The sequence below is a fragment of the Desulfopila sp. IMCC35006 genome (assembly GCF_005116645.1).
In the GTDB taxonomy this organism is placed as follows: Bacteria; Desulfobacterota; Desulfobulbia; order Desulfobulbales; family Desulfocapsaceae; genus Desulforhopalus_A.
On the sequence record NZ_SWCM01000001.1, the window covers coordinates 519045 to 576715 of the forward strand.

The following is a 57671-nucleotide window of genomic DNA, read 5'->3' on the forward strand; positions in this document are numbered from 1 at the left end:
AATTCATTGAGCGCCAGATCTCGCTCTTCCACGTTCCGCAGACCGAAAGATATGGTCAACGCATCCACCGAATCACTCTTTATGGGCAGTTGCCGGCCGTCGCCCGCGGTCAGAGTAACCTTGTCGGCCGCACCTCGAGCGGCAATTTTCTTTCTGCCCACCTCAAGCATGCCGGGGGAAAAATCCACGCCGACCACTCTGGCGAGTGGATAGCGTTCGCTGATGGCAAGGGCCACCTCCGCGGTACCGACGGCAACATCGAGGACCAGCGCCCCTGTATCGAGCATCAGACTGTCCGCCAGAACCTGCCGCCAGTAAATATCCCGGCGCAGGGATAAAAAACTGTTCTGGAAGTCGTAGCTCGGGGCGATAGTTTCAAACATTGCCTTTACGGCCGTATCTTTCATTGTCTCTTCTCCATATTTTTTGCCACCCAGTCGATCTCTTCGATAAGACAATCAGTGACTGTCCCGTTTTTCAGCTCGGCTGGAAGAATTGTCCAGGTATACGTTTCCACTTCCAGCGGTAGACCCGCCGGCAACAGCGGCAGAAGCTCTTCGAGAAAAAAACGGGTACTGTCGCACTCCCCGGTCTTTTCCATAAAAACGGGGACATGAAAATGGACCCGCCACTCTTCGACATCCTCCGGAGCAGCAATAATGGCCTGATCCAGATCATCATAACGCAGCAGCCCGCCATCAGCCTTTCGACCAACAGTCTGATGCAGATAACAGGCTTCCTGGAATCGTTTGAGAAGGGAAATATTCGAATCCAGCAGACGCAAGGCCGAGGAGACCTGCACATGACCAATCCTGATCTCGTTATCGGCCAGCTTTTGCAGGGATGCAGCCGGGTTTTCAAACTGCAGAGCCTGATGACAGCAGTCATAACAGACCGCCAGCCATTGTCGCTGGCGGTGAGAAATCGGCAGACTGGAGAAAAAATCAACAACATCTTCCGTTGTCTCCAGAAAGCAGCCGGGCTCAGGCTCCATGGCAAGGACGATCTCCTTTCCGGTCTTCTGGGCCAGATGATCCATAAAATCGAGAGCGGCCCGGAGATTTTTCAAAACCGTCACCATATCCCCTTTTTCGATACACGCACGAAAACCGACCGGTACCGTCGACACAGAGCCCCGCATGGTGTCCGGCAGCCAGAGAGCCAGCAGCTCGGCAATCTTTCTGGTGTACTGGAGACGTTCACTGAAGCGCCAGTCGGGAAGGTAGACCGACTCTTTCACCGGCGCATGATGAAAGGTGCCGTAGGGAAAACCATTAACGGTTGCGACGTAGAAACCTTCCTCCCGGCACCAGCCATGAAAATCGGCAGCCAGCGCCAGATCCATCTCCTGACTCGCCCGGCCGGAAAGCCTCAGGCCAAGGGGGAAAGGGGCATCGGGGGAGAAACGCTTCTTCACCACCGGAGCGTGCTGGCGGATTGCGGAAAAAATTTCCTGCCAGCTCTCCCCCGGGTGAATATTGGTACAATAACTTACCTGCTGCACCGGAGGGTCGGGCAGCACATGCAAAGCATTTCTGGCACACATAGCACTCAAAATATCTGTCCATGCACAGGATGCGGGGCCGTCTGGTCGTCACGCATGCCCTTGCTGCTGTCCTGTGCCATCAATTCGTCAATACAGCGTCCCATCAGGACCGCATCAATCCGGTCAACCTCTTTTTTGCTGCCGATACCGGTCAACAGGGTGATCGCCATCTTTCCACCCAAATGTTCCCGGAAGCTGTCCAGGGCACCCTCGACGTCCAACTCGGCCAGCGCCGGATGATACAACGGCAGACCCAGATCAACGATCAGGGTAAATATCCGCCGAAGCTCGTCCTCTTCAATCATGCCGCTATAACAGGAATAGAGGCTGTCTAAAGCCAGACCGATGGCGACCGCTTCCCCGTGATGGACCAGACCGGAGGTCATTTCCTCCAGGGTGTGAGCCGACCAGTGGCCAAAATCAAGGGGCCGCGCCGAACCGAGCTCAAAAGGATCTCCGCCGGTACCGATATGTTGCATATGCAGGGCGGCACACCGATAGATCATCTCCTCCATGGGGCCACGGGCAAAAGAGGCAAGATCGAACCTCTGCTCAAAGAGCGAGCTGAAAAAGGCACGGTCCTTGATCAGAGCGACTTTCACCGCCTCGGCCATTCCCGCTCTCAGTTCCCTGGGGGAAAGAGAATCCAGAAAGCCAAAATCATTGATTACCGCAAAGGGAGGGGCAAAGGTCCCGATAAAATTCTTTCGGCCGAGCCCGTTGACGCCGTTTTTCACCCCGACGCCGGCGTCGTTCTGGCCAAGCACCGTCGTCGGCATGCGCAGCAGGCGCAAACCCCGATGGGCGATGGCCGCACCATACCCGACTGCATCGAGAACTGCACCGCCGCCGATGGCGAGAATAAAAGAATGTCGGCACATATGATATTTCTGGACACAGCGCATGATCTTGTCGATTACCGCCGGCTCGTTTTTGCAGCTTTCGCCGCCCTGTATGGTCTCAACCGGGCCGCAGAGCTGCATCAGCGCGGAATGCGCCTCGGCATAATGGCCGATTTGCTGCGGGAGCGAAGGATGTGCCCGCAAAACGCCCGAATCGATGAAGCAGAGCACCCTGTGGCATTTTTGCCCTCCGCGTAATAGTACCGAAGCAAATTGCTGGTTCTCCGGTTGAAAGATATCCCGATCGAAAATAACGGGAAAGGAAAAATGAATGCTGAATTGCTGTTCAAGCGTCTGCATGGAAAGCTCCAAGTCGTATATAAAATTGCGATCTTTTCAGGATCGGCAAAATTTCCAAGGGTCAGTCTTTGTCTCCGACTATAAACCATGAACAATTATCATGCCACCATCCTGTGCATACCGTCAGGATGCTTCTTAATTTTTTTTTTGCCTCGCTCAAAAAAGGCCAATATCTATTCTTTTTCGATATTTGCAGTACATAGCAATAAAAAGACGGCGAATCGATCAAATGGGTTACGGGCAATGACAATCATAACATGACACATTGCCGTTGAACCCGTTTTTCTCCCTCAAAATTTCTTGGTGCGCAAGATGGTGATCACCAGCCATAAGCCCAGGACTACGGACATTAAATAGCCAATGACTCCCAGGGCCGGCAGGCCGAAGATAAAGGGGCCAATCCCGGTAGTGATGATCATCGACGAACCCATGATGATTGCCCCGGTGATAACACCGACGGTCAGGCGATTCGAGGCATTCTCCAGGGTATTGACCAGCTGCTCGAGTTTGTCCAGATGGAAAATAAAATTAAGTTCCCCGCGATCTATTTTTTCCAGTATCTGCAGCAACTGGCGGGGCAATGCCCGCTGCAGGGTCAAAAAGCTGGATAGCGAGTTTTTCAAGCCCCGCCAGAGTACTTCAGGCTTATATCGCTCCCTGGCCAGTCGGTGCACGCGATCTCTCAATTCTTCGACAACATTCAACAGAGGAAAAACCAGACGGGCGGAACCTTCGGCGGTGACCAGGGCTTTGATCATAATGACCATATCCGTCGGTAACTTCAGATTATGCACACGCAAGGTCGCCATAACATCACTGAGCAAGCCGCCGATGTCTAAATCTTTTATCGGCAGCGCATAGTAGCTGTCGAGAATTTCGAGCAAGCCCCGCTCCAGCGCTTTCCGTTCGACGGCCTTGCCCCGCACTGTACATATCTGCAGGAAACTGTTGACAAGGGCTTCGCTGTCCCTGTCAACAATGGCCGTCAGAATTTCAATGAGAGCAAAACGATCCTGGTCGGTAAAACGGCCCACTGTTCCCCAGTCAATGATGCACAGCTGCATGTCACTGCTCACCAGAAGATTACCGGGATGCGGATCTGCGTGAAAAAAGCCATCTTCCAGAATTTGCTGGACAACCGTCTGCAAGCCAAGTCTGGCTATCTGTTCCCTGTCCCACTGACGCGCCGGCTCCAGGTTTTTAAAGGAGACGCCGTCAAAGAAATCCATGATCAGCAGCTTCTTCGAACTGTATTTTTCATAGGCCGCGGGGATATACACCTCGGTCCGCGCGGCATAGGAACGGGCGATGTTGATATTTTTTAATTCCCGGCTGAAATCAAGCTCCAGCAGCAGATTCCGTCGTACCGTCCTGGCAAGTTCCGGCAGATCGTAGCACTGCAAATCTTTAAATTGTTGATGCAGAAACCAGCAGATAGTGTCGAGAATATCCAGATCCGAGGTAATATCGCGGACAATGCGCGGTCGCTGCACCTTGACTGCCACTTTCCGGCCATTTTCTTTCAATCTCCAGCAATAGACCTGAGAGAGCGACGCAGCGGCGACCGGTTCGTCTGAGAATTCGGAAAAGACCTCGCTGATGGGGCAGCCCAGTCTTTTTTCAATCTCCGGGAGAATCTCCGCTGCGGGAACAGCCGGAACGCTATCCTGCAGTTTTTCCAGCTCGGTCACCAGCTCCTCCGGTAAGAGATCCGGCCGGAGGCTCATTATCTGGCCAAACTTGATAAAGGTCGGTCCCAATTCTTCAAAGATGATGCGAATGCGTTGAAAGAGATTGAGGCCCCGATCTACCGGTACGATTCCGTGCAGAAAATCCGCGCCCGGGACATCCAGCCGATCGACGACTTCATCAAAACCGTACTTCGCCAGCGTTCCAACAATATCCTTGAAACGTTTCAGTTTTTTTACATCATTTAAGTGCATGGAACGGTCTCTTTATCAGTTTATATTCACTTTGGCTGCCTTGATGGCACCTGCAATCAGCAGACGCCATTCTGCTGTCTCGTTTGAGAAAGGGGTTTGTGCAACCGCCTGGCCTGCTTTAAATCCGCGCCCATTTGCCTTGAAAATTGTTGCCGTGGCGCATGATTTTCTCCTTCTCATAGCATGAAATGGTACTTTGTTTGTTCCTGACGTCGCCGACGCTGAAGCATATTGTATTAAGACATAATCGTAAATATATGCACGGTAGACAGAATATCGATCAATTCATCATTGGTAAGCGTTTACCAGCACCGAATCTGTTTTGGCACCGGTTTGCAAACCTACCAATAATACAGTTTACTGACCTCTTTCGCGCATCTCCAGCACTGGTAAACGCTTACAGCTCGGAGGTTGTACGAGATTTTCAGGGTTTCCGGTGAACGGTTTCCATTACTGTACTCGAAAAGGAAGAAAAAATTATCCTGAAAACGTTGCAGTATCAGCCAGGCCAATGCTCCGTCTGCCGCTTTCATTGCAAAGCGCCTTGCAAGAAATGACATAATAATTACGTTTTTCCTGACACACTGCCGTTGAGGAAAAAGATAAGACAATATACCACAATCTTTTCAAGGGGAAACCTCATGGATACATTCGATGTCATCGTTCTCGGCACTGGCACGGCAGGACAGAATGCGGCTCTCGATCTCGCCGTTGAAGGCTTTCGGGTCGCGATTATCGAAAACAGTGCCACACCGGGTGGAACATGCGCCCTGCGCGGCTGTCAGGCGAAAAAATGGTTCTACGAGGTTGCCGAGCTTGCCGCCCGTTGCCAGCACCTGCAGAATATTGGTATAACGACCCCGCCGCAGGTTGACTGGCAACAGATACTCACCGAGAAAAACAACTTTACCGCAAAGGTGCCTGACCAGACACGTAACAATCTCAAGGGGAACGGCGTTACCTATATACGTGGCAAGGCCGTATTTGTAGACAAGACCACAATCGCGGTCGATAATCAGCACCTGACCGCTGATTATTTCATCATCGCCACCGGCGCGAAAACGATGGCGCTGCCCTTCGACGGAAATCAATATATGCTTACCAGCGACGATTTTCTCGAATTAGAGGCTTTACCAAAACGTATCGCTTTTGTCGGAGGAGGCTTTATATCCTTTGAATTCGCCCATTTTGCCGCACGCCTGGGCAGCAGCAGAGGAAACATCCATATTCTTGAAGCCCAGAAGAGCGTGCTGAATCCTTTCGATGGTGATATGGTTGATCAGCTCGTTGCCGCGTCCGAAGCGGACGGTATCCGTATCCACACCGCAGTCTCAATCGAATCCATAGAAAAAAAAGATACGGAGTATACAATTGTCTTCAAATCCCGGGAAAACCTGGTCGTCGACAAGGTTGTCAATGGTGCCGGGCGCGTGCCGAATATCGACGACCTCAACCTTGATGCCGCGGGAATCAACTATTCCAGACGCGGTATCACTGTCGATGAATACATGCAGACCTCAAACAAGCAAGTCTATGCTGCCGGCGACTGTGTGGACAGCGTCCAGCTTGCCCGGGTGGCGGATATGGAGGCCCATGTGGCGGCGCAGGCCATTGTGGTCGCACAACATGGCGGAACAAAAGCGGCAATAGATTACCGCGCCGTCCCGGCAGTCCTTTTTACTTACCCGCAATTAGGCATGCTGGGCAAAACAGAAGAGCAGCTCAAGGAAGAAAAAACACCCTACTGGAAAAGTTACGATACCCGCTTAACCTGGCCGACATACCAGAGGGTCGGCCTCAAATACGCAGCGTACAAAATTCTTGTCGATGAACAGAACCATATCCTGGGCGCCCATTTCGTATCGGACAATACCACCGGCCTGCTCAATACTTTTAAACAGGCAATGATCGACAGGACGCCTGTTACCGAACTCCATAAAAACAGCATCATGTCGCCCTATCCTTCACGGGAAAGTGACATCGTCTATATGCTCAGCCCGCTTGTGGATTAACCCCGGCAGACAGGAAAAAATGCAAATATTTGAAATAACATCGATAGTCATGGTACTTACGGCTATTTTCAGTTATCTCAATTATCGGTTTCTGCATATGCCGACGACCATCGGTGTGATGTTCATCTCGCTGGCTCTGTCACTCTGCTTCGTCGTCGCCAGCTGGTTTGGCATGAATGTTGGCCAGAAAGAGGTGGCCAGGATACTGCAGGCGATTGACTTTAACGAGACCTTGCTCCACGGGATGCTTGCATTTCTGCTGTTTGCCGGAGCGATGCAGATAAAACTCGACGACCTCAAGGCACAGAAAGGAGCCATCGTCATTTTGTCTACCGTTGGAGTTATTCTCTCGACTTTTATCGTCGGCAGCCTGACCTGGATGGTCCTCCAATTGCTCGACATACCGACTTCCTATATATATTGCCTTCTCTTCGGCTCGCTGATTTCCCCGACCGACCCGGTGGCGGTGCTCGGAATCCTCAAGACAACAGGAATTGCCAAAAGTCTTGAAACAAAGATTGCCGGAGAATCACTGTTCAACGACGGCATCGGAGTCGTTATTTTCCTGATCATCCTGCAACTGGCCCAGGGCGACCACAAGGTTTCCGTCGGCGAAGTGGCACATCTTTTCGGCCGGGAAGCAGGAGGCGGAGCCGTGCTTGGCTTCATTGTTGGTTTTTTTGCCTACCGGATGCTCAAACAGATCGATAACTACCAGGTGGAAGCGCTTATAACGCTGGCTTTGGTTATGGGTGGCTATGCCCTGGCGGATCGGCTCCATATATCCGGTCCGATAGCCATGGTTGTCGCGGGTTTGTTGATCGGCAACCACGGCCGCAGCTTCGCCATGTCCGATCGCACCCGCGAACGTCTCGACGATTTCTGGGAACTTATCGACGAAATTCTCAATGCGCTGCTGTTTATGCTGATCGGCCTGGAGGTTCTGATCATCCCCTTTACCGGCGATCTCCTGATTGCCGGAGGGTTGACCATACTTGTTACTCTTTTTGCCCGCTGGATCAGTGTTGGCGGGGTGGTGTTTTGTATGCAGCCGTTCCGGCCGTTCAGCCGGGGAGCGGTGCCAATAATGACCTGGGGTGGCCTGCGCGGTGGCATCTCAGTGGCCCTGGCGCTGGCTATTCCGGCTGTCCCTGAACGAATCACCATTATCACGATTACCTACCTGATCGTGATCTTTTCCATTGCCGTTCAGGGCATGACCCTCGGCAAACTGGCCAGGCGTTACACTTCATCGTAAGCTGTGCTGAAAATCAGTCGGACATCACTCCCTGTGCTCGGAATCTGAACCTTTCAATCACTTGCTGTTGAGCCAATTGATGATAATCTCCATTGCCTTTATGACGTTGAAGCACCACAGACTGGTGAAATCCTCCGGCAACGGCTGATCCAGGGGTATTGTCTCACTGGCCGAGAGTGCCTTGGCGCCGTCGAAATCGACATAGGCCAGACGGGCTGTGAGCTCAGAGGGGGGTCGGCCGAAGACTTCGCCGGGAAGCATGGCAACCCCTGTTTCAACCAGCAGCCTTTCGCAAAGTTCCTTGCCGGTGGTAATCCCCCGACCATGCAGAACTTCAGCCAGAGGCGCAAAGCTTGGAAAAATGTAAAAAGCTCCTTCTACCGGATGTACCAGAATCCCGGCTTCTTTGAGCATAGCCACGCACCTGGTTCCCAGGGCCGCCAGGATGCGTCGCGCATGCCAGAGGTATCGTTCGATGCGGATGTCACCACGAAAAGCCGTTACCGCCGCATACTGGATAGGCGAACTGACCGAAGTGAAGGTTTCACTGGCCACCGCGGCCATCGATTCGAGAAGCCAGTCCAGGGCCGGAGAAAAAGAGAAGGTTCCCAATCGCCATCCGCCCGCCCCGCACCATTTGGAGAGTCCTGAACTGATGATGGTGCCTTCGGGGTAGTAACGCGCCACGGATATATGTTGTCCGCTATGATGCAGCTGACCATAAATCTCATCCGACAGCAGCAGCACCTGATATTTCCTGGCCACTCCAGCAATTTCTTCCAGTTCTTTTGCCGTATAGCTGCATCCTTCCGGATTACCCGGGTAGTTGAGGATGAGCAGGCGTGGCCGAAAATCATCTCTCTCGCTTGCACAGTGTCGTTCGAGCAACTCCGCGGTCATTCGCCATCTATCCTCGATTCGCGTATGGATCAGGCTGACCTTACGACCCAGAATATCTGCCTGGGGAATGTAGGAAACCCAGCACGGAGTCGGGACGATCAGCTCGCCGTAATAGACCAGTTGCAGCATGAACATGAGCTCTTTCGAACCCGGCCCGATAAGGACATTCTGTGGTCCTACCTCAACACCATCTTTTTTGCGGTGAAACTCAGCCACTGCTTCCCGTAATGCCGGGAGACCGGTAGCAGGCAGGTAGTCTTTCTCATTTGCATGCAGCCTGAGAGCTTCAACAACCGGCACGGGTACCGGGAAAGGCGATTGCCCAAGCCCCAGCCGATAAACAGTCCGGCCCTGCTGCTGCAGCATCTTGCTGCGGTCGTTGATGGCTATGGTTGCCGATTGAGCAAGACCACGGATATTCAGATTCAGACTGACTTTTTGATTAAGACTCACCCTACCCTCCTTTAGTATGGTTGACATCGAGGTGTTACCGGCCCCGACAAAGGATACGCTCGTACTCAGGAAATACTCCCCTGCCAAGAGAACCGGGTGAATACTATTTTACCAACCCAGGGATACTGTGGCAACCCAAAGCAGTCTTTTTGGCGGGCCATTGCCGCTAATATTATCGCGACTCCAACCACCACACATGGCGGAGACAGACACTCCTGCGCTCAAGATGCTCAGTAACAACTGCTGCAGATTAATACCTTCAGCAAGAGCAGCCGGTGCAGTAGAACGCATCGGAGCTCACACCGCCTGCGAAAAGGCTTTCCGGCTCAACACACCTGATAATAGCAAGAATTGACACAATATGTTTTAATAGATCCATGCTGCAGTTTCCTGAATCTTTTTTTCGCCTGCCTGCTCCGCAGCGGCCGCCGAAGAAATGAGCACCGCATTGACTACTGCGTCCCTGGCATAATGAAGCAGGGACCAATATTTCAATGGTGAACGTCATGAATAAACACAGCAAAGTGAATAGACTCAGGCAGATTATTGCCATAGACAAAGACCTGGAAACCATCCTTAATCTGCCAAAGTCCCTGGAAGAAAAACGTTTCCTGCTGCGGCGACATCTCTCTGAGCTGCTTATTACCGTCTTTGATGAATCGCAGCGGTTGCCCCCCCTTGAATGGATTGTCTGCCGGGATGCCATTTGGGTTCTGCGAAATATCCTTGCCCCCCGCAGCGAGGAATTGTCCGGTTTTTCCCTGCTCAGCTATGTCGATACCTTGCTGAACTCAACCACTTCCGCCGGGCTTCAGCCAGTATCGTCCGCTTTCCTGGCCGAGCTGGAGCATCTGCTCAAAGGATGTACCGGTAACTCGGGAATATACAAGGAAAAACCACCGGCATTCCTCAGCCATTCCGGACGGAGAGCTGCGAAAATGCGCTCCACCGACCTCTCCCGCATGGCGAGAAATTCAGCTCATGCCATGAGCCGCTATTGTTCGGGATTGGATAATGATCTGCAAAGGCAGCAAAGTCTGAACAAACAGGCAATTCAAAATCATTTCGGGATTACCGACCTTGAGTGGAACGATTGGCGGTGGCATACCAGAAACATTATTCGTCATCCGGAAACCATGGGCCAACTGGTCAACCTTTCCCCCGGGGAAGCCGGAGCCATCGCCAAAGCCAAAAAAAATCATATTCCCTTCGGCATAACGCCTTATTACCTGTCCCTCATGGACCCGGAGAACAATAAAACCTGGGACAGGGCACTGAGGGCTCAGGTTATTCCTCCTGCCGACTATGTCGACCAGATGATCGAATACCGGCAAAATGACGAATGTTCGATGGATTTTATGTTCGAAAACGACACCTCCCCTATTGATGGCATTACCAGACGATATCCCAACATCGTCATACTCAAACCACTGCTCACTTGCCCGCAGATCTGCGTTTATTGCCAGAGAAACTGGCAGATAGAAGACGTCTATTCGGAGGGTGCCGCACTGGGTAAAAAAAAGCTCGACCGGGCTCTGCGCTGGATCGAGGAGAGACCGGAGATAAACGAAGTACTTATAACCGGCGGCGACCCCCTGTTGCTTGCCGACGAACAGCTTGAATCGATTCTCACCCGCCTTGCCCGGATGAACCATATCCTCCGCATCCGCATCGGCACACGTACTCTGGTAACCCTCCCCCAGCGTATAACAGAGACTTTAGTACAGATCATCGCCCGCATTCAGGAACCCGGCCGTCGGGAAATCGTCGTGGTCACCCATTTCGAACATCCCACAGAAATCACCCCGGAGGCGATGCGTGCGGTGCAGAAGTTCCGCCTCTCCGGCATAGGGGTCTATAACCAGCTGGTCTTTACCTACTACAACTCCCGTCGTTTTGAGGCTGCAGCCCTGCGACAGAAACTGCGTCTCATCGGGGTTACCCCTTACTATACTTTTAACACTAAAGGCAAAAAGGAAACTGACAGTTATCGTGTGCCTATTGCTCGCCTCTTGCAGGAACAGCAGGAAGAGGCGCGGCTTCTGCCGGGTACGGTGCGTACCGACGAAATTGTCTTCAATGTTCCACGACTGGGAAAAAACTACCTGCGGGCCGCCCAGAACAGGGATATCATTGCCATCCTCCCCGATGGACGGCGTGTTTATGAATTTCACCCCTGGGAAAAAAAGCTGGCCCTGGTCGATACCTATATCTATACGGATGTGTCGATCTACGATTATCTGCAACGATTGAAAGCGGATGGCGAAAAGATCAAAGATTACGAAACGATCTGGTACTATTATTAATGTGATTACCACTAAAGTTCAGCTTGGAAGGTCCAGAGGGAATATGAGGTGCCCTTTGCACGGAACGCCAGAAACCCATCCCTGGGGGCTTGACCGCAGCCATCCAGGCTGCGGAACACCCGTGCAAAGGGCACCTCATATTCCCATATAGCTGAGGTTTAGTGGTAATCACAATTATTAATGATTCCCTTAATGCGATGATGGCGGGCCGATACCTTTTGGCCGGGACACCGGAGATCAACCTTTGTGCTCAGGAATGAAAATAAAATGAAAATTACCGCAAAACAGTGGTGGCTGATCTTCAAAGACACCGGGGGGAAATTCCTCCAGGATAAACCCTTTGTGTACAGTTCCTCCATTGCCTATTTTGCTATTTTTTCCTTGCCCGCCATTGCGCTTATCACGGTGATGATAGCCGGATCATTTTATGAAAATGCGACCGTCAAAAACAGCATGCTCACCCAGATCTCCCGGATGGCAGGGACAAACAGTGCTCAGGAAGTTGAACGACTCATGAACAAAATTACCAGGAATACCGAAAACATTCAGACGAAGGTCATCAGCATAGCGACCCTTATCTTCAGTGCGACTTCGGTTTTCGTTATCCTGCAGGAGAGTATTAATAGCATCTGGGGCATTAAACCAAAAACCGAAGGAGGTCTTGTTAGATTTCTTGTCAACAGGCTGCTCTCTCTGGCCATGATTGCGTCGATGGGTTTTTTGGTCCTCGTGTCGCTGGTAACGGATACACTCATTGCCATGCTCAAGGTCTTTATAAATCAATATTTCACCGGCCTGGCCTATTATTTTCTCTGGCTTGCCAACACCCTCATCTCCGGCGCTCTGATCGCCACAGTTTTCGCCCTGATTTACATGGTACTGCCCGATGCCAAAATTAAATGGAGCCATGCCTGGATTGGCGCATTTATTACCACCATTCTTTTTATCTTCGGCAAATATCTTATCGGTTTTTATCTCAAAACCAGTAATTTCACCGAATCATATGGTGCTGCCGGCTCATTGGTGGCTCTTTTAGCCTGGGTATATTACTCGGTACTGATTTTACTTTTCGGCGCCGAGTTCACCTACTCGTATACCAGGCATGTCGACGGCATAATCCAGCCGCCGGGGCAGGCTGTGGCTGTCAAGGTAGAGGAAATTGAGCAGGAAGAGACTTCTGCAAACTGATGTTTTTACTGCACAGAGGCTTGAGAGAAGCCGGAGTGCCGCTTTCGCTGCTGCAGACCGAGAGGATCCTCTGCCCCCGATCTGCACCAACCAACCTCTATGGCTTCCACAATCCGAGCATATTACGGCATTCACGGGCGGTGACGTACTGCGCCCGGCCCAAAAGACGGAAATCCTCCCTCACCGACAAACGTCCGATCGGCCAACAAGGACGGCAGGCCCCTGACCCCGGCTTACTCTTCCGATTATCGGATTAAAACTGTTTTCCTTCGATATTCTTCCTGAGCTGGGCTATCTCCAGGCCAAGCGACACGCATTGATGTCCATCCATACAATCGTCGGCCTGCGGGATGTCGAGAAAATGTTTGAGTTCGTGCGAGTCTTTTATCAGATCGACTACCCAGGCATTTTTTTCCGCATCGAATGTAACATCTATATCTATGCCGCATTGCCCTATTTCAGGGTAAATTTCGGTGATTTTCGCACATAATTCTTCTCTTTGATACATAATTGCCTCCTGTTAACTGCGATATTGCAACATGGCCATGATTGTCCCATGACAATACAATGCATGGAACAGATCAGGGCAGATCATAATTATTCACTATGATCTCTATATTTAATAATCACTCTTACAAATATCGCGAAGTTTTCGTAGGCAGTTCTCGTTTCTTCGTTGTTTCTTGTGCATAAATGCAACCCCCCTGCCCGGAAGCGCGATCGTCAGGTTAAAAGATTCTCCGCTGTGCCTCACTGGCAACCAGCAGCTCTTTGCTAAAGGAGCAAGGAGTGCATAAGGTTTACCCAAAGATTACCACCACGCCCGCGAAGAACATGGAAAAGCGGGAATGGGTTCCATGCCTTCACGGCACATCCAGATTCTGAGCCTTAAAAGTCTTCGGCATTTTCCCCATGGCAACTCTTGTCCATATTTCGGATCTCCACTTTGGCCGGACCTCTCCGCAATTGATTGACGGACTTCGGCGAAGCCTTGCCGATATCGAGCCAAACCTTGTAATTATTAGCGGGGACCTCACACAGCGTGCCAGATCGCGGGAATTTCAGGCGGCAGGAACTTTTCTTGACAGTCTGCAATGGCCTTGCCTTGTCATCCCCGGCAACCATGATATCCCGGCATATAATCTCGCCGAACGCATCATCAGTCCATGGCGAAAATGGCATCAATATCTCCGTTATCCCCTTGAACCTATCATGGATAATGGCAGTTATATTGCCCTTGGCATCAACTCCACCAGGCGATTCAGCTCCTTTACCGACTGGTCGCGCGGGCGAATAAGTGAGGCGCAGAGCAATACCGCCGCTGAAATATTCATCAGGCAACCGGCCGACAAGCTGCGGGTGCTGGTAATACACCATCCTTTCTGGTTGCCCCGGCAATATCTCCACCGTCACGTCATCGGCGGCCGGGACGAGGCAATTCGTGCAATGAAGAAGGCTGGAGTTGATATTATCCTCAGCGGCCATGTGCACTTTGCATATAACCATATTCTCGAAGGTCTGATTATCTCGCACAGCGGAACAACTTTCTCGGACCGTCTGATGAAAAAAAGTCCGAACAGCTTTAACATTGTGCAGGGCGATCGCAAAAGCTTGACCATTGAGACCAGAGAATGGCAGGGGACCGCCTTCGCGCCCGTCGGACGCCAGCTGTTCGTTCGCGATCAGGATGACTGGGCGGAAAAATCTTAAACCTGTTTACCTTTTATATCAGTGGAAGAATATGCACAATGACTCGTCCCCCGTACCTCTTTATTACAACCCGAATGCAGGCAGCTGGGAAAAAATGTGCGAATCGCTAAGGAACGATTCACGTATCAGCCTGCAGCCGGTTTCGCCGGAGGAAATGGTACAAGAAATTACCAGCGCAGTGACACAGGGAGTAAAGCGAATAGTGGTCAGTGGCGGAGATGGAACCATTGCCCTCGCAGCGACCCAGCTCGCCGGCAAATCGACGGAGCTCGCGGTCATACCCGGGGGCACGCTGAATCACTTTGCCCGGCGTACCGGTATTCCCATCCAGGCAGAGGAAGCTTTGCAAATCGCGCTGAACGGTACAGCCCGGCCGGTTGATGTCGGCTACGTCAACGATTCGCTGTTTATCAATACAAGCTCTGTCGGCGCTTACCCGACCTTTGTCCGGAGCCGGGAATACCTGGAAAATCGTATGCATTATTTTCCGGCGTCGATCATCGCCGGTTTGCGCCGTTTAGTCAGATTCAGGTCGATCCGGATCAGACTGGCGGGAAAACAGCTGCGTACTCCACTGGTGTTTGTCGGTGTAGGCGAACGCGAACTGCGCCTGCCTGCCCTGGGTCAGGTTAAAAAAGATGGGCAACACGGTCTGCATCTGCTGGCGGTGGATTGCGACAGCAGACTCAAGATTTTCAAGCTGGTCATGCAGGCATTTTTTTGGGGAATCGATCCAATGGAAACCGTAACTGCTCTCCAGAACCAGCTGGTCGACGAAATTGAGATGAATTTTCACCATCGCCGTACGAGAGTTCATGTCGCACTCGACGGCGAACTGCACTGGCTGGATGCGCCGTTGAAGTACCGCTTGGCACCAGGGGAAATCCTGGTTGTTATGCCTGAAAAAGATGCAGAGACATCGTAAATGTCAGCCGGCATCTCGTGCCTGAACGGGTTTCAAGAGCGAGCTCGCGATATAGACCAGAAACCAGAAAATCGAGACGGGTAAGACTATCACCTGAATCAGAAATATTGCGACATAGAGGAAGGTAAGTTTGAGCAGATTTTCGATGATTTCCGTTGCATTGGTGACAAAAGTCTCCAGTGATTTTTTTAAATCGGCCGATATTTTTTTGATGACCGCCGTGCTGTTGCCGATGGTGGCCCAGAAACCCTGGGTGTCAGGCGTTGCAATATCGCTGAATTGCCCCGATGCCTCCGAGCGAAGATCAAGCTGTTGACTCGCTCTTGCGATCTCTTCCGCGAAATAACCAGTATACAGCGAGTGATTGACAATTGAAGACAACGGCAGACAGAGACGGAGAACCGCCAGGAGGATCATGAGACGAACCGTAATATGCTGCAGCCCGGACAAGCGGTCATTGTCAAACCACACCAGGAGGGACAGGACAAGGAGCAGGCCGGCCAGCACCCGCGGCGCCAGGGAAACGCCGATCTCGTATGACAGCTTCTGTACGCCCAGCGAGGTGATCGCCGTGACGAGGACAGTAGACAAACGTTCGGTCATATCATCTATTGGATCCAGTACCTGGCCGACCGCAAGAGACACCCCGATTCCAGCCGGCTCCAACTGGAGCTGAGAGTCCTTGATAATCGAAACCGATGCATTGATCGCCCTGCAGGTGGCATATGCGATCCCTGCCCTGGTTATTGCCTCTGTGAAATACGTATCTGTTTTTGCATCCAGAAGGGGGATCCTGACCGCCGGGAAAAGCAGGAGAAGAAAAGCGATAAAAATCCCGAGTGATGACCTCAATGCCTTTTGTTTCAAAATTGTTTTGCGCATGAACGGACCCCCTGTTCGCGGTTTATCTCGTCTTAACCTGGCTGGCCTGCGTAGCGGCCAGTAAATAGAAAACATACTCCAGCTCGGCAAGTAAGTGAAGAGAGACAAAAAAAATCACCTTATCCCACCCGGCTGCCGGCCTGACAAATTGCCGGATGCGGCCGATAATGATCGGGGAGGCCTTGCCAAAGCGTAACCAGGTAGTAACGTTATAGGAAAATAATCAGCAGTAGACCATAACGGTATCGACAGTGTCGAAGAGAATATATCCGGGGAACTCAAGTGAGGGAGCACATATGAAAATCTTCATTACCGGCAGTCTTGGGTTTGTTGGCCGCCACCTGTCAAGCACCCTGCTCGAAGCTGGTCATCAGATCACGGGGGTCGGTCGCAGCCCCAGGCCTCGTGCGGGAATAGACCATCCATCGTTTCATTACCTGGCGGCGGATACTACAAAACCGGGTGACTGGCAGGCAAAGGTCGCGGAACACGACATTGTCATCAATCTGGCCGGCAAATCGATTTTTACCTACTGGACCGAAAAGGTCAAAAAAGAGGTGTACGACAGCCGTATTCTCACCACCCGTCATATCGCGGAAAGCCTGGCAGGAGCAAAAGATATTATTTTCTTCAGCACCTCGGCCGTCGGGTATTACGGGGAACGGGGCGACGACCTGCTCACTGAAGACGAACCGCCGGGAGATGATTTTCTGGCCAGAGTCAGTATCGACTGGGAACGCGAAGCCCTGAAGGCGCAGACCGGGAGTATCCGCGTGGTGCTGACCCGGTTTGGCATAGTACTGGACCGCAGGGGGGGAGCCATGGGATCAATGCTTCCGGCCTTTAAACTCTTTCTGGGGGGACGGCTGGGCAGTGGACGCCAATGGTTTCCCTGGATACATCTGCACGACCTGATCGCCGCCTACCTGTTCGTCATCGACCATCCCGACATTGCCGGACCGGTCAATTATTGCGCACCTGAGCCGGTGCGCAATATGGATATGACCCGAATCCTGGCCGAAAAACTCAACCGACCGGTCATGCTGCCCACCCCCGAATTTATTGTAAAAACAATGCTGGGAGAATTTGGCGAGGCCCTGATCTGCAGCCAGCGGGCACAGCCCGCTGTGCTGAAAAATGCGGGTTTTTCCTTCACCTACGACACCATCGACAGTGCCCTGGAGGAAATTGTTCAATAGCTCCTGAACCACGGGAAAAGAACGTCCCGTGATGATTTCAACAGTGGATGAATTTCACGACGAAAGCACAGAAAGGAGAAAAGGATGGAAAGTTCGGAAAAACGAGTCGCGCTGGTGACCGGCGCCAATCGGGGTATAGGCCTGGAGATCGCCAGGCAGCTGGCGGAGAAGGGGCTTACGGTCATCATGGGCAGCCGGGACCGGCAGAAGGGCTTGGCCGCACAGAAACTGCTGGTCGACAGGGGACTTGACGCTCACTTCTCCCGTCTTGATGTCACCAATGCGACCTCTATCACAGCTGCGGTCGGCAGGATCGCCGATACCTTTGGCCGCCTGGATGTCCTGGTCAATAATGCAGGTATCATGATCGACACCGAGACGAACATCCTGGAATTATCGCTCGGCATCCTGCACAACACCTTGCAAACCAACGCTTTCGGCCCACTCCTGTTAAGTCAGAGTTGCGCGCAGCTGATGAGCAGGCATCGATATGGGCGTATTGTCAATATCTCCAGCACCCTGGGGGCTCTCACCGACATCGTCAATCCGGAATCGGTATTTGCCGGGATGCAGACACCGGCCTATCGTCTGTCGAAAACTCTGCTTAATGGAATAACTGCGCTCTTTGCCCGAGAACTGCATAATCAGAATATTCTCGTCAATGCCGCCTGCCCTGGCTGGGTACGTACCGACCTGGGTGGCCCGCGGGCGCCAATCTCCCCAGAACAGGCGGCCGAAACGCCGGTATGGCTGGCAACCCTGCCGGACAATGGCCCGACCGGTGGTTTTTTTCGAGAACATCAGCCACTTACCTGGTGATTCGAAGAGGAGGCTTCAGCACAGTTTGTATACCGTTCCAGTACCCAGTCCTGCCTGCACACCAAAACCATAACAACACATCAGCCTTGAACATGCAGATGTGACATTCTCCATCAACAGGAGGAAATCATGGAGCTAAAGAACATATATATCCAAAAAGTTGAAGAACAGTTAACAGAATGGACAATGGAGATCGAAAATCTCGAGGAAAGAGCCGGCCAAGCAGTCGCTCAGGCACGAATCACTTATCTGAAAAAAGTGGACGACCTGAAGGCAAAACAGAATGCAGCACAGGTTACGCTAAAAAGCCTCAAAGAAGCCAGTGAAGAGAGTTGGGAGGATCTCAAGATAGGCTACGAAAAGCTTCAGCAGGATATAAGGAAATCCATTGAGAACGCGCATACTTCTATTAAGTAATCCGGACGGCATCTGTCGAAACGTCATGCAACACCGTATGGCAGAGAACAGCCAGACGCTTTGACAACATCTCAAACATTTTGAAAGGAGCAGGACAATGAAAAAAATCTTAGCTTTGTTATGTGTTGTTGCTTGCATTCTTTGCGTGTCCGCAATTACTTTCGCCGCCGGGGTGAAAGATTATTCAGCAACTATCAAAATATTTCGAGACTCGCCCGTGGTAAACAAGTTTTTTAATAATTCCTACGGCTATGCCGTCTTTCCCATCATTGGCAAAGCGGGCTTTGTCGTTGGTGGATCCTATGGAGAGGGGCAGGTCTACCGGGCCGGAAGAGTTACCGGAAAATCGACGGTAATTGAGGGATCGATAGGATTTCAGGCGGGTGCCGAGGCTTTCAGTGAAATTATTTTCTTCCAGGACAAGCGGGCCTATTATGAATTTACAAGCGGTAATTTTGAATTTGGCGCGACCGCCCAGGCAGTCGCTATAACGGCCGGCGCAGAAGCGGAAGCCGGCACCTCCGGCATCAATGCCGGAGCAACTGCTGGCCCCAGGACCGGGACACAGATGAAAACCGGCTATTTCAAAGGCATGGCCTCCTTCGTGCACGCTCAGGGCGGTTTGATGTACGAACTCTCCATCGGCGGCCAGAAATTCACCTTTCAACCTCTGTAAGAAATCGGTATTTTTTTGTATTTCTCAATTCTACCGAAAAACATCACCGACAGCCGGTCGAGCTGCTCGATTGGCCGATAAGCACTGTGCAACAGATCAAGGAGATCACATCATGAAAAAAAATTATATGACCACGCTGCTGTTTGTAACCGCTCTTGCTTTGGCGCTGCTTACCTTCGGTTGCGACTCCCAGGGACCGGCAGAAAAAGCAGGAGAAAAAGTAGACAAGACGGTGGAAGCCACCAAAGATGCGGTAAATGAGGCAGCCGATAAAATTACCGGCAAAGGGCCAGCCGAAAAAGTCGGCGAATCGATAGACGAGACTGCGGAAAAGGTGAAAGATGCGGTGAAGTCTAAAGATTAAATCCCATCTCACCCACTGCAGGCACATTTTTGCGAGTGCCTGCAGTAATCGGTTGGGTAAATCAGCCCGAGCATGCCCCGCATGACCTCCTCGAAGTCGCGCAACGGCATGGAACTTTTGATTTTTCTCTAAATGCCAAATTCTTCATTGAGGATTTTCACGTAGCTGTTATCTTATACTCCAATGTGATTACCACTAAAGTTCAGCTTAGAAGGTCCAGAGGGCTATGAGGTGCCCTTTGCACGGGACGCCATAAACCCATCCCTGGGGGCTTGACCGCAGCCATCCAGGCTGCGGAACACCCGTACAAAGGGCACCTCATAGCCCCATGTAGCTGAAGTTTAGTGGGAATCACATACTCCAATATACACTGGCTAACATGTAACCGTACAACAACCTGAACGAATAACGACTATGAAAATCCGAAAAAACCTATTATTGCTTGTTATGGGAGGCGGTATTGTTTCTCTTCCTGGTGCCGTTCTGGCAACGGAAGTGGGAATGGGCTACGGCAGAGATATACGCAACAGTCTCGATCTGGAACAGTATGAGATGTTTGCTCGGCAACCACTGCCGTATACCACCGACCTGGGCAATATCGGCACCCTGTCTTCGGCCGTAGAAATCGGCGCTGCATTGATCCACTATTACGGAGACGACGATGCGGTGACCGGAAGATTTTCGGCCATGCCCATGGCCATTTTATCCCCCCACGAAAACATCAATATTCTCGCAGGAATTGGCGCCGGTTTCATGGTAGGACAAACCCGGTTCGGTGAGCACTACCTGGACGGACCGATACTGTTTAATGCAAAAATAGGTGTGCAGATAGTGCTCAGTGAAAGCTGGGGCATAGAATATACGTTTTATCATCAATCCAACGGTAGTATATATGAGCATAATAACAGCCTCAACATGAACCAGCTGGCAGTGACTTTTCGTTTCTAGCGTCCCGTCCCATTATGACGACCGCTCACAGATTGGCCGACCGGCTATGCCTATAAAATTGTTAACGGGCCTGCGGGAACACAGCGCACAAAGCCTGGCAAGAGCTGCACATATCGACGACAGCTCTTGCCATCGTGTCGGACAGCAGCAAAAAGAGAGCAAGCGATGCTCATCCTGCTGATTGCCCTGGAGTGCGCCGGTCTCGCTCTCATTCCACATGTGCTTCTGTCCGGCAAAAGATCGGTGTCAAAGCTGACATGGATCAGTTTTATCCTCTTCTTACCGGTTTTGGGCAGTATCGGGTATCTTCTGATCGGCAATGACCGGGTGCGTCGGCGTCGCTTCAAACGTCGGGCCAGTCGACGCCAGCACACCGGCCAAGACCCGCAGTCCTCCAGCCACTTCACCGGGCAAAACCAGGAGGAGCGGGACGTATTGTCCACCCTCTCCCAACTCTGCAGTCAGCCTGTTACCACAATCACCAAAGTCGATGCTTATTACAACGGCAGGGAATATTACCCGGCACTCATTCAGGCAATACAGGAGGCTACCCGGTACATCCACATTGAAGTGTACCTGTGGCACAACGACGAAACGGGCCGGAAGATCCTGACGGAGCTGACCAACGCCGCCAAGCGGGGCATAGAAGTACTGGTGCTGGTGGATGAGATAGGCACCATAGAAGTGAGTGAACGGTTCTTCTCGCCTCTTCTTGCGGCCGGCGGAAAATTTTCCTGGTTTTACACGTTTCACCCCCGGCGCAACCGCTATTTTTTTAATCTTAGAAACCATCGAAAACTTCAGGTGATCGATGGACGTCTGGCTTTTATCGGCGGCATGAATATCGGTCTGGAATACGAGGGACTGAATCCTGCCATCGGCGAATGGAAGGACCTGCAGATCAGGATCGGAGGCGATGTGGTGAACCACCTCGACGACGTGTTTCGTCATGACTGGTATTTTGCCACCGATATGGAGGTATCCAGCCAACACCAACCTGACGTCCTGCAGAAACAGGATACCGGCTGTCCAGCGGTGATAATTGAAAGCGGCCCGGATTCCAACTATGGCATCGCGCTCACCAGTCTGCTGGCAATTATCAACTCATCGAGCAGACAGCTGGATCTCTTCACACCGTACTTCGTACCTGAACCCTCGCTGATCAGTGCCCTGCAGATAGCCGTTGCCAGGGGGGTCGTCGTTCGGCTGATGATCGCCAAAAAAAATGATTTCCAGTTCCTGATCGACATCGGCCGCTCCTTCTACGATGAACTTCTCGCGGCGGGCGTGCACATTTATGAGTATGACCTTTGCATGCATCACGCCAAAATGGTCATGGTCGATGGGACATGGATCAAGGTAGGCTCAGCTAATCTGGATGCCCGGTCGATGTATTTAAATTTCGAGCTGGGGGTTTTTTTTAAATCCCCGGAGCTGTGCCGGATCATAGCCCTTTATACGGACAAGCTGTTCATCGACTCAGTCAGGGTCGACCGGGAAAAGTTTGCCCAGCGCTCGCTGTACCAGCGTTTAAAACAGGGATTTCTCGGCTTGTGGGCTCCGATCCTTTAGGCGAAAAGGAGCGGCCACTTTTACTCTATACGTTCTTTCGCCGTTTGCAGCGCAAGCTCTTTATTCCTGGTAAACAGCTTCCATTTTATTGGCGAGGTATGAATACCGGCCTTTTTATCGTGACCTCGTGCCAGATACCAGTGGCCAAAACGTTCGACTGTGGCAAAGGGATGCTCTTCCGTACAGAAAAGACCACATGGATTGTTTTCTTTAAAAAAGATCGTTTCATCCGGATCTTCATCATAGGACATATTTTTAGGCAAATCGATCTGCGATACATCGACCTTCTCCGCCTCTTTCTGATCCAGCCACTCTGAAATATTCATTTACACCTCTCAAAGATTCATGAAACTATTCTTGCAGCAGGCTCTCCCCCTGCTCTGGAGTTCGCGACATGCGGGCCTGATCGCGCAGCTGCAGTGCTTCGCTCTCCAGGCTGCCTTCCGCTTCGGTGGTTATCTGTTCCTTACCGGCTTTGGACCGAGATAGTTCTTTTGCAGGGTCCTTCACCGGCCCGGCGGTTGTCGAGGATGTCTCCATATGCACCGGAACACCGTCCGGGAAGATTATTTCTCTGGCCTCATCCGGCATCGATATATGCTCTTTTTCAAAGGACTGTTTCACCAGCCGGATCAGCGAGGACTTTACCTTCATGCCATTGTAAGAGGAGCCGTCATACCAGAAATAGATAACCAGATTCACTGTCGCCGAGCCGAGCCGGTCAACCAGAACCAGCGACTCCGGCTCACGCAGAACTGCCGGGTGATCGTTCAGCACCTGCAAAGCGACCTCCTGCGCATGTGAGGCATTGTTCTCGAAGCCGATGCCGACCTCGAACATTTCCCGCCGGTTGGGATTGGCCGTATAATTGCGGATAATACTTTTATACACGATGGCATTAGGTATCTGCACGTGATTGCCGTCCGGATTCATCAAGACAGTACCGCGGGTGGTCACCAGTTCGACAACACCTAAATTTTCGCTGATCTCGACCAGGTCACCGATCCGAAATGGATTCCGCATACTGATCAGGATACTGGCCAGATAGTTTTCCAGGAGATCGCGAAAGGCAATACCTGCCACCAGACCGGCAATACCGGTACCACCGAGAACCGTGCTGGAAAGCCCGGAGAGCCCGGCCACCTGCAACGCCAGGTAAAAGCCCAACAGGAAGGCCAGAATGCTGACAACCCTGGCCGTCACATCCGCCAGCAGCAGGTTCAACCTTGCCTCTAACACTTTTCGCAACCCATGGGCGGTAAGTTTTGCAAAGAGTACGGCAATCATCAGGACGATCAGCCCCAACCCGAATCGGGGCAAGCCCTGGAGAACTGATTCCCATAAAAGGCTGACCTCTTTGATTGCCGGATACATGTTCCACGGTGAAGGCTGGGCAACTTCTATACGGTTCACCACGGCCACGACATCCATAACTTTCCCGGCGAGTGCTCCAGCCCACAGGCGATTGTCTGTCGAGTCGGTTCGCCCATCAAGAAACACCACCCCTTCTTCAACCTTTACCACGATATCAGAAAACCATCCGGTTGCCTTAAGAATGGAGGTCAAACGCTGGTTTATGGCCTGGTCGTCGGCGAGAGGTTGGACCTTAATCTGTTCACTAGCCGGCAGGTTCTGATCACCAGAGAAAGCCGCATCTCCGCTGACTGTTTTTTCCGTCTGGGCCGAGACAGCAGGACAAAGTGTTATGCCGACAATACAGCTGCACACAAAAAGCGTCAGGGTGCAAGACACAATTCTAAAAGCCATGAGGCATCGCATACGGACCTTCCCGGTCGTCAAATTGATTCAGCACCGCCAGCAAGACCTGGTGCCGCTGCAAGACATCCTCTTTATCGTTTCGTTCCGGCAGTGCCTCCCGGCTGGTACGTAAAATCATGTTTGCCTGACGATGGATGGCTTTTCGCTGCTCGGGAACAGTTGTCTGGCCGGAGATCATTGTCAACATTTCGAGCAGGCGTATGGTCACGGCAACGCTCGTGCGGCCGTACTGACGAATTTGATCAAAGGCAGCATTCAACATTCCCGCGTAGTCAAATGTCTTGATGACCAGGCGAAGCCTGCCCTGGTCATCAAAGCAGTTTTCTCCGGCCGACTCTCTTTTGGCAAGAAAACTCAGCGCGGAACCGAGTTGATCAATACAGTTTATTGCCGTGTAGGGGTCGTTGATGCCGGGAGAGAGCGCACGGATGGCAATCTCGACCAGCTGATGAATTGAATATTCCGCATCCTGCTTTGGCGTTCGCTGTTCACCGATTATAAATAGTTTGCTGAGCACTCTGGTAAGATCATCATCTCTTTCCTTTTCACTGCTGACATTCGCCAGGGGACTGCCGGTGACGACAAATTGCCCCGCTTTCATGAGGACACGGATGAGAAAGTCATTTTCTGTCGCCATCTGCAGAAGCCTGTCATATTCAATTGCCTGGATATAACCATTCTCAAGAGCGGGAATAGAGTACGTATGCAAATGCGCGACATTGTCTTTTTGCAGGTTGACGATCGGACCGGTGATATCCCCGGACTCTTGTATCAATTCGTCGGCAAATATGCGTCGGATGCTTCGCTGGAGTTCTCTGCTGACCCCCGCAATTACCTCGTCAGCCTGAATCGAGGTGGCAATATGATGAATGAAATAAATCAACACCCCGACATTGAGAAAAGCCAGGACAACAGCAAAGGTGACGGAAAAACTTGGCACAAAAGAATCTTTTCCAACGGTATCCACCGAACGGAGCACGAGCAGGCAGTAAATAAAACTGGAGACGAAGGTGCCAAGCACAAATTGCGTGCCCCTGTCCTGCATGAAGTTGCGCAGCAGGCGGGGGCCGAACTGCGAGGAGGCCAGATTGAGAACAACAATGGTAATGGAAAAGGTAACGCCGGCAACGGTCATCATCGACCCGGCAATGGTTGATAGAACCGAGCGTGCCCCTTCCGGACTGACCGCGTACATAAATCCGTAGAAGCGCAGAGAATCAAGATTCAATTGGCGATCAAGAGTCACCATGGCAAACGAGAAGACCATTGCCGCGCATACCATCAACACCGGGATAAACCAGAAACTGCTTTTGAGCGACTCCAGGAAAATGCTGATTCTCGTTTTCATATCCAGGCCATAGCGCGAGGTAAGACGTTTGCCAAAGCAGCCGGTTAAGGCTGTTTGAGCAAACGGAGTTGGGTTTTGTCCCGAGAGACGTTACCTGATGGTTTTTGGTCCGAAAAGAAACCAGGCAATGAGACCGATTACCGGAAGCAACAGGACGATAACCGTCCATAATACTTTCGTGCCGGTGGCCGCGCCACTTTGTAGAATATTCACAATTGCCCAGATATCGGCAATGAGAATGATGAGGCCGAAGATTCCGTTGACTTGGAAATTCATGATTCTCTCCAATTGCTTGCGCTTTTCCTGCTACGAAGACTGACGGGCCAGGGCGGCTGCCCTTGCCAGGGCTGTCGCCATATCCGGCAGGTGGCTGATATCGGGGACTACCTGGATGTATTGAACGATTCCTTTCTTATCGACAAGGATAACAGACCTTGCGAGCAGACGGGAACCCTCGACAAGCAGGCCGATCGAACGGCCAAAAGCCCCTTCCTTATAGTCTGAGAGATACTGGATGTCCTCCAGTTTTGCTTCTTTGGCAAATCGCTTTTGCGCAAACGGCGTGTCTCGACTCACCGTAATCCGTTTCACTGTCGGGGGCAGTTTATCCCCCTGTTCACCAAGATAATGGGTTTGTGCTTCACACACTTTCGTGTCAATCGACGGCACGATACTGAGAAATAAAACGCTGCCGCGGTAATCATTGAGGTTGAGTGGTTTCATGGTTGCGGCATCTACCAGCGCTGTATCCGGCAGTTTCTGGCCGACGGCGATACCGGTGCCAGTTAAAGCCAATATCTCACCCTGCCTGGAGACCTGCGTTCCAGGAACAGCACTCATTGTATCTATGGGGAGTGGGGGCTGCTTTGCCGTACAGGCACCAAGTAACAACAGAAGCGTAAACGCCACTGGAAAAAAGAGAATCCGATTTATCATAGTTTTCCTCGTATAGAGCTGTTTGAATGTTCTTTGATAGCCGACACCGATGCAGCCTGCCCCTGTTTATGGAACAATAAGGACCGGACAGTAGATGGTGTTGAGCACTTTATGGGTGACGCTGCCGAGAAACAGACCGGCAATATCCGAATGGCCATGGGAGCCCATGACTATCAGATCGTATTCCTTGGATTGAGCGAACTTGGCCAGTACATAACCTGCTGCCCCTGACAGAGTCTCAACTGTATATTCAACTCCTTGACCTTCGAAAATCCCCTCAGCTCTTTTCAGAACGCCAAGAGCCTCCTCCCTGAGTCTGGCCTGCAGATCCTTGACCAGCAGTTCCGGTACTTCCGGCATATTGCCATGCCATTCATAGCAATTAATGATAGCAACGTGAGAACCAAACATTTTCGCCAGATCGAGTGTATATTTGGCAGCATTTACGGAATGACTGGAACCATCAAAAGGAAGAAGAATTTTGTTAATTTTCATGCTGGGCCTCCCGTGCAAAGAATGGAATGTATAAGAATATTCTCTAGCCAGCCGACAGGAACACTATAATACCTGGAATGGCTTAATCAAACGGATGGGGAAAAATATGTGAGGAATCTATCTTTCCAGATGAAGAGCATGATAGAGGGGGATATGGAGCCAGATTTTCATTGCACGATTAATATTTAAAACTATACTCATGACATCATGAAGTCCTGATAAACGGGAGAAGCCCGGGATTCGGTCACGAGTCTTTCTGAGAAAGCAGAGCAAACTCCGTTACGGGCAATACAATACTCATCTCTGGTTTATATCATGTATCAAGAGGTCCTGAAATTCTGGTTTGAAGAGATCAATCCAGCGCAATGGTGGACGAAAGTAGACGAATTCGATCACCTGATCGCCGAGAGATTTTCCGCCATCCACGCCAGGGCAGTCCGGTGCGAACTTTATACCTGGCGGGAAAGCGCCCGGGGAAGACTGGCGGAGATTATTGTACTGGACCAGTTTTCCAGAAATATGTTCAGAGGCTCCCCCCTGGCCTTTGCCAATGACCCGATGACCCTGGTACTCGCCCAGGAGGCTGTTGCCCTGGGTATAGACATGATCCTCACGCCTGTCGAAAGAGGTTTTATCTACCTGCCGTACATGCATAGCGAATCGAAGAAAATCCATGCGGTAGCGGAAAAATTATACCGCCAGAACGGCAGTTCGTCCGGGTTGGCATGGGAAATGAAGCATAAGGCGATAATCGACAGATTTGGCCGCTACCCGCATAGAAATAGTGTTCTGGGGAGAAAATCAACTGACGAAGAACTCATTTTCCTGCAACAACCAAACTCCGGCTTCTAGGTCCGGTTACGGCGGTACGCTTCACGGGGGAGCACTGCAGACATTGGCGTACTCTGCGCAACAATGCGCTGAAAATATTTTTCATGTCTACGCAATAAGACATTCTGTCAAACACTCAAAAAGGAGAAATCAATGGACAAGTGGGTATGTACAATTTGTGGCTACGTTTACGATCCGGAAAAAGGCGATCCCGACAACGGAGTAAATCCCGGCACCGCATGGGAGGACGTTCCAGGTGACTGGTTATGCCCTATATGCGGTGCGTCCAAGGACGATTTTGAGAAAGAAGCATAACCGCGGCGTGGCCGGGACGCCCCGGTAACTGAAAAATACTTTTCAAGCCGCCAGCAGTGGGTTATCGAACTTGAAATGATATTCCATGCTCGGTAACCCCATTATTGCCATAGCCGTGGGTATTCCACGTGGCCTGCATTGGCTGTTCTTTCCCGTTGGTATCTGTGGCACGGGACAAAACCGTATACGAACCGGGCTGCGAAACGCTAAACACATACTGCCATTGCCGCCACGCAAAGGGTTCATCCGGCCCGAGGAAGGTCGCTGTCTGCCATGTCGCACCGTTATCCGTTGAAATATCGACCTTCGCAACAGTCGATTCCCCTGCATAGGCGGCTCCCAGGATGGTGATATCGCCGACCGGAAACACCGCATCTCCTTCCGGCTGGGTAATGATTGATTTCAAACTGATTTCAGTGACCGGCACACCGGTTTTTGGATCCTGGCCCTTAGCAAATATCCGGTACACATTGTCCATGAAAAACCCCTGATACGGTTCGCGCATAAGGGTTATCGTACTCAGCCATTTAACGCAGTTGGCCCCGGTCCACCCCAGCGCCAGCGCCCGCAGGGGAAAACCGTGTCTGAGCGGCAGAGGTTCACCATTCATCTCGTAGGCAAGCAAAGTCGTGGACAATGCCTTTGCCATCGGTATACTGCGGACGAACTTGATCTGCGCCTTGCCTAATGGTTTATCAAATCCTTCAAAGGCGACATGATGGGTATCTGCCTTAATTTCTGTTTTTTCGAGCAGGTCCTTCAACCATACCCCACCCCAGACCGCGTTGCCCACCCCGCCTACTGTCCAGGGGTTACCCGAGGCTTTCTGTGCAAGCAGGGAGCGGCTGTTGCCTGAACATTCGAGGGTATTGGCGACAATCGCCTTTGGCATACGCAGCAAAGTTTCATAATCGTAGATCAGCGGGGTCTGCACATTGCCCCCAATGGAAAGTCGCCATTCAGACAGGTCAATTTCCTTATCCGGTATCTCCCCCTGGTTTCGGTCAAAAAAAACTTTATTGGCAGTTATCCACGAAGTTAAATAGCGTTTGGGGGTCTCGGCATTAAGGGGTTTTTCGCTCATAACACGTTTGGATTCACTCATCTGTATCCCTCCATTAATAAGCCAGATATGCGGCGAGAAACTGATCGAAATTGACTGTATCGCCCGCTTCAAGCAGCTGTTGTTTTCGAACTGACTCTTCGGCTGCCCCGACCAGGTCCTGCAATACGGCAGCATCCGCAGTCAAACCCTGAAAGAATTCTTTGTGTGCCCGGCTTTGTTGTAAAATCCACTCGGTATATCCTAGGCCGGTTTTCTGCAAGGCCGACAGCACCCGGGCAGATGGCGTCAAATCCGGGACTTCCAGTTTACGCATTTGCTCATCTATCGCCATGGTGTAATCCTTTGTCCGATGCACCCGATCAAGCAGCTCTCCGGTCATTTTTATCTTCTCGATCAATGCCCTGCCAATCCCTGCAAGGGTGTCCTCCCCCCGGGGAGTGACCAGCTGCAATCCTGGTTCGCGTCCCCTGGTCAGTACTTTTTGCATGTTGTCGGTCACCATCCGGCATTCAGCCGGACAGAGAACTGCATCGCTCATGAACAGGCAGCTGATGAGAAAAGCGTCGAGAAACAGAGTCTGCCGGCGGTCAATACCCACCGGCAGGAAAGGATTAATGTCCAGGAGCCGGACTTCTATATACTCGACACCCTTTGCCCGCAGGGCAGCAAGAGGTTTTTCTCCTGACCGGGTGCCCCTTTTCGGCCGGATGTCACTGTAGTATTCATTCTCAATCTGCAGGATATTGCTGTTCAGCTGCCGATAGTGCCCGTCGACTTTGACACCTATTTTCTCGTAGGGCGGATAGGGGGTATGAAGCGCTTTATCAATTGAGGCGATAAACGTATCCAGGTGATTAAAACAGATATTCAGCGAGGACTGCGCTTTGGTTGAATAACCAAGATCGCTCATCCGCAGCGAGGTCGCAAATGGCAGATACAATGTCCTGTCACCCATGGAATGCAGGGTATGGGATTTCCCATGCAAAAAGGAAGCATCCACCGCCGGAGAAGCGCCGAAGAGATAGAGGAGCAGCCATGAGTTGCGGCGAAAGTTGCGAATCATTTTGAAATAACTGGACGACCGAAAAGATTGCAGCGAATCGCTCTTGCCCTGTTGCTCTTGAAACGAGAGCCAGAAGTCATCGGGCAGCGAAAAATTATAATGAATACCGGCGATGGTCTGCATCATTTTGCCGTACCGGTGCTCAAGGCCGACCCGGTAGAGATGTTTCAGCCGGCCGACATTCGACGAGCCGTATCGGGCGACGGGGATTGCCGCGGCATCCGGTATATGACAGGGCATGCTTCCCGCCCAGATGAGTTCTTCATCCAGTTGGCCATAGCTGAAATGATGCAGGTTTTCCAGAAACTGTACTGCGGCCGCGCCGTTAACAAAAGCCGGGGTCACAAATTCGAGAAGGGCTTCAGAAAAATCGGTCGTAACAGTTGTATTGGTCAGGGCCGAACCAAGTCCCGCAGGATGTTCTTTTTGCGACAAATGCCCCGAATAGTCGACTCGCAGGCCCTCTTTTTCAATACCTCGCAAGGCACCTTCTAAAAGCGGGCTGGTGCCTGTTTCCACCAGTCGCTCCAGTTGTTGTTCCAGGTTGGATTCCAATGTTTCGCTCGTATTATTTATAATCAGATGACAGCCGGTCCAACGGGAACGCAATTCCCGCTTACCGGATTTAACCGTAAGGGATATATCGCCGGGGGGGCTGCGTCAAGCACAGAGATGCCATCCCCTGCAACAATCATTTTTAAAGCTTTACCAAAGATAAGTCGTTTGACAGGATAAACACGACGTTTTATCAGTATTTTTTGTAAACGTCCGACTGCCCAGAATCAATATGCACACCGCACATATCCGGTAATAGCGAATGCCAGCAGTTCGGCCGCTTGAGAAAACCTCGCTTTAAAACAGTCCCACTCTATATTTTACAGGAGATACTTCATGAAGCTTTATTACGCTACAGGTGCCTGCTCTCTGGCGCCGCATATCATTCTCCGGGAAACCGGACTGCCTTTCCAGCTGGAACGCGTCGATTTAGGCAAACATCAACTGGCCAATGGCCAGGATTATTACCAAATCAGCAAGCGGGGCCAGGTGCCGCTGCTGGAGCTTGACGATGGCCGGAAGATTACCGAAGGACCGGTGATCAGCCAGTATATTGCCGAGCAGGCCGGGCGCAAAGACCTGCTGCCGCCAAGCGGTGAGCTGGAACGATACCGCGTGCTCGAATGGCTGAACTATATTTCATCGGAGCTGCACAAGTCGTATTCGGTGTTGTTCAACAAAGAGCAGCCGGATGAGGCCAAAGCAATTACCCTCCGGGCTCTACGTAAAAAATACGAGTGGGTGGCGCAACAGTTGCGCGGGAAAGACTATGTAATGGGCGACACTTTCACAGTAGCGGATGCATATCTTTTCGCGGTGACCAATTGGGCCAAAAATTTTGCCCTCGATCTCTCCGACCTCGAACCAGTCCTGGCATTCCAGCAGAGGGTCAAAACCAGGCCCGCCGTGCTCGAAGCGCTCAAAGCCGAGGGCCTTGACGCCTGACCCCGGTACACGGGAAAATGTTCTGCAAGCTCCACAAAGGACATTTTCCCGGGTTTTACGATATCTGCGGCTATCGCCGAGAAGCAACCAGGCGGAGCTGCAGACTGATCACATCAAAGACCTTGTGCATACCTAAATGCTCAAAAAACCGGGAAGAGCCATAAATCACCTGCCATTTCGTCCGGTCAATATCAAAATGGGCCTCCAGGACCAGCGAATCATCGTCAAGGCGAACAACGGTGGCGTCAAACGCAAGGTCAGCTGCAACCCCTCGTAATTGCAGTTCGCCACTGACATGGTAATTGATGGCAGTCAACCAGCCGGGTTCGATGCGCCGGGCTTTTTTGATGGTAAGAACCGCTTTGGGGAACAGTTGGGTAAAGAAAAAATCGTCAGACCGAAGATGGCTTTCCAACACTGGCTGCAAGGCATCCCCCTGCAGATTTTTGTTATGGATGGTAGTCATGTCAATTTCAATCACTCCGGAGAGTAGACTCTCTTTGACGAAAAGCTCGCCGGCGGCTATATCCACGGTACCGAAATGACGGGAATTGGGATTGCGTCCCACCCACTCCACCCCGCTTGCCGCAGGGTCCAGCCGGTATTGCCCGTCAGATAATACCACCGTCGTCTGGAGGTCCTCCTGCCGATCGGTTGCCTCACCTGCCAGTTCATAACCGGCCTCGCACCATGCTTCCAGTCCTCCATCGAGATACGACACGTTTTGATAATCGGCCCGATCCAGCTTTTCAAGGGCAACAACGGCATCCCGGCTGCGCCTGCTCGAGCCATAAACAACTATCGGCCGTTTTTTGTCTGCCACGAAACCGGCAAGATCATCGAGGAAGGAGACCTGAAACACGCAACTATTCTCGGCGCCAGGGATGTGACGGCCGGCAAAATGTTCGGGCGACAACAGATCTATGACAACCGTGTCTGGTTTCTCGGTTAAAAGGGTTTGCAAAGCATCGACGCTCACTCGATTCTGGTCAAATTTTGAAGTCATGGCTTTTCTCAGTTAAATGAATTTGATATGTTTTCCTGTCATCCGCCCGGATTGCTCTTGCGGCACTGCATAAAAGGGATGTTTTCCATGCAAATCGCTTCATCAATAGCGAACTGTAACCACAGGACATTGATCAGGCCAGGGGCCATTATTATTTACGCCAACGACCAGCAGACGAGTCAGCAAATTTTGTACTTCTCCCGGAGCATCCGGGACAGGTGACTGACCATCGAAAAGGCGTTTTCTACTGTTTTCCCCTTGTCTGGATTGACCAGGCAGCATGTCGCCGGCGACAGCAAACTCTGAGCGATTATCTGTTCCATATCCACACCTTTTTTGCCGAGATACTGCCAGATGCCTTCCAGTTTCGGGATGAGAAAGCCGAGGCTTTCCTTGGCGAACATCTCATAGCCGGTCGGCACAATTCCCCAGACCAGCACCCCGCCCCGGTCGAGAAATTTCTTAATCGACCCGGTGCAGGCAGAAAAAATTTCCGCATTGGTGTAGATATCCAACGAGAGAATATCCATATCCAGATTAAGGAGGAAATCCCAATCCGGATTGCCGCAAAGATGGATGCCCCGGGGGCCGTCGATCATGGCGAAGAAATTATCCAGGTCGGCTTTGGCTTTCTGCTCGCCGTAACCGGACATCGCCGAAAAAATAAATTGCAGTCCGGGTTCGTCTATGAACATGAAGGCATTGGGATTACGCTCCTTTAATCTGGTGAGCTGAATATTAATTCTCTTGGCCATAAATTCCATCAAAAAGGGCCTGATGGTATCGTCAAAGAGGATCGGGCGATCATCCTGATCAAGAACATTAAACCCAAAACTGATGGGACCTTCGAGCTGACCGCGAATAGCCGGCCGATCAGCAAGATCGCGATGTAAAAAGTCGTGATAGACCACAGAATATTTTTCGCTTATATCAAAGTACGCCGGGTCCTCAAAGCGGCTCATGGTTTCTTCAAATTCATCAATGAATTTCGGCATGGAAAAGCGCAGCGTCCTGTTTTCCACGTCCAGCACAATACCTGGGAAATGTTCGGCTGCCTGGACGTACATATCTTCGTAATAACTGAAATTTGGCAGTTGCGGCCAAAAGGGGACATCCAGTGAGAGGGCGAGATCAAGCGCCTGCTGCACATCAGTCTGCGGCATTACGGCCATTGCCGTGGTCAAGAGATTTCCGGGTATGGGCATGAGCAGTTCTCCTCTGGTGATTGTTTTCTGGCCAGCGTATATTGTGACCATCCGCCTGCCGCGCATGGCAGGTATGAAAGAGTCGAAACTCAGACAATCTGCAATTATATGACGTAAGTCAATTACCTGTTATGAAAAATTGTGTTAGAGAGATAACACGATACCATTTCTACCGCTATAGACGAAAGAGGATACCTGGCAGAACCCTGGATGGGGCACCGTTCAGGCATCATAAAAGGAGAACAAATACATGAAAGAACCATCTGAGGAAGCTTTTAATCCTGTGGATATTTCCGAGCAGGATGTGGTCGAGGCGATGAAACGCATCGCAGGCTATATCGATATCACCCCCGGCGACTTCAAGGAAGTATACCAGACCGCCTATTCTCTGGCGATTACAAGGCTGCTCGACAGCCTCACCGCCGGTAATATCATGAGCACACCGGTTTCGTGTGTGCAGCAGGAAATGGCCCTTGTCGACGCTGCCCACCTGCTTGCCGAAAAACAGATTTCCGGTGGACCGGTTGTCGACCGGGACGGACGGGTGGTTGGCGTTGTCTCGGAAAAAGATTTCCTCAAAGAGATGGGCTTTGGCGAAACCCCGTCCTTTATGCAGATAGCCACCCATTGCCTGAACAGCAAAAGCTGCATGATCGGCAGATTACGCCACAGGACAGTTGGCGATATCATGACCAGGCCGCCGATAACCGCCGATTCGGCGATGACCATCGGCGCCATTTCCACGCTTTTTGCCAAGCGGCAGATCAACCGCCTGCCGATTATTGATGCTGATGGACGACCGGTCGGAATCGTCACCCGTACCGATCTCGCACACTCCTTTCATGACCTGCTGGCGAGGCCGAAACCATGAACTACCTGCAAAAAATGAAGGGCGGTGGGCAAAGTCCACCCAGGGTTGGCCTGACAGAAGTCCTCTGGTCCTGGATCGGCAGCTTTACCGGTCTGGCAGCCGTTTCTTTCATTCACTATAAGCTACTCGACCAGACCGGCCTGATGCTGATAATCGGCTCGTTCGGTGCCTCGGCAGTTCTCATCTATGGCGCTATTCGCAGCCCTCTGGCTCAGCCGAGGAATCTGCTCGGAGGCCATGTCCTTTCGGCTATTATCGGGGTGACAACCTTCAAATTGCTGGGTGGACAACCCTGGCTGGCCGCAGCCATTGCCGTTTCTACCTCGATTGCGATAATGCACCTCACCGGCACCCTGCATCCCCCAGGCGGTGCTACCGCTCTGATCGCCGTTATCGGCGGTGAAAGCGTCCACAATCTCGGCTACCTCTATGTGCTGATGCCGACCGCCCTGGGGGCAATTGTCATGCTCATTATTGCCCTGATCATCAATAATATACCGAAGAACCGGAAGTACCCGGAATTTTGGTTTTAGCAATGTCGTGACTTTGTTAATGGCGTAATTGTCTCGCTGGGACCTTCATGCAGCAGGTCTTCCAGATACGCCCGGCCAATCTCGGCCACACTCCAGGCCTGGGCAATACAACCGCGTGGCGTGTGGGGGGCATCACCATCGAAGATCTCCGATATCTGGCCGATGCCGGCCTCGGCCAGATGATTTCTGACAGCCTGCAGCAATTTCAATCCCTGTTTCTGACCGGTCTTGCCCCGCACCCGCACCAGAGCGGTAAGATAAGGGCCCAGCAGCCAGGCCCACACCGTGCCCTGATGGTAGGCTGAGTCACGCAAAAAAGGACTGCCCTCATATGTGGGATGATAATCCGGATCCTGCGGGGAAAGACTTCGTAAGCCAACAGGTGTCAGCAGATGATCTTCTATAGTTTTAAGCACCTGCCTTGCTCGGTTGCGACCCAGTAAAGGAAATGGCAGACTGAGAGCGAGAATCTGGTTCGGTCGGATAGCACCATCCGACTTTTCACCGTCGACCACGTCGAAAAGATATCCGCCTTGCGGATTCCAGAATACCTGAGCAAAGCGCTGCACAACCTTTTCAGCCAGGGCCTGGTATATTTGGGCCTTTTTATTGCGACCGACCGTCTGCAGCAACCGGGCATAGATAGCCAGAGCGTTGTACCAGAGAGCGTTAATTTCCACGGCCTTGCCGTTTCGCGGCGTAACCACCCAGTCACCAATCTTGGCATCCATCCAGGTAAGCTGAATATCGGGATTACCTGCCGCCAGCAGACCGTCACTTTCCATGTGAATACCGTAGCGCGTGCCGCGCTGGTGCCAGTCCAGTATGTCGGCCATTGCCGGCAGAAGCGTTTCTTTCAGGAAAACCTTGTCCTGGCTGTAACGGAAGTACTTATAGGCCGCCACAAAAAACCACAGGGTTGCATCCACCGTGTTGTACTCCGGCTGTTCACCAGCCTCGGGAAAACGATTGGGCAGCATGCCTTGATCAATATTTTCAGCAAAGACCCGAAGAATCTTTTTGGCATCATCATAGCGCCGGGTGACCAGGGTCAACCCGGGCAGAGCAATCATGGTGTCGCGGCCCCAATCGGTAAACCAATGATACCCGGCGATGATGGTCTTCAGGTCAGCACCGCGTCGAACCACAAACTGGTCGGCGGCCAGGCTCAATGCCCGGGTCAGATCATCGGCTATCGGCAGGGCCGTGAGCAGATTTTTTCGCCGGGCTCTTTCACCGGCCAACAGGTTGTCCGCATTTCGACCATTCGGATTTTCTGTTGAGACGATGAGAGTCAATTGGGCTCCGGCTTGAAGCGATATGGTGAAAATTCCCGGGGTAAAGAGATCCTCGTGAAAGTCCAGGCCTCGTTCTTTTTCACGCAGATACTCGAAATTGTAGTACCAGTCAGCCTGCGCCACAAAGCGTGCCCCCGGCACAAGCATATACAAGGCTGGCACCTGCGCATAGGGCTGATATGACCAGACGTCGCCTGAAAGTTGCGACTCCCGGTTGATGTCGGCGTTGGCTTGCGTCAGGCTGTGATATTCGCGCCCGGCCACGAATGGACGCAGCTCCAGCTGAAAGTCCGCCGGCGCTTCGATGACCTTGTATTGAATGACCGTGGTGTTCTCCCCATGGATTGCAACCACCCTCTTTTGCAGGACAATGGCGCCCGCCTCATAGGTGAAGAGCGGGGAAAAATCCTGGGTGTAAGCTGCCAGATATCGATAGCCCTGGGGGTGAACAGCGCCTGGGTAAACATTGGTGCCAAGCTCGAGGCGTGCACCATCGCGCACCAGGGTCTCCTCCAGTTTGGACAGAAGCACCATCCGCCCGACCGGGGGATGCGTAGCCGCAACCAGCAGGCCATGGTAGCGCCTGGTGTGACCATTGCTGATGGTGGCACCGGCCCAGCCGCCGATACCATTGGTATCCAGCCACTCGCGCCCGATCGCCTCGTCAAAATTCTGCGTTACAGTACGATCCAGATGAATAGACATGAATTCCCCTCCCTCTAGCATTACTGCCACTCGTTAGCCACCGGTTGCTCATCCGCGGTACAAGGCCGCCGTCTTCATGACTTTGTCTTCTCGTTCCATCCACCCGACTGCTGAATCAGCTTAGCTACCAGTCCCGTCCAGCCGGTCTGATGGCCGGCGCCCAGTCCGGCGCCGTTGTCACCATGAAAGTATTCGTTAAAGAAGACATACTCCCGCCAGTGCGGATCATCCTGGAACTGTCGATTTCCGCCGTACATCGGCCGATCGCCACTGCCATCGCGCAGGAACAATTTGATCAGGCGCCGGGACAGTTCGGTTGCAACCTCGCCGAGATCCATCATCTGCCCTGAACCGGTGGGACATTCCACTTTTAAGGAATCCCCATAGAAGTGATGGTACTTCTGCAGGGATTCGATCAACAGATAGTTGATGGGAAACCAAACCGGCCCGCGCCAGTTGGAATTGCCGCCGAACAGCCCACTGGTCGATTCAGCCGGCTGGTAGCCAATAGTATGGGACAGGCCGTCAACGGAGAGGGTGTAGGGTTGGTCGAGATGTAATTTGGAAATTGAGCGGATGCCGTAGGGAGACAGAAATTCCTTTTCATCCAGCATGGGCTGTAACACCCGCACCAGCCGCTCTCGGTTAATGATCGACAACAGCCGCCGCGCATTCTTTCCCGGCGATTTCACACAGGCTAAATGCCCCTGGTCACGGAGATACACCCGATTTTCAAAAAACCAGTTCATTCTCCGTTTAAAGACCGGCAGACTCTCGACCAGGTCATGCTCAAGCGTCTCTACGGCCAGAATCGGCATTAAACCCACCAGGGATCGCACCTTGAGGGGGGTCATGCTGCCATCCGGCATATGCAGGGTGTCGTAAAAGAAGCCGTCTTCTTCATTCCACAGGCTCATGCCACCCCGGTAAGCCCCGGCCATGGCCTGGGCGATGCGCAGGAAGTGTTCAAAAAACTTACTGGCGGTATCCTGATAAACTGGGTCGGTCGTCGCCAGTTCAAGGGAGATTTTCAGAAGTATCAGGCTGTAAAAACCCATCCAGGCGGTCCCGTCGGACTGATCGATATGGCCACCGGTTGGCAGCGGGGCACTGCGATCGAAGATACTGATGTTATCCAGGCCGAGAAATCCGCCCTGGAAGACATTGCGGCCATCGTCATCTTTTTTATTCACCCACCAGGTGAAATTCATCAACAGTTTGTGCAATATACCCTCGAGAAAATGGGTATCCGCCCGACCCTGCTGCTTCGCGTCAATCTTGTACACCCGCCAAGCCCCCCAGGCATGTACCGGTGGATTCGTGTCGCCAAACTGCCACTCATAGGCAGGCAGTGCCCCGTTAGGATGCATGTACCATTCACGACCCATCAGATTAAGCTGGCGTTTGGCAAATTCAGCATCCACCAGGGCCAGCGGGATGGCGTGAAAGGCCAGATCCCAGGCGGCATACCAGGGATATTCCCACTTGTCGGGCATGGAAACAATATCGAAATTATTCAAATGCTCCCAGTCGTGGTTACGCCCGCTTGTTCGGGACGCGGGCAGATCCTTCTGCTCCGGGTCACCATGCAGCCACTGCTCCACATTGTAATAATAAAATTGCTTGCTCCAGATCATCCCGGCCAGTGCTTGACGCTGGATTGCTGTCTGCTCGGGGCCGACGTCACGCTGGATGGCTGCGTAAAAGGCATCGGCCTCGGCCAGGCGTCGGTCAAAACAGGAGTCAAAATCGGCAAAGGGACTCGCCAGTGTAGAATTGGCAAGCCGCAGCCGCAGGGAACATGATCCCTGGGCGGGAACCTGACAGCTATACCAGACGGCGGCTTTCGTACCTTCACCAGCCGGATTCACCGCGTTTGGTTCGCCACCAATCACATGGCGATGCAAACCATCTTTAACATAGACACTGCCATTGGGTCGGCCGAAGAGCCGCTCCGTATTGGTTTCGTTGTCGGTGAACAGCAGCCGGGGTTGACCATCTTCACTCAATGTGTCGGCGAAGAGATAATAATCACCGGCCGCCGGGTGGAAGAGGTGGACGACAGCGCCCCCCCCGGAATCGCTCATCTTCTTCAACACCGGGCGGCCCGGGACATCGTCCATCGGCCCGGCGTCATAGCCCCAGCTCCAGGTGTTGCGAAACCAGATCGTCGGGAGCAGATCCAGTAAAGCCGCTTCGGGTCCGCGGTTATGGGCTGTTATCCGGATCAAGATGTCGTCGGTATCTGCCTTGGCGTATTCCACAAAGACATCGAAGTAACGCTGGTTTTCAAAGACACCGGTGTCCAGCAACTCATACTCAAAATCGTTGAATCCCCGACGCCGGTTCTCAGCCACCAGATCAGCGTAGGGAAAGGCTGCCTGCGGATATTTATAGAGCATTTTCAGATAGCTGTGCGTCGGCGTGGCGTCAAGATAATAGTAGTACTCCTTGACATCCTCGCCGTGGTTGCCTTCAGGGCCGGCAAGACCGAACATTCGCTCTTTGAGGATAGGGTCGTTATGATTCCACAGCGACAGGGCAAAGCAGATATATTGATTACGGTCGGAGATACCGGCAATACCGTCTTCTCCCCAGCGGTAGGCCTTGCTGCGGGCATGATCGTGGGGGAAATACTCCCAGGCGCTGCCATAGGGGCTGTAATCCTCCCTGACCGTGCCCCAGGAACGCTCACTGAGGTACGGGCCCCACTTTTTCCAATTGACCTTGAGGTCCAGATGATCTTGCAGTCGTTGGTGTTCTGCGGTCATTTTCATCGTCTGCCTCCCCCTGCCTGCGCGCTGTTTGCTCTCAAAAAGACTACCGTCGCAAGGCCATGAAATTATGGAAAATACTTTTAACGGTCGGTGTAAGACGTTCACGGTTATAGGCGTCACCGCACTGCCGAATAGCTTCAGCGGCTGTCGGATAGGGATGAATCACCCCGGCCAGTCGGCCAAGTCCCATTCCACCCTGCATCGCCACGGTAATCTCACTGATCATGTCACCGGCATGGCTGCCGACGATGGTTGCGCCCAGGATCTGATCCTTTCCTTTCGCTACATGGATTTTGACATAACCGGAGGCGACTCCATCGACGATACCTCTGTCCACATCGCTCAACGCCCGTTTAAAGGTCACAAAAGGGATCTTGCGTTCCTGGAGATCCTTCTCGTAAAGCCCGACATGGGCGACTTCCGGATCGGTGTAGGTTGCCCAGGGTATCAGCAGGTCCGAGACCTTGTCGCGACCAAAGAACAGTGCATTTTTAATGACGAGACGGGCCATGAAATCAGCCATATGGGTGAACTGATATCTGCTGGCCACATCCCCCACGGCAAAAATATCGGGATTGGTGGTCTGCAGCCTGTCGTTTACCACCACCCCCTTGCGGACATCAAATTCCACTCCGGCTTTTTCTAAGCCCAGTCCAGTCACGCTGGGCTTTCGGCCGGTGGCTACCAGCAGGGCGTCAAATTCGAAGACTTTTTCCGTGCCTTCTTCCGCAAGAACAACGCGGAGAGGCCCATTTTCGCCCCCCTTCTCGACGCATCTGTACCTTGCGTTAAAGACAAAAGACACTCCGTCTTTTTCCATCGCCTCTTTTACTATCTGCACGGCCTCCGGATCTTCCTTGGCCAGGATATGCTCATTGCGGGAAAAGACCGTCACCCGGGAGCCCAGCCGTTGAAAAGCCTGGGCCAGCTCAAGTCCTATGGGTCCTGCGCCGATCACACCAAAGCGCTTCGGCAATTCCGTCAGATTGAACACCGAATTATTCGTGAGAAAGGGCACATCGGTCAGGCCTGGAATTTTCGGAATGGCAGCAGTCCCGCCGGTGGCAATCACCGCTTTCGCAAAATTGAGTGTTTTGCCGTTTACCTCAATACTTTTTTTTCCGGTAAAAACGCCCCTGCCCATAAAGACGTCAACACCGAGTTGATCCGAATACCTCCTGGCCGAATCCACCGGCGAGATCTGCGCCCGCAGGCGGCGCATACGCTCCATTACATAGCCAAAATCAACGGAAATCCCGCCTTCAATTCTTACGCCGAACTGGCCGGCATCACGCACCGCAGCGACCGCCTTTGCACAGCGCAGCAGGGCCTTCGACGGCACACAGCCGACATTGAGGCAGTCGCCGCCAAGAAGGTGCGACTCAATCAGGGCCACCCGGGCGCCAACCCCCGCCGCCCCGGCAGCCGAAACCAGCCCCCCGGCCCCCGCACCTATCACCACGAGATTGTAGGAGGATTTCGGTTCCGGATCCAGCCATTTTTTGGGATGGACATTATCAAGCAGTTTGGCGTTATGCGCATCAAGAGGAGAAACGCCGATGGCCTCAAGATCAATCTGATCCATGTTTCCCAGTTCAGCATCAGGTTCCGGCAACGACGGCTGCAGAGACCGATCCGAGTCTTTCAGCGAGGTGAGGGAGCCAAGAAAGTCGGACCATTTGACGGCGCTGCCATCCGCAACTTCATCCGGCACGCCGCCATGATCTTCGTCGGAGGCAAAGCGGTAAAAGAGATATTCATTTTTAAAGGCATGGGCCCGCTGGACATGATGAAATATACCGTTATGCAGCATGACATTGCCGAGACGAACGGCATCATCCTCATCTGCGGCCAACCCCTGTTCAATCAGTTTACCGACCGCTTCACTGCCGACAAAACAGCTCGCATAGTTTTTTGGTGGAAAACCATATTGACGGTCGCGTATGTCGACAATTGCCCGGAAGGAACTCCTTAACTCATCGAGGTCCGTACCCTGCAAAGACACCTGGTCATCATCAGAATTGTTCTTACTCATTGCTCCATTCTCCCTCGTATTATGATGGCGACTCGCGCATATATTTCCGCCGCAGGGCTGCTAGCACGATTGAGACCACTGATGCAGCAAGGCAGGGTCAGGTTTCGTCACCTGCCGGAGGCGGATTGCGTTTTGCTTTGTAGAAAGACAGCAGTTTTTTTACCGTGATTGGGAAAAGGCCAAGAATTACAAACGACGTTAAGACCCCTGGTGACACGATGCCGGACAGAGAGTCGATTTTCGCCAGCTCTTTGCCGGCGTTTACAAAAACAATGGTTCCGGCAAACATCCCAACCTGCGACACCCAGAAATAGGTAAACATCCGCATCCTGGTGAGCCCCATGAGCAGGTTGATCACAAAGAAAGGAAAGATCGGCACCAGGCGCAGAGAAAAGAGATAAAATGCCCCCTCCTTTTCAACGCCGTTATTGATGGTCGCCAGCTTGTCCCCGAACCTGTTCTGCACCCACTCCCGTAGAAGAAAACGGGAAACCAGGCAGGCCAGGGTGGCACCAATGGTGCTGGCAAACGAGACCACGAGTGTGCCCACCACAAGACCGAACAATGCTCCTCCCGCCAGGGTAAGCACCACGGCGCCGGGCAGCGACAAGGCAGTAACCGCAATATAAATCCCCATATAAACGGCAATAACCAGGAAACGGTTTTCCAGATAGAGCGCTTGAAATTCTTCCTGCGATGACTTGAGGTAATCGAGGGTAAAATACTGTCCCAGGTCAAAATACCGGAAAGCGACTATGCCAAAAATGATGGCGCAGGCAATGAAGATCTTTTGTATTATTTTATTATTAGTGCCTTCTGCCATGAATTAATTATCCTTCAGATAGTATACGTATGCGATGTCACCTTGCCGCCATGACCTGTCCAGTCGGTATGAAAGAACTCCCCGCGCGGTTTATCATTGCGCTCATAGGTGTGACCGCCAAAATAATCACGCTGCGCCTGGAGCAGGTTGGCGGGCAGCCGGGCACTGCGATAGCCGTCATAATACGCGAGCCCCGCGCCAATCGCCGGCATGGGGATGCCTATTTCAATGGCCTTTGCCGCCACCCGGCGCCAGCCGGACTGAGCCTGGTGAATGGCTGTACGGAAAAAATCGTCAAGCAGGAGATTCTCCAAGTCCGGATGCCGGTCAAAGGCCTGCTTGATATTACCGAGAAAAGCGCTCCGGATAATGCAGCCGCCGCGCCACATGAGGGCGATACCGCCGTAGTTCAGCTGCCAACCGTATTCTCGAGCCGCATTGCCCATGAGCATGTAGCCCTGGGCGTAGGAAATAATTTTCGAGGCATACAGGGCATCGCGCACATAGCCCACGAACTCGTTGACGTCGCCATCAAACCTGACATTCGGGCCATCAAGCACTTCGGACGCCTCAACCCGCTCCTTCTTCATCGCCGACAGGCAGCGGGCGAACACCGCCTCAGCGATCAGGGTCAGCGGGATACCCGACTCAAGGGCATTGATTCCTGTCCACTTGCCGGTGCCTTTCTGGCCAGCAGCGTCGAGAATATTGTCTATCAAAGGAGTGCCATCTACATCCTTATGACCAAGGATATCGGCCGAAATTTCCATGAGATACGAATCAAGCACCTCTTTATTCCATTGGCCGAACACGGACTGGATCGCAGCCGTATCCATACCGAGCCCCCGGCGCAGGAAATCATAGGCCTCGCAGATAAGCTGCATGTCGCCGTATTCAATGCCGTTATGCACCATTTTGACGTAATGCCCTGCGCCTTCTTCGCCGACCCAGTCACAGCAGGGAGCACCATCGACCCGGGCAGCGATGGCCTGAAATATTTCTCTTACATACGGCCATGCATCAGGATTGCCGCCCGGCATGATAGACGGTCCTTTACGGGCGCCTTCCTCTCCGCCGGAAATGCCGGTGCCGACAAACAGAATGCCCTTTTTGGCGAGGTCTTGTGTCCGTCGATTAGTGTCGGTATAGAGGGAATTGCCGCCATCAATGATGATATCGCCATGCTCCAGAAGCGGCACGAGCTTCTCGATAAAGGCGTCAACCACCGACCCGGCCTTGACCATCATCATCACCCGACGCGGTTTTTTCAAGCTGCCGACTAATTCGGCAATGGAATGCGTGGGTAGTATATTCGTCCCCTTGCCGGGACCCGCGACAAACGTATCCACCGTCGCTGTTGTTCTGTTAAACACTGCCACCCTGAAGCCATGGTCGTTCATGTTTAACACCAGGTTTTGCCCCATCACGGCAAGACCGATTAATCCGATATCTGCCTGTACCATTTTTTTTCTCCCTGTGTTGTTCAGGTGTTGTCAGGAATATTTTACTTTGCTCCTTGAGTGAGTCTTTCATGCACATACTCTTCAAGCCTGCGCAGATCCTTGGTGAAATTCCTGATTCCCTCGGAGAGCTTCTCCACGGCCATCGGGTCTTCGTTATGCTGCCAGCGCATGTCTTTTTCCAAAAGAGAAATCTTTTCCATGTCCATCGCTCTGGCTCGCGCTGGATCAAGTTTACGCTCGACATCCCCAGAGGTGCTTTCCAGTTCGTTGAGTAATTTGGGGGAGATTGTCAATAAGTCGCAGCCGGCAAGTTCCAGTATCTGGTTGACATTGCGAAAGCTTGCTCCCATGATCTGGGTCGTGTAACCATGTTTTTTGTAGTAGTAATATATCTTCCGCACCGACTGTACCCCCGGGTCATCCTGTGCCGCATAGGCATCAACCCCATTTTTCGCCATATACCAGTCAGTAATACGCCCAACAAATGGCGAGATGAGGGTAACCCCCGCTTCGGCGCAGGCGATCGCCTGGGCAAAGCTGAACATCAGGGTCAGGTTACAGTGAATACCCTGCTTTTCCAAACGCTCCGCCGCCCGAATCCCCTCCCAGGTCGAAGCCAGTTTGATAAGGACACGGTCTGAGTCAATGCCGAATTCCCGGTAGATATCCATCAGTTCGCTGGCCTTACGGATGCTCCCCTCGGTATCAAAGGATAACCGCGCGTCCACCTCCGTCGACACCCGGCCCGGAACAATGGAGAGGATCTCGCGCCCGAAAAGGACCGCCAGACGATCCATAATGAGGGCCCTGCGAGCCTCCAAGGTGCCCGCCTTCGACCGCCCGTAGTCCATAGCCTCCTCGACCAGAGGGCGATACTGCGGCAACCTGGCCGCAGCATAGATCAGCGAAGGGTTGGTTGTCGCATCTGTCGGCCTGTATTCACTGATTGAATCGAAGTCGCCGGTATCGGCAACCACGGTGGTCATAGTTTTTAATTGTTCAAGTTTATTCATGATTTCCTCATCAGTTAAACGATCGAAGCTCTATAATTTAAACATTTCCCTGCCACTTCTTCGCCCCAGGCGGCCATGCAGCCCGGATCTCTGCAGTTCATTCAAATTACAATGTGATTACCACTAAACTTCAGCTCCATGGGGATATGAGGTGCCCTTTGCACGGGTGTTCCGCAGCCTGGATGGCTGCGGTCAAGCCCCCAGGGATGGGTTTATGGCGTCCCGTGAAAAGGGCTCCTCATATCCCTCTGGACCTTCTAAGCTGAAGTTTAGTGGTAATCACAAATTACAATTATAATCATCCTAGCGATCATTGTCGTAATTCCTCAGGAAAGTTCCCCTTCGGCTGAGAGCAGTTCTTCAGAGCTGGCGGCGGTGTCGGCTAGCGGCCGCAGGTTTGGGGAGTCCAGACTGGCGCAATTTAATGCATAACTGAAGCCGATTATTCTGGAAGATCGGTCGCAGAGTGCGATGTTCGATGTCATTCAGGCTCAACTTTTCGCCTTCAATGGTGAGCAGTTTGGCGTCCCATGGACCATTGCTGAACAAGCCGGGGGAGATGTCGATGTCCATGATACTCTTTCCCGGTTAAGGGTCGACACTGGCTTTAATGGTCAGAGCATTGTAGAGGTTGACCCAGTATGCTTTTTGCTCCTTCGGGTTTAGGGAAGAGGTTTTAGTCTCTTCATGTGATTCTCCTTTCATAAACTGAGTTAAAGGTTTTTACCGCCAGAGGCCTCCGGTCCTTCGGTCAAAGAACATACTGCGCGTGCATTTTTACCCTTCATAATGGTTTTTCAGTTGCTCTTTTCAGTTTCATTTCCCGTATACCGCAATACAAGACCGGCACCACCAGCATGGTCATCACCGCCAGGCTCATGCCCCCTAAGGTCGGGATGGCCATGGGCAACATAATATCAGCCCCGCGTCCGGTGGACGTCAGGACCGGGACCAGGGCCAGTACGGTGGTGGCAGTAGTCATCAAACAGGGCCGCACCCGCCGCATGCAGGCCTCGATGGTCATACGGCGAATCTCCTCTGCTGTCGGCGTTTTCCTTTCAGCAAAAGCGCTATCCAGGTACGTTGCCATAACCACCCCGTCATCCGAGGCAATACCGAAAAGGGCGAGAAATCCCACCCAAACCGCCACGCTCAAATTGATCGGGTGGACCTGGAATAACTCCCGCATCGAGGTTCCAAATACACTGAAATCGAGAAACCAGGGTTGACCATACAGCCATATCATGATGAATCCGCCGGCCCAGGCAACAGCGACCCCGGAGAAAACCAGGGCACTGGTTGCAATGGATTTAAATTGCAGATAGAGGATGAAGAAAATGATCAAGAGCGCCAGTGGCAGGATCAACCCCAGCTTTTTATCAGCCCGTACCTGATTTTCGTAGTTTCCGGTAAAACTGAAGCTGACACCGGCGGGCAGATGCAACTCACCGGCCTGTATTTTTGCCAGCAGATAGCCCTGTGCCTCCTCCACCACATTGGTTTCGGCCCGATCTGTTTTTTTGTCAAACAGCACATACCCGACAAGAGAGGTATTTTCGCTTTTTATCATCTGGGGACCGGCCACATACTTCAGGTCGGCCAGCTGCACCAGCGGGATTTGGGCGCCATTCGGGGCAGACACCATCACTTCGCCGACAGTGTCGAGATGATCCCGCAGCTCGCGCATGTATCTGACGCGTACCGGGTAGCGTTCTCTTCCCTGGACGGTGGTGGTGATCTGTTTGCCGCCGATCGCAATCTCGATGACATCCTGGACCTGCTGCAGATCAATGCCGTACTGGGCTATGGCACGCCGGTCGATATTGATCTCCAGATACGGCTTGCCGACGATCCGATCGGCAATTACCGACAGCGGATCGACCGAGGGCACTTCCCGGAGAAATTTTTCGATGCGCCCCGTCACCTCTTCGATGGTCTGCAGATCAGGACCGTTGACCTTTACGCCCATGTTCGCCCGAATACCGCTTTGCAGCATCACGATACGCGCTGAGATGGGCTGGAGTTTGGGAGCCACCGTTGTCCCTGGTATCGATGCCTGTTTGACGATTTCCTGCCAGATATCATCCGGCTGCCGGATGCCTGCCCAGGCGTTGCGTCCTGGGTTGATCTCAGGATTCAAGGCTGGGCGCCACAGACGAAAAGGGCTGCCCCGGTCGTCGGGGATCAACTTGTTATCATCATCTCTTTCAAACTTTCCCCGGACATGATAGGGTTTGCCGTCCGGAGCAGGGAGAGGGTGCCCCCTTTCATCACGAAAAAAGTCGAGTTCATCAGGATTGAAGCGAAACCGGGCGGGCTGGCCGTCGCTCTCCTGCCTGAATTCGGTCGTATAATTTATGAGGGTCTCGATCATGGAGGTCGGGGCCGGGTCCAGCGGACTCTCCACCCTGCCCAGTTTCCCCACGGCGGACTCCACCTCGGGTATCGCCTCGATCGCGCGATCCTGTCGCTGCAGGATGTCGAGCACCTCACCGATGGAAGCATGGGGCATGGTCACCGGCATATACAGATAAGCGCCTTCATCCAGCGGCGGCATGAATTCCTTGCCCAGTCCAGGAAATTTTTGGGCCAGATAGGCCGATGGTGTCGAGTTGGTAACCAGCCTGGGCAGCCAGCCGAAAACAGTGCCGTAGCCCTGCCAGATCATACCGCCCAGCAGTATCGCCAACAGCGGCAGGGCCAGGAAAAGTGCTTTGTGCTCCAGGCACCACTCCAAAATCCTTGGGTAGAAACGCTGAAACAGCAAAAAGATGGTGAGAATCCCGCCGATAAGCAGCCCGACAAACACGAAATTTACCAGGAGCCCTTTCTGCACTCCCAATGGCTGCCAGGATCGGGTCAGGACCATGGCAACGCCCAGAATGATCAGGCCGCTGGTCAACAGTCGCACCTTTCGGGCAGCCTCCGTGGGAAGCCGCAGCATCACCAGGTTACAGCCGCCTATCACAGCGACCAGGAGACCAACCTGCCAAGCCAGGGTGAATGCCAGCAACGCCCCCAGATAGATGAGCCCTTCGTAGAAAATCCAGCCGTACCGTTGCCGGCCGGGTTTGCGGTTGAACAGGGCGTGGGCCAGAGGTGGTATGACACAGAGGGCGAGGATCAGGGAGGCGAGCAAGGTGAAGGTTTTGGTAAAAGCGAGCGGCCTGAAAAGTTTTCCTTCAGCCGCCACCATGGTAAATACCGGCAGGAAACTGACGATGGTGGTGGACACAGCCGTCAACACGGCCCCGCCGACCTCTCTTGCCGCCCGCAGTATCACGGCCGCCCGATCTTCGGCGGGTGCGGCCTGGGCCAGTCGGCGCAGGATGTTTTCAGTCAGGATGATGCCCATGTCGACGATGGTGCCGATGGCGATGGCGATCCCCGAAAGGGCCACGATGTTGGCGTCGACGTGAAAGATCTTCATGGCGATAAAGCAGAGCAGTACCGCCAGCGGCAGCAGCCCTGAAATGATAATCGAGCTCCCCAGGTGCGCCATCATCACGAGCACGACAATGATGGTGACGAGCATCTCCTTGGACAGAGCCGAGTTGAGAGTGCCCAGGGTCTCCTTGATCAGCTCGGTGCGATCATAGAACGGAACGATTTTCACCTGGGAAAGAGTACCGTCCGCCAGGGTTCGTTTGGGCAGCCCCAGCGAAATTTGGTCAATCTTCTTTTTCACCCGGTTGATCACCGCCAGCGGGTTCTCGCCGTAGCGCACCACCACCACCCCGCCGACCGCTTCTGCGCCGCTTTTATCGAGAACCCCGCTCCGGGACGCCGGCCCCATTGACACATGAGCCACATCCCCCACCAGGATGGGCGTTTCACCCTGCAGCTTTATGAGGGAATCGCGAATATTATCAAGGGATTTGAAAAACCCCAGACCCCGGATGACGTATTCGACCTTGTTGACCTCAATAGTACGCGCCCCCACATCGACATTGGCCCGACGTACGGCGTCTACCACCTGAGCCAGATTGATGCCATGATACCGCAGGAGGTCCGGGTCCACATCAATCTGGTACTCCATCACAAACCCGCCGACCGATCCCACTTCGCTGACCCCCGGCACCGACATCAGACCATAGCGCACATACCAGTCCTGAATGGTGCGCAACTCATGCAGATCCCAGCCCCCCGAAGGCTTGCCGTCGGGGCCGATGCCTTCCAGGGTGTACCAGAAGACCTGACCCAGGGCCGTGGCATCCGGTCCCAGGGTGGGCTTGACCCCTTCGGGTAATTCGCCGGCCGGCAAACTGTTGAGCTTTTCCAGTACCCGCGTACGGGCCCAGTAAAAATCGACGCCGTCCTCAAAGATGACGTACACCATAGAAAAACCAAACATCGAGTAGCTGCGGATAGTCTTTACCCCCGGGACGCCCAGCAAAGATGCCGAGAGCGGATAGGTGATCTGATCCTCGATGTCCTGGGGGGAGCGGCCTGTCCAATCGGCAAAGACGATCTGCTGGTTTTCGCCGACGTCGGGGATGGCGTCCACCGGCACCGGATCACGCCACATCCCGCCGAGATGCCAGTCAAACGGGGCGACCACCAGTCCCCAGCCAATCAGGATAATGACCGCCAGAAAAACGATCATCCGGTTCAGCATGCAGAAGCGGATGACCGTTCCGAGCCAGGAGGATGTGACGGGAGTTTGGGGATTAAAATCTTCAGTCATGGTTGGTCAGCTTAATATGATGTTCAGTGCAAATATCGCCTGTTTCCTTCCGGTGTGACTCTTAACGGTTTCGTCTGCTGCGGCGCCATTTCCATATCCATCTTCATACCGGATATATCACTGTCGAGATCCGGCATCGTTGTACCGCCTACATGATCCATCATGCTGGTTCCGGCCAGGATCTGGATTGCACTGTCTATCTTAAAATTGCCGTTCACAACCACCTTTTCACCCTCCAGCAAGCCTTCCCGCACGACATAATACCCCTTGGCCCGTGGGCCCAGGAGGACCTCCCGGCCTTCATACGTCCCCGGCTTGCCCGCCACCTCGACATAAACCACCGCCCGTTTACCGGTGATCATCGGCGCGGTTTCCGGTATCGCCAGCATCTTGTTCTGCTCTCCGCTCTGTCTGCTGTCCACCCGGTACCCAGGGGTCAGTGAGGCATACATAGTACCGCGGACCAGCATCCCCGGCTTTAATTTTCCCTGATGGGCAGGACAAAGGACCCCGACCCTGAAGGTATGGGTTGTATCGTCAAAATAAGGCTCCAGGTATATCACTTCACCAGTGAAGATCTCACCCGGATAGGCATCTGAACGAAATTCAGCCTTCTGGCCCAGCTTGATCCAGGGCAAATCGGATTCAAAGGCATCAAACATCGCCCACACATATCGAGGATCGGCGATGGTAAAGACCGAGTCCCCGGTGTTGAGGTACATGCTTTTAAACGCATCCTGTTTCTGAACAATGCCGGGTATCGGGGTTTTTTCCGTTCTGATACCGGTTGGCCATCCCCGAGCAATTATCCCGTCAACCTCGGCTTCAGTCAGGCCCAGCGAGCCTATTTCACGTCTTACTCTTGCGACCTCCGCCGTGATCGCCTGTTCCTCTTCTTGAGCGATTGTCTTTTCCCCGTCAGCTTTGGCCGGCTGCGCCGCAGACGGCCCCGTTCGGTCTCGCCTCGCAGGAGGTGGACCGCTGGGCTTCCACATCCACGGCTGGACCCACTGCTTGAAACGTTGCCCTCCGGCCGGGCGTGTTGCAAGAAAGCCGGGAAGCTTTTCCAAGGCCGCAAACAGTTCCTGTTCCAGAAAATACAGTTCGACCGAGTACAGATCAAACAGGGCGTCCCCGGTGTTAACCGTCTGTCCCGCACGTTTGACGTAGATTTCGTTGATCACCCCCGGCGCAAAGGCCGTCACCTTGTACTGGTAGGCCGGGTCATACTCAACTCTGCCGAACAGCCGAACCTCCGCCACAACCGCCCTTCTTTCTACCGGTGCGACCTGAATTCCGGCGGCCCTGACGTCCTCTTCAGCAAGCTTCAGCCGGGGCGGACCCTGCTTATGGTTATGCCCATGATCTTTCACCGCCACCAGATCCATGCTGCACACCGGGCACTTACCCGGCTGTTTCATCGGCGGCACGCAGTTCATCGGGCAGACGTAGACCGTTGCCTCTTTTTGCATCGCCGGTGGAGGCTGGGCGGCCTGCTCCTGAGCTGCAGTCTGCATCATGTCGGCGGAGTGGGTTACGTTTGCTTCCTGTTCGCCGAGACCCTTATCATCGCTACGCGAGGCGTATCCAGTGATGACGCAGATCAGCACAGCTGCCAAGCTCGTTATCAGGATTTTTTTGGATCCTAAATATTTTTTTACAGTTTCCATAATCCTCTTGGATTCACCCTTCGAGCACAACGCTTTGATGTCAATTGTCTATCGTCGTTCTGCATCGTTAGAAAAATTAAAATAAAACCCCTTTTGCTGGCATATACAATCCGGATTGTATCCATATCCCATTAATCTCTCAAGCGTTTCATTCAAATCGACCACTTGTAGGATCGCAATTTATGTTCCACCGAATTAAACACATTTTTATCAATAATATGGGAAGATAGACCGTCCTCCAGATCTCCGGTTGACACGATGTTCATATCCATCGACAGGGTAGATTCAATGCGGAGATATCAGCCGCACTCCATGAATTGCCGGTATTCCTGTCAACGGCTACAACCTCAAATACAAAGTCAGGGAGCCCTCTGTGGTAATGGCCTGTATGGATGGCAACTGCGCTCACATCGTTCACTTCGACGGCAAAGGTGGCGTTCGAGGTGAAATACCTGCGTCCACCAGGGTTATGGCGACCAAGGCAAAATCGACATACAAGGTGATTTTATAGGTATCAAACCCGGTAAGCAGCGCGGTGGACTGCGGCCTGGTCCCGGTGGCAAACGAAATTTTTTGGTTAGCGAGCCCCGATGCTCGAAAGAAGGCTGGATCATTGTAGCCGTCTTCACCATTGAGCTGTGGCATCACTTCAATTTCACCGCCGGCTCCTCCCGTACTGGCAAGCAATTTGACTGTGAAGTCGGCAATATCAAAGACGTTTCCATCAACCCGACTGATGGTGATTTCTGCTTTACCAACCGGACCTACAGTTACAGCCTGCGCCTCCACTCCCTCTGGCCATGCGACTCTGACAAGACGACCGGCCCCGCCGCTAAATAATTTGTCCCGGGTAAAGGTGAATAGATAACCGTTGCTGCAGATGGTATCGAAAGTATCGCCAGACTCAACTAGTGTCGCAGTCTGAGTACTGGCAAAGAAGAAAATTGTCCCGGCGTTAGCACCAACTGACCACATGATTGAGACAAATAACAACAGTATCACAGCTTGCATCTTTGCCTCCTCGTAAAGTAAACCGGTGGCTCGGGCCTGGTTCTCACAAAATGGGGCTGGCCAACTGCGCCAGCCCCTGTTCTGGGTTAATGCTGCTTCACTGTCCGATCCGCAGCGACGTTTAACTACTGAATATCAAAGGCATCGATATTCTGGTTATTGTTGGTGAGCCCCTTGGATGTACCGTCGAAGTACACCGACCAGGTGCCATTGTTATAGTACACGATGTCTTCGTCCTGGACGTTCCCAAGACCTGGCACGTTGGTATTATTGCCACTGAACGACAGGTAGAAATGCGTGGCATCAACATATTTCAGGCCGTCGACGTTGGCATTACCCGGCAGCCCGTTGACACTGGCGTCCCACACCCTGGCGAACGACGTACCGTTCCAGCGGTAAATGTCGGCATCGTCCGCCGCACCGCCAACTCCCGGCGGGTTGGTATTCCCGGCGGTCGAGAAGTACAGGGTGCCACCGACAATACTGATTGCATCCAGATCCTGGTTATTGTTGGTCATACCCCGGGCGGTGCCATCGAAGTATACCGACCAGGTGCCGTTACTGTAGTGAACCACGTCTTCGTCCTGAACGTTCCCGAGGCCAGGTACATTTGTATTATTGGCACTGAACGACAGGTAGAAGTCCGTGGGAGAAACCACAACCAGCCCGTCAACGTTGGCATTATTTGGCAGCCCGTTGACACTAGCGTCCCACACTCTGGCAAACGCCGTATTGTTCCAGCGGTAGATGTCAGCATCGTCCGCCGCACCGGTTACTCCCGGCGGGTTGGTATTCCCAGCGGTCGAGAAGTACAACAGTGGCAGAGCTGCCCCTCCCACGGTGACGGATTCAGAGACAGCCGACTGGGCTGTCAATTCCATAAACTCACCGCCGTAACCGATTGTGTTCTGAGCGACGACCCGGTACTGGTTTACTGTGTACCGGTCATACGTTGGGTCGGTATAGGTAGTGGCCAGGACAGAGCCGCCCGTCTTCGTGTTCGCCTGGTCGAGGGGGGACACAACGGTTCCCACTACCGGCCAGGTCGCACCGCCGTCCGTAGACCGCTGCACCAGGAACGACGTTTCATTGAGCGAGTTGTCGTTCCAGGACAGCGTCTTCGTCGCTTCATCAAATACAAGTCCGCCAGGCGCTACCGGCGGCAAAGCTACAGATACCGGCCGCATCATGTCCATCTCCTCATGGCTCAGGATATGACAGTGCCACACATACTCGAGGCCGAAATTGATGAGCTGGTTGGTTATCGGCGCGGTCGGATTGCCGTTCGCATCGACATTGTTGAAGCCCATTTGTGACCCAAGCGGCATCATGGGATGCAGCGGCCGGATACTGTTGGGCAGATCCCATGGCAGATCGGGGATGATCGGCCTGAGGGCCACGATGGTGTCCTCCAGCGGACTGACTCGGAGGGTATCCTTCCAGCCGAGTTCGGTGGGATCGGGTGGGCTGACGATATTGTCCCAGGTCACCCGGTTGAGCACCTGCACATCGTAGAGGTGCCAGTGGATCGGATGGGTGTCTACGCCGTTATGGGTGATCCTCCAGATCTGCGTCCCATCAGCCGAGCTGATCGGGCTGATCGGGGTCATGGTCGTGATGTTGTTCTTCGGCAGATTGGTGGCGTCGAACATCTCCGTCGGTGGATTGACGAACGGGTAGAGGATGATATTCTGCCCGGCCGGTGTGGCCGGCACGGCCTCAACACCGATATTTGCCGTCATCCTGCCAAACTCGTCGAAGGCCGAGGCGTTCATCTCGTCGTGGATCGCCTTTGGTTCGACCATGATCTGCAGCTTGCCTGTTGGCGCCAGCAAGGTGTTGAAGCCGAAAAGGGTTCCACCCTGGTCTGCGATCCGGAGATAGCCATCACACTTGGTGCTGGTGCTGCCGCCGTTGCAGTAGCCGGCGGCGGGGAAGTTCATGCCGTAGGCCGAGTTGTAGGCTGCCTGCCCGACGATAATCGGATGCTGGCTGGACTCGAAAACTCCCGAACCGTCCGCCTTGTGCTTAAAGGCATTGGCAAGCGCAGTGAAGTTGAAGGTGGGTGCCGGAGTTGTAGCCGCAACCTTCACCTGCATGATGGTGCGGGTGTTGGGGCCGTAGCCGGGCAGGATAGGAGGAGCACCGACCGGGGTCAAATCCGGGGCGCCGGTATAGTAATCATAGCTGGCGACCCTCGCCGGGAAGGCTGCGGGTGCGTCATTGTAGAGGATAAGGGTCTTGCCGGCGAACTGCGAGAAGTCGACAATGACGTCGAACCGCTCGGCGGGCGCCACCAGCAGTGAGTGTTTATCCACGTTGCCGACATTAAACACAGTCGGGTCAATGATCCAGGTGGTCGGCTGCTGACCGTCCACGACCACCGGGGCCGGCAGAAAACCGCCCTCGGAGCCGATCACGATCCAGTCGGGACCTGGCAGACTGACACTGGTGTCAGGCGTCGGAAAGATGTTCGGATCGATCTGGGCGGCTGCCAGCTCGGCAGGATTGAGAGCGACCTCAGTGGCACCGATTGGAACACCCAGCGTGTTGAGGTCGGTGCTGGCGGTGTTGGGATCACCCACATACCACTGAAAGTTGAAGAACCGATCGTTGGCTGCGTTCAGAATACGCAGGCGATAGGCCTTTGGCTCCACCGTAGTGGTAGGGTAGGCCGTGCCGTTGACAATGGGCGTATCGTTGAACTGTTCCATGCCGACGGAGACGTTCGGTGTACCAGGGATCAACTCCGGTTCGCAGAACGGGTCTGTCTGGTACTGCCAGGTGGCAGGATCGTTGATGTTGCAGGTTCCGGTATAATACGGATTGGCGATAGGTCCGTACGGTGGTGTTGCCGGAGGCCAGAACCACGGTCCATACATCCAGCGGCCGAAGGCACTCATGCCCGTTGGGTCGCCAGGATTCTGGGCCGGCATATAGACATGGTGATACCAGAAGTTGCCCATGCCGCCCCAGCTGGTGGAATCCCAGGTCGGGTCCTGCCAGGCGAGCTGCTTAACATCCGGGACAAAAGTCCGATCCTGGATTATCAGCGGGATCTGAACGGCCGGGATGATCCCGGTATCGATGAGCTTCTTCTCGGTCTTGTCGGCGATCAGGTAACCCGCGGCCTCGCCAGCATAAACACCGAGACGGGTGATGCCCCAGGCGTGGTCATGGTAGAACATCAGCCGTGCGCTCTGCTGGTTGGTATAGTAGTAGGTCTGGCAGCCATCGCTTGCTGCCGAACAGTCAGGCACTGTGACGCCGTTAGAATACGTAGCGCCAACCATATCCGGAACGTTTCCCACGCTCGCACCCTCAGGGTAAGAGTTGGGGGCATTTTTCACAGCAGGACTGATCCACTGGTGCGGGGTCCCGTCGCTGATCCATGGGGTGATGCCGCCATGCAGATGCAGCGTAGCCCGGTTATCCTGGAAGCAACTGACATCACTTGGATTGTCGGTACACCACGGATTGCGCACCGCATCCATAACTGTGCCAAGGTTCTGTGGGGTAAACAGATCCATCGGAGAGTTCGGGCCAGGACCCGAGCCCATGATGGTGGCGTCCTTGGGCAGGAACAAGTCCCCTTCCCCGCCTTCCGGCAGGAGATTATAGAAGACGATTCGCACCGGGCGATCCTTCTGTGTCGAGATGACCGGACCCAGAAAGTGGGGATTGTCAACCGCGATAGCCGGACTGCCGTCAGGCATCAGGGTTTGGGTGGTAGTGCCATCGACCAGGGCTGTCTGTAGGGCGACACCCTTACTCCAGGAGGCGTTGGCCGGAGTCTGGAGTTGGACGTATTCGCGCACCAGCGTCGGTGGCAGGTCGGAGTGCATCTGCTCCCGGGTCTGCACCAGGGCGATCACATAGTAATCGGCATCACTCTCGAACCCATTGGCCGTCGTGAAGGTTGTAGTGTCCGGCACGGCGAGCGGGAGATACTGTCCCAGGGCGTTCGGAACGCAGCTACCCGCGATCGAGGGGTTGCACAGTAGCGGCAATTCATCCTGGAATTTCTTAATGCCGCCGACGGTAAGGTAGCCGGAACCCGGGTCGGTGACGGTAATCGCAGTTACTGCACCAGAATCGGTGTAGGCCGTGGCCGTTGCGCCGGCGCCCAGGCCACCCACAGCGCTGTCGCTAATAGTTACTACGGGGGCGGCGGTGTAGCCGTTGCCGAAAATGTTCATGGCGATAGTCTGTACCGCAAGCGTTGCTGTCGCCGAGGCTCCTGATCCGCCGTTGAGAATCGGATCATAGAGTGTACCATCACGAACGATGACGTTCGGCGCGTACGAATAGCCGGAACCAGGGCTGTCCACAACGATTGAAGTGATGTTGCTGCTCGCATCGAGCACGGCATGAGCTGTGGCTTTGACTCCATCCGGTCCGTCCGGCATATCAAAGTCCACGGTCGGCATAACCCAGGGGCCCGTTCCTGCATCCGTCAGATTGACCGCATCGACGCCGCCATAGACAGTGGCTGTAGCCGCAGTCAGAGGCGGAACGCCGGACATGTCAAGGACATTTGCTGCGATGGAATATGTTCGATCCTGGGAATAGACCGGGTAGGCCGCGCTCCCCACCGTGATAGTGGATCCCGAGACGGGTGCAGCAGGGGCCGGATAGCTGAGGGTATCTGCTCCTCCTCCCGTGTCAAGCGGAATGCCCTGGCCATAGAAGGCGATGACGTCACCTGTGGTCACCATGACATCGGGCACCGGGATACTTATAATATCACCAACAGGGTCAATGGCTGCCGGTACGGTCTGCAGGCCACTGTCCCAGGCCACGGTATATTCGTTTGGAACGCCAGTTGTTTTCAGGATGTAGGCATGGAAGAGATTACCCGCAGATGGATTGGGGCTTGAGCCAGTCGTCGCCTGGTTGAAATACTCAATCGACTGAACCA

48 protein-coding genes (2 of these 48 cut by a window edge) are annotated in these 57671 nt (G+C 53.1%); 18 read left to right on the top strand and 30 right to left on the bottom strand.

Translation table 11 applies throughout. The annotated features are described in order from the left end of the window. The 4 genes from ubiE to FCL47_RS02340 form a co-directional block, all read right to left on the bottom strand. Positions 1-407, bottom strand: the 5' portion of a protein-coding gene (gene ubiE, locus FCL47_RS02325; RefSeq protein ID WP_136811838.1) for a bifunctional demethylmenaquinone methyltransferase/2-methoxy-6-polyprenyl-1,4-benzoquinol methylase UbiE. The gene continues 295 nt to the left of window position 1, outside the view; the window shows 407 of its 702 coding nt (coding positions 1-407); it begins with the start codon at positions 405-407; its stop codon lies beyond the left edge, outside the window. Beyond that, a complete protein-coding gene (gene eboE / locus FCL47_RS02330) occupies positions 404-1546 on the bottom strand; it encodes a metabolite traffic protein EboE (protein WP_136812156.1) in 1143 nt (380 codons plus the stop codon). The genes ubiE and eboE overlap by 4 nt, the downstream gene beginning before the upstream one ends. Positions 1547-1551: 5 nt before the next feature. Then, complete coding sequence (locus FCL47_RS02335) at positions 1552-2748, bottom strand: 3-dehydroquinate synthase (RefSeq protein ID WP_136811839.1); 1197 nt, start codon at positions 2746-2748, stop codon at positions 1552-1554. 290 nt (positions 2749-3038) lie between these two features. Further along, positions 3039-4691, bottom strand: a complete 1653-nt coding sequence (locus tag FCL47_RS02340) for an AarF/ABC1/UbiB kinase family protein (RefSeq protein WP_136811840.1) — start codon at positions 4689-4691, stop codon at positions 3039-3041. Between the two features lie 641 nt (positions 4692-5332). Between FCL47_RS02340 and FCL47_RS02345 the strand changes: the two genes are divergently transcribed. Both FCL47_RS02345 and FCL47_RS02350 read left to right on the top strand, forming a co-directional pair. After that, positions 5333-6703 carry an NAD(P)/FAD-dependent oxidoreductase gene (locus tag FCL47_RS02345; RefSeq protein WP_136811841.1) on the top strand — a complete coding sequence of 457 codons (1371 nt, stop codon included), beginning with the start codon at positions 5333-5335 and terminating at the stop codon, positions 6701-6703. A 19-nt stretch (positions 6704-6722) separates the two neighbouring features. Next, entirely contained in the window at positions 6723-7961 is a 1239-nt protein-coding gene (locus FCL47_RS02350; protein ID WP_136811842.1) for a sodium:proton antiporter, read from the top strand. A 57-nt stretch (positions 7962-8018) separates the two neighbouring features. Here the strand turns inward: FCL47_RS02350 and FCL47_RS02355 are convergent, their stop codons facing one another. Both FCL47_RS02355 and FCL47_RS25280 read right to left on the bottom strand, forming a co-directional pair. After that, a complete protein-coding gene (locus FCL47_RS02355; RefSeq protein WP_205747181.1) occupies positions 8019-9314 on the bottom strand; it encodes a pyridoxal phosphate-dependent aminotransferase in 1296 nt (431 codons plus the stop codon). Between the two features lie 366 nt (positions 9315-9680). Beyond that, positions 9681-9809, bottom strand: coding sequence for a hypothetical protein (locus FCL47_RS25280; protein WP_255580631.1), 129 nt, complete (start codon positions 9807-9809; stop codon positions 9681-9683). Positions 9810-9820: 11 nt separating this feature from the next. Here FCL47_RS25280 and FCL47_RS02360 point away from each other — a divergent pair, with 11 nt between their 5' ends. Continuing rightward, positions 9821-11620, top strand: a complete 1800-nt coding sequence (locus tag FCL47_RS02360; RefSeq protein WP_136811844.1) for a KamA family radical SAM protein — start codon at positions 9821-9823, stop codon at positions 11618-11620. 267 nt (positions 11621-11887) lie between these two features. Then, on the top strand, positions 11888-12808 hold the full coding sequence (locus tag FCL47_RS02365) for a YihY/virulence factor BrkB family protein (RefSeq protein WP_136811845.1): 921 nt from the start codon (positions 11888-11890) through the stop codon (positions 12806-12808). A 253-nt stretch (positions 12809-13061) separates the two neighbouring features. Here FCL47_RS02365 and FCL47_RS02370 read toward each other — a convergent pair whose 3' ends face one another. Next, positions 13062-13316, bottom strand: a complete 255-nt coding sequence (locus FCL47_RS02370; protein WP_136811846.1) for a hypothetical protein — start codon at positions 13314-13316, stop codon at positions 13062-13064. 404 nt (positions 13317-13720) lie between these two features. Here FCL47_RS02370 and FCL47_RS02375 point away from each other — a divergent pair, with 404 nt between their 5' ends. Together FCL47_RS02375 and FCL47_RS02380 are read left to right on the top strand one after the other, a co-directional pair. After that, on the top strand, positions 13721-14518 hold the full coding sequence (locus tag FCL47_RS02375) for a metallophosphoesterase (RefSeq protein ID WP_136811847.1): 798 nt from the start codon (positions 13721-13723) through the stop codon (positions 14516-14518). A 31-nt stretch (positions 14519-14549) separates the two neighbouring features. Continuing rightward, positions 14550-15443: a diacylglycerol kinase family protein gene (locus FCL47_RS02380; RefSeq protein WP_167496330.1), complete on the top strand. Its 894-nt coding sequence runs from the start codon at positions 14550-14552 to the stop codon at positions 15441-15443. 3 nt (positions 15444-15446) lie between these two features. Here FCL47_RS02380 and FCL47_RS02385 read toward each other — a convergent pair whose 3' ends face one another. Further along, positions 15447-16325 (bottom strand): hypothetical protein, encoded by an 879-nt coding sequence (locus FCL47_RS02385; RefSeq protein ID WP_136811849.1) that lies wholly within the window; start codon positions 16323-16325, stop codon positions 15447-15449. A 296-nt stretch (positions 16326-16621) separates the two neighbouring features. Between FCL47_RS02385 and FCL47_RS02390 the strand changes: the two genes are divergently transcribed. From FCL47_RS02390 to cls, 7 genes are all read left to right on the top strand, one after another. Then, positions 16622-17524 carry a TIGR01777 family oxidoreductase gene (locus FCL47_RS02390; protein WP_136811850.1) on the top strand — a complete coding sequence of 301 codons (903 nt, stop codon included), beginning with the start codon at positions 16622-16624 and terminating at the stop codon, positions 17522-17524. Between the two features lie 84 nt (positions 17525-17608). After that, the gene (locus FCL47_RS02395; protein ID WP_136811851.1) at positions 17609-18343 is read left to right on the top strand and encodes an SDR family oxidoreductase; all 735 of its coding nucleotides are present in this window, start codon (positions 17609-17611) and stop codon (positions 18341-18343) included. Between the two features lie 129 nt (positions 18344-18472). Further along, positions 18473-18760, top strand: coding sequence for a coiled coil domain-containing protein (locus FCL47_RS02400; RefSeq protein ID WP_136811852.1), 288 nt, complete (start codon positions 18473-18475; stop codon positions 18758-18760). A gap of 97 nt (positions 18761-18857) precedes the next feature. Further along, positions 18858-19436, top strand: coding sequence for a YSC84-related protein (locus FCL47_RS02405; RefSeq protein WP_136811853.1), 579 nt, complete (start codon positions 18858-18860; stop codon positions 19434-19436). A gap of 112 nt (positions 19437-19548) precedes the next feature. Further along, positions 19549-19800 carry a hypothetical protein gene (locus tag FCL47_RS02410; protein WP_205747182.1) on the top strand — a complete coding sequence of 84 codons (252 nt, stop codon included), beginning with the start codon at positions 19549-19551 and terminating at the stop codon, positions 19798-19800. A gap of 414 nt (positions 19801-20214) precedes the next feature. Next, positions 20215-20748: an acyloxyacyl hydrolase gene (locus FCL47_RS02415; protein WP_136811854.1), complete on the top strand. Its 534-nt coding sequence runs from the start codon at positions 20215-20217 to the stop codon at positions 20746-20748. A 165-nt stretch (positions 20749-20913) separates the two neighbouring features. Further along, positions 20914-22320 (top strand): cardiolipin synthase, encoded by a 1407-nt coding sequence (gene cls, locus FCL47_RS02420; protein ID WP_136811855.1) that lies wholly within the window; start codon positions 20914-20916, stop codon positions 22318-22320. Between the two features lie 20 nt (positions 22321-22340). Here the strand turns inward: cls and FCL47_RS02425 are convergent, their stop codons facing one another. From FCL47_RS02425 to FCL47_RS02450, 6 genes are all read right to left on the bottom strand, one after another. Then, a complete protein-coding gene (locus tag FCL47_RS02425) occupies positions 22341-22646 on the bottom strand; it encodes a hypothetical protein (RefSeq protein ID WP_136811856.1) in 306 nt (101 codons plus the stop codon). A 25-nt stretch (positions 22647-22671) separates the two neighbouring features. Continuing rightward, complete coding sequence (locus tag FCL47_RS02430; RefSeq protein ID WP_167496331.1) at positions 22672-24087, bottom strand: mechanosensitive ion channel family protein; 1416 nt, start codon at positions 24085-24087, stop codon at positions 22672-22674. Continuing rightward, on the bottom strand, positions 24077-25447 hold the full coding sequence (locus FCL47_RS02435; protein WP_136811858.1) for a DUF2254 domain-containing protein: 1371 nt from the start codon (positions 25445-25447) through the stop codon (positions 24077-24079). Before FCL47_RS02435 ends, FCL47_RS02430 begins: the two co-directional genes overlap by 11 nt. 90 nt (positions 25448-25537) lie before the next feature. Beyond that, on the bottom strand, positions 25538-25723 hold the full coding sequence (locus FCL47_RS02440) for a PLDc N-terminal domain-containing protein (protein WP_136811859.1): 186 nt from the start codon (positions 25721-25723) through the stop codon (positions 25538-25540). 30 nt (positions 25724-25753) lie between these two features. Beyond that, on the bottom strand, positions 25754-26383 hold the full coding sequence (locus FCL47_RS02445) for a peroxiredoxin (RefSeq protein ID WP_136811860.1): 630 nt from the start codon (positions 26381-26383) through the stop codon (positions 25754-25756). Positions 26384-26449: 66 nt separating this feature from the next. After that, positions 26450-26878, bottom strand: a complete 429-nt coding sequence (locus FCL47_RS02450; RefSeq protein ID WP_136811861.1) for a universal stress protein — start codon at positions 26876-26878, stop codon at positions 26450-26452. Positions 26879-27193: 315 nt separating this feature from the next. On the opposite strand from FCL47_RS02450, the gene FCL47_RS02455 reads away from it, so the two are divergent. Further along, a complete protein-coding gene (locus FCL47_RS02455) occupies positions 27194-27730 on the top strand; it encodes a DUF924 family protein (RefSeq protein ID WP_136811862.1) in 537 nt (178 codons plus the stop codon). Between the two features lie 132 nt (positions 27731-27862). Next, a complete protein-coding gene (rd, locus tag FCL47_RS02460) occupies positions 27863-28024 on the top strand; it encodes a rubredoxin (protein WP_136811863.1) in 162 nt (53 codons plus the stop codon). A gap of 61 nt (positions 28025-28085) precedes the next feature. On the opposite strand, the gene FCL47_RS02465 is transcribed toward rd, so the two are convergent. Then, positions 28086-29129: a sulfite oxidase gene (locus tag FCL47_RS02465; RefSeq protein ID WP_167496332.1), complete on the bottom strand. Its 1044-nt coding sequence runs from the start codon at positions 29127-29129 to the stop codon at positions 28086-28088. 13 nt (positions 29130-29142) lie between these two features. Then, a complete protein-coding gene (gshA, locus tag FCL47_RS02470) occupies positions 29143-30708 on the bottom strand; it encodes a glutamate--cysteine ligase (protein ID WP_136811865.1) in 1566 nt (521 codons plus the stop codon). A 336-nt stretch (positions 30709-31044) separates the two neighbouring features. Here gshA and gstA point away from each other — a divergent pair, with 336 nt between their 5' ends. Further along, positions 31045-31653 carry a glutathione transferase GstA gene (gene gstA / locus FCL47_RS02475; RefSeq protein ID WP_136811866.1) on the top strand — a complete coding sequence of 203 codons (609 nt, stop codon included), beginning with the start codon at positions 31045-31047 and terminating at the stop codon, positions 31651-31653. A 70-nt stretch (positions 31654-31723) separates the two neighbouring features. Here gstA and FCL47_RS02480 read toward each other — a convergent pair whose 3' ends face one another. Continuing rightward, positions 31724-32659 (bottom strand): YceI family protein, encoded by a 936-nt coding sequence (locus tag FCL47_RS02480; protein ID WP_136811867.1) that lies wholly within the window; start codon positions 32657-32659, stop codon positions 31724-31726. A 179-nt stretch (positions 32660-32838) separates the two neighbouring features. Then, the gene (locus FCL47_RS02485; protein ID WP_136811868.1) at positions 32839-33864 is read right to left on the bottom strand and encodes a hypothetical protein; all 1026 of its coding nucleotides are present in this window, start codon (positions 33862-33864) and stop codon (positions 32839-32841) included. Between the two features lie 250 nt (positions 33865-34114). Between FCL47_RS02485 and FCL47_RS02490 the strand changes: the two genes are divergently transcribed. Continuing rightward, a complete protein-coding gene (locus FCL47_RS02490) occupies positions 34115-34735 on the top strand; it encodes a CBS domain-containing protein (RefSeq protein ID WP_136811869.1) in 621 nt (206 codons plus the stop codon). Then, complete coding sequence (locus FCL47_RS02495) at positions 34732-35268, top strand: HPP family protein (RefSeq protein WP_136811870.1); 537 nt, start codon at positions 34732-34734, stop codon at positions 35266-35268. The genes FCL47_RS02490 and FCL47_RS02495 overlap by 4 nt, the downstream gene beginning before the upstream one ends. Here the strand turns inward: FCL47_RS02495 and FCL47_RS02500 are convergent. From FCL47_RS02500 to FCL47_RS02550, 12 genes are all read right to left on the bottom strand, one after another. Beyond that, positions 35265-37271 (bottom strand): amylo-alpha-1,6-glucosidase, encoded by a 2007-nt coding sequence (locus FCL47_RS02500; protein WP_167496333.1) that lies wholly within the window; start codon positions 37269-37271, stop codon positions 35265-35267. The genes FCL47_RS02495 and FCL47_RS02500 overlap by 4 nt on opposite strands. A 74-nt stretch (positions 37272-37345) precedes the next feature. Next, positions 37346-40042, bottom strand: a complete 2697-nt coding sequence (locus FCL47_RS24990; protein ID WP_136812158.1) for a glucosidase — start codon at positions 40040-40042, stop codon at positions 37346-37348. A gap of 49 nt (positions 40043-40091) precedes the next feature. After that, complete coding sequence (locus FCL47_RS02510; RefSeq protein WP_136811872.1) at positions 40092-42083, bottom strand: FAD-containing oxidoreductase; 1992 nt, start codon at positions 42081-42083, stop codon at positions 40092-40094. 97 nt (positions 42084-42180) lie between these two features. After that, entirely contained in the window at positions 42181-42906 is a 726-nt protein-coding gene (locus tag FCL47_RS02515) for a TVP38/TMEM64 family protein (protein ID WP_136811873.1), read from the bottom strand. Between the two features lie 14 nt (positions 42907-42920). Beyond that, positions 42921-44369, bottom strand: coding sequence for a decarboxylating NADP(+)-dependent phosphogluconate dehydrogenase (gene gnd, locus FCL47_RS02520; RefSeq protein ID WP_136811874.1), 1449 nt, complete (start codon positions 44367-44369; stop codon positions 42921-42923). Positions 44370-44410: 41 nt separating this feature from the next. Then, positions 44411-45382, bottom strand: a complete 972-nt coding sequence (tal, locus tag FCL47_RS02525; RefSeq protein WP_240744104.1) for a transaldolase — start codon at positions 45380-45382, stop codon at positions 44411-44413. A gap of 360 nt (positions 45383-45742) precedes the next feature. Beyond that, the gene (locus tag FCL47_RS24705; RefSeq protein WP_205747183.1) at positions 45743-45955 is read right to left on the bottom strand and encodes a hypothetical protein; all 213 of its coding nucleotides are present in this window, start codon (positions 45953-45955) and stop codon (positions 45743-45745) included. 15 nt (positions 45956-45970) lie between these two features. After that, a complete protein-coding gene (locus FCL47_RS25530) occupies positions 45971-46087 on the bottom strand; it encodes a DUF547 domain-containing protein (protein ID WP_205747184.1) in 117 nt (38 codons plus the stop codon). Positions 46088-46166: 79 nt separating this feature from the next. Then, positions 46167-50069, bottom strand: a complete 3903-nt coding sequence (locus tag FCL47_RS02535) for an efflux RND transporter permease subunit (RefSeq protein ID WP_136811876.1) — start codon at positions 50067-50069, stop codon at positions 46167-46169. A 23-nt stretch (positions 50070-50092) separates the two neighbouring features. Further along, positions 50093-51739 (bottom strand): efflux RND transporter periplasmic adaptor subunit, encoded by a 1647-nt coding sequence (locus tag FCL47_RS02540; protein ID WP_136811877.1) that lies wholly within the window; start codon positions 51737-51739, stop codon positions 50093-50095. A gap of 414 nt (positions 51740-52153) precedes the next feature. Then, complete coding sequence (locus FCL47_RS02545) at positions 52154-52750, bottom strand: hypothetical protein (RefSeq protein ID WP_136811878.1); 597 nt, start codon at positions 52748-52750, stop codon at positions 52154-52156. A 125-nt stretch (positions 52751-52875) separates the two neighbouring features. Next, positions 52876-57671, bottom strand: partial view of a multicopper oxidase domain-containing protein gene (locus FCL47_RS02550; protein ID WP_205747185.1) — the 3' portion only. Its footprint extends 748 nt past the window's final position; only the last 4796 of its 5544 coding nucleotides appear in the window; its start codon lies beyond the right edge, outside the window; it ends in the stop codon at positions 52876-52878.

What these genes read in the sequence shown, in the direction of transcription:
- eboE (WP_136812156.1), bottom strand. Translation starts at nt 1,546, where the DNA reads ATGTGTGCCAGAAATGCTTTGCATGTGCTGCCCGACCCTCCGGTGCAG.
- FCL47_RS02335 (WP_136811839.1), bottom strand. Translation starts at nt 2,748, where the DNA reads ATGCAGACGCTTGAACAGCAATTCAGCATTCATTTTTCCTTTCCCGTT.
- FCL47_RS02340 (WP_136811840.1), bottom strand. Translation starts at nt 4,691, where the DNA reads ATGCACTTAAATGATGTAAAAAAACTGAAACGTTTCAAGGATATTGTT.
- FCL47_RS02345 (WP_136811841.1), top strand. Translation starts at nt 5,333, where the DNA reads ATGGATACATTCGATGTCATCGTTCTCGGCACTGGCACGGCAGGACAG.
- FCL47_RS02350 (WP_136811842.1), top strand. Translation starts at nt 6,723, where the DNA reads ATGCAAATATTTGAAATAACATCGATAGTCATGGTACTTACGGCTATT.
- FCL47_RS02360 (WP_136811844.1), top strand. Translation starts at nt 9,821, where the DNA reads ATGAATAAACACAGCAAAGTGAATAGACTCAGGCAGATTATTGCCATA.
- FCL47_RS02365 (WP_136811845.1), top strand. Translation starts at nt 11,888, where the DNA reads ATGAAAATTACCGCAAAACAGTGGTGGCTGATCTTCAAAGACACCGGG.
- FCL47_RS02370 (WP_136811846.1), bottom strand. Translation starts at nt 13,316, where the DNA reads ATGTATCAAAGAGAAGAATTATGTGCGAAAATCACCGAAATTTACCCT.
- FCL47_RS02375 (WP_136811847.1), top strand. Translation starts at nt 13,721, where the DNA reads ATGGCAACTCTTGTCCATATTTCGGATCTCCACTTTGGCCGGACCTCT.
- FCL47_RS02380 (WP_167496330.1), top strand. Translation starts at nt 14,550, where the DNA reads ATGCACAATGACTCGTCCCCCGTACCTCTTTATTACAACCCGAATGCA.
- FCL47_RS02385 (WP_136811849.1), bottom strand. Translation starts at nt 16,325, where the DNA reads ATGCGCAAAACAATTTTGAAACAAAAGGCATTGAGGTCATCACTCGGG.
- FCL47_RS02390 (WP_136811850.1), top strand. Translation starts at nt 16,622, where the DNA reads ATGAAAATCTTCATTACCGGCAGTCTTGGGTTTGTTGGCCGCCACCTG.
- FCL47_RS02395 (WP_136811851.1), top strand. Translation starts at nt 17,609, where the DNA reads ATGGAAAGTTCGGAAAAACGAGTCGCGCTGGTGACCGGCGCCAATCGG.
- FCL47_RS02400 (WP_136811852.1), top strand. Translation starts at nt 18,473, where the DNA reads ATGGAGCTAAAGAACATATATATCCAAAAAGTTGAAGAACAGTTAACA.
- FCL47_RS02405 (WP_136811853.1), top strand. Translation starts at nt 18,858, where the DNA reads ATGAAAAAAATCTTAGCTTTGTTATGTGTTGTTGCTTGCATTCTTTGC.
- FCL47_RS02410 (WP_205747182.1), top strand. Translation starts at nt 19,549, where the DNA reads ATGAAAAAAAATTATATGACCACGCTGCTGTTTGTAACCGCTCTTGCT.
- FCL47_RS02415 (WP_136811854.1), top strand. Translation starts at nt 20,215, where the DNA reads ATGAAAATCCGAAAAAACCTATTATTGCTTGTTATGGGAGGCGGTATT.
- cls (WP_136811855.1), top strand. Translation starts at nt 20,914, where the DNA reads ATGCTCATCCTGCTGATTGCCCTGGAGTGCGCCGGTCTCGCTCTCATT.
- FCL47_RS02425 (WP_136811856.1), bottom strand. Translation starts at nt 22,646, where the DNA reads ATGAATATTTCAGAGTGGCTGGATCAGAAAGAGGCGGAGAAGGTCGAT.
- FCL47_RS02430 (WP_167496331.1), bottom strand. Translation starts at nt 24,087, where the DNA reads ATGGCTTTTAGAATTGTGTCTTGCACCCTGACGCTTTTTGTGTGCAGC.
- FCL47_RS02435 (WP_136811858.1), bottom strand. Translation starts at nt 25,447, where the DNA reads ATGAAAACGAGAATCAGCATTTTCCTGGAGTCGCTCAAAAGCAGTTTC.
- FCL47_RS02440 (WP_136811859.1), bottom strand. Translation starts at nt 25,723, where the DNA reads ATGAATTTCCAAGTCAACGGAATCTTCGGCCTCATCATTCTCATTGCC.
- FCL47_RS02445 (WP_136811860.1), bottom strand. Translation starts at nt 26,383, where the DNA reads ATGATAAATCGGATTCTCTTTTTTCCAGTGGCGTTTACGCTTCTGTTG.
- FCL47_RS02450 (WP_136811861.1), bottom strand. Translation starts at nt 26,878, where the DNA reads ATGAAAATTAACAAAATTCTTCTTCCTTTTGATGGTTCCAGTCATTCC.
- FCL47_RS02455 (WP_136811862.1), top strand. Translation starts at nt 27,194, where the DNA reads ATGTATCAAGAGGTCCTGAAATTCTGGTTTGAAGAGATCAATCCAGCG.
- rd (WP_136811863.1), top strand. Translation starts at nt 27,863, where the DNA reads ATGGACAAGTGGGTATGTACAATTTGTGGCTACGTTTACGATCCGGAA.
- FCL47_RS02465 (WP_167496332.1), bottom strand. Translation starts at nt 29,129, where the DNA reads ATGAGTGAATCCAAACGTGTTATGAGCGAAAAACCCCTTAATGCCGAG.
- gstA (WP_136811866.1), top strand. Translation starts at nt 31,045, where the DNA reads ATGAAGCTTTATTACGCTACAGGTGCCTGCTCTCTGGCGCCGCATATC.
- FCL47_RS02480 (WP_136811867.1), bottom strand. Translation starts at nt 32,659, where the DNA reads ATGACTTCAAAATTTGACCAGAATCGAGTGAGCGTCGATGCTTTGCAA.
- FCL47_RS02485 (WP_136811868.1), bottom strand. Translation starts at nt 33,864, where the DNA reads ATGCCCATACCCGGAAATCTCTTGACCACGGCAATGGCCGTAATGCCG.
- FCL47_RS02490 (WP_136811869.1), top strand. Translation starts at nt 34,115, where the DNA reads ATGAAAGAACCATCTGAGGAAGCTTTTAATCCTGTGGATATTTCCGAG.
- FCL47_RS02495 (WP_136811870.1), top strand. Translation starts at nt 34,732, where the DNA reads ATGAACTACCTGCAAAAAATGAAGGGCGGTGGGCAAAGTCCACCCAGG.
- FCL47_RS02500 (WP_167496333.1), bottom strand. Translation starts at nt 37,271, where the DNA reads ATGTCTATTCATCTGGATCGTACTGTAACGCAGAATTTTGACGAGGCG.
- FCL47_RS24990 (WP_136812158.1), bottom strand. Translation starts at nt 40,042, where the DNA reads ATGACCGCAGAACACCAACGACTGCAAGATCATCTGGACCTCAAGGTC.
- FCL47_RS02510 (WP_136811872.1), bottom strand. Translation starts at nt 42,083, where the DNA reads ATGAGTAAGAACAATTCTGATGATGACCAGGTGTCTTTGCAGGGTACG.
- FCL47_RS02515 (WP_136811873.1), bottom strand. Translation starts at nt 42,906, where the DNA reads ATGGCAGAAGGCACTAATAATAAAATAATACAAAAGATCTTCATTGCC.
- gnd (WP_136811874.1), bottom strand. Translation starts at nt 44,369, where the DNA reads ATGGTACAGGCAGATATCGGATTAATCGGTCTTGCCGTGATGGGGCAA.
- tal (WP_240744104.1), bottom strand. Translation starts at nt 45,382, where the DNA reads ATGAATAAACTTGAACAATTAAAAACTATGACCACCGTGGTTGCCGAT.
- FCL47_RS24705 (WP_205747183.1), bottom strand. Translation starts at nt 45,955, where the DNA reads ATGGACATCGACATCTCCCCCGGCTTGTTCAGCAATGGTCCATGGGAC.
- FCL47_RS25530 (WP_205747184.1), bottom strand. Translation starts at nt 46,087, where the DNA reads ATGAAAGGAGAATCACATGAAGAGACTAAAACCTCTTCCCTAAACCCG.
- FCL47_RS02535 (WP_136811876.1), bottom strand. Translation starts at nt 50,069, where the DNA reads ATGACTGAAGATTTTAATCCCCAAACTCCCGTCACATCCTCCTGGCTC.
- FCL47_RS02540 (WP_136811877.1), bottom strand. Translation starts at nt 51,739, where the DNA reads ATGGAAACTGTAAAAAAATATTTAGGATCCAAAAAAATCCTGATAACG.
- FCL47_RS02545 (WP_136811878.1), bottom strand. Translation starts at nt 52,750, where the DNA reads ATGCAAGCTGTGATACTGTTGTTATTTGTCTCAATCATGTGGTCAGTT.